This window comes from Pseudomonas sp. S30 (assembly GCF_016518545.1).
Classification (GTDB): Bacteria; Pseudomonadota; Gammaproteobacteria; order Pseudomonadales; family Pseudomonadaceae; genus Aquipseudomonas.
The window spans coordinates 57,672-115,342 of record NZ_JACVTO010000010.1 but is presented as its reverse complement, the minus strand read 5'-3'; the positions used below and the strand labels follow the sequence as shown (position 1 = coordinate 115,342).

The following is a 57,671-nucleotide window of genomic DNA, read 5'->3' as shown; positions in this document are numbered from 1 at the left end:
ATCGACTCGCCCATGGCACGGGCGCTGCTGAAGAAACAGGAAGGGGACGAAGCGAGCGTGCAAACGCCCACGGGCGAGGCGCTGTGGTTCATCAAGCGGATCAGCTACGAAGAAGCGAAACCCGTATGATCTGCGAGTACCCGAGGCACTCCACTGCAGCGGCCATTGAGGGAATGATTCAGCGATCGAGAAGATTTTTTCTGCGAATAGCGAAAAAAGATTGACTGGCAAATGATAACGATTATTATTGCACTCAGCAGGTCGCGAGACCGGCTGGATAACCTGGAGTCCTCAGGTCGGACGCTCAGATTATCTCCTCATCAGGCTAATCACGGTTTTTGACCCGGCTTTTTGCCGGGTCATTTTTTTTGGCTCTTCAGGCTAATGAAGAAGGGTTACCGCGTTCATGGCCGCCATGATATCAAAGCCTCGTCAGGCAGTGAATGCACCCGCTGGCAATTTGCGCAAACAGCACTTGAGAATCAATCTCGTTAAGATTAAGCTGATCTGCGCATCAAGGAGGATGCCCCCTCTCCCCTCCCGCGCAAGGAGCTGCCCATGACCCGCCTGCTGCTGCCGTTCGAGCACGATTCCCACGTCACCCACTCGCCTGCCGACGCAGTCCTGGTGTCGGCCTTGAAGCGCCTGCCACGGCGGGTGCAGCAGGTCGTGCTGCTCAACCGCGTGGATCAACTGGACATCGCGCAGATCGCCGAGCGCCTGGACCTGTCCCTGCATGCCATCGAACAGCACTTGCTCCAGGCGCTGCGCGCCTGCTTGACGAGCAGCGCCCACGCGAACCATACGGCCGCCTACTGGTATGTGCATTTGCAGAGCCCGCGCGCGACGACCTGCGAGCGCATCGACTTCCGCCGCTGGCTGGATGCCTCCCCGCAACACCTGCAGGCTTTCAGGGAAACCGAGCTGCGCTGGCGCGAGCTGTCGACGCCGGCATCGCAGCTGGGTGCCAGCGGCTGGCACCGCCACGCACGCGCGGCCTTCACCCTGGGCGGCTGTTCACTGGTGCTGTCGCTGGGCATCGCTGCGGCACTGGCGCTCGGGCTGCTGGCCTGACCCACCCGTCAACGCGTGTCCCCTCCCGCTCGCAGGTGTACAGTAGCGTCACAATAAAGCCCAGGAGCCTGGCGATGAGTGCGACGCTACCCCCACTGCAGATCGACTGCGATTTCGACTCCGGAAACATTCAGGTGCTGGATGCCAGCGATCCTGGCCATGTCCACCTGGCGATCCGGCCAGACACCCACAGCGGCCACTACCAGTGGTTTCACTTCAGGGCCCGCGGCCTTACCCCAGGCCAGCGCCACCAGTTCAGCCTGGACAACGCCCACGGCTCCTCCTACGGCAATGCCTGGGATGGCTATCACGCGCTCGCCTCCTACGATCAGGCGCACTGGTTCCGAGTGCCCAGCACATTCGACGGCAAAGCCCTGAGCTTCACCCTGCTCGCCGAGCATCCCGAGGCCTGGTTCGCCTATTTCGAACCCTACCCACGCGCGCGCCACAACCAGTTGATCGAGCGCGCCCTGAAGATCGACGGCGTCCAGTTGCTGGCCAATGGGCGCAGCGTGCAGGGCCGGGACATTCCCCTGCTGCGTGCCAGTCGCGGCGGGGGCGCCAGGCGCAAGCTGTGGCTGATCGCGCAGCAGCATCCCGGCGAACACATGGCCGAGTGGTTCATGGAGGGCGTGATCGACTGCCTCGCCGCCCAAGGCGCCAGCGTCCAACGCCTGTTGGCGGCGGCCGACTTGTATCTGATTCCCAACATGAATCCTGATGGTGCCTTCCACGGTCATCTGCGCACCAATTTCAAAGGCAAGGACCTCAATCGCGCCTGGCAGGACGCCAGCATCGAGCTCAGTCCGGAAGTGTTCTTCGCCCAGAGCCAGATGAAACTGCACGGCGTCGACGCCTTCATCGACGTGCACGGCGATGAGGAAATCCCCCATGTGTTCACCGCCGCCTGCGAGGGTAACCCAGGCTACACGCCACGCATCGCCGAACTGGAGACGCGCTTTCGCAGCCAGCTGTGCGCCCTGACGCGCGACTTCCAGACCGAGCATGGTTATCTTCGCGACCAACCCGGCCAGGCCAACATGACCCTGGCCTGCAACGCCGTGGGCCAGGCCTACGATTGCCTGTCACTGACCCTGGAGATGCCCTTCAAGGACCACGACGACAATCCCGACGCCCGCACGGGCTGGTCCGGCGCGCGCTCTGCCGCCCTGGCTGGCGCGGTGCTGGAAACCCTGGAACGCATGGTCGACGAACTACGCTGAGGCCTGGGCGAGGACCGCTCAGAACTGGATGTCCACGGTCACGCTGTCCAGGTAGGTCCCGGCCGCCGGCGTCGCCTGATCGGTGTACACCTTGGCGTTGTAGTTGAACACCTGGCTACCGGTGCCGGTGCCCGTGCCTGGATTGACGTCCGCCTCGCTGCTGGCTCGCCGCGCGCCGGACGCCGTTCCCCAGCGCACGCTGCCGGCGCCCTTGAAGATGTCGTAGGCCAGATAGGCGTTGGCCGAGGACTTCATTCGCCGTCGACCTGCGGCAGCGTTCTGGCCATCGCCCACCCCTACCGTATAGGCGCTGCCCTTGGTGCAGGCCACGTTGATGCTCTGGTTGACGGTCGTGAACCCGGCCACAACGGGCGCACTGCCGAAGCTGATGGGCGGACTGACGATCAGGCAGTCGTTGCTCACGGTCAGATTCACCGTCAGGGTCTGGGTGCCGCTGCCAATGTCGCGTCCCAGGCAGACATTGCCCAGGCCAATGCCGGAACAGTAGTTCCAGTCCCAGAAGATCGACAAGGTCTCGCTGTAGGCCCCGGCCGCCACGTTCGCGCCTGGAACCGTGCGCAGATACAGCGGCACCGACCTGGGCGAGGAGCCGTTCAGCAGTCCCAGGGCGTCGATGATGCCCGCCGGCGCGAAGTCGAAACGCGTGCCGCGGGTGATGGGGAAACGGGTGGTGGCATCGGCGTAGAGCGTGTAGGGGACGACGTCCCCGTTGGCCCCGGTCAAGCCGCTGCGCGACGAGGTGATGGTCACATAGAAATGGTCGCTGGCGGTCAGCAGCGACAGCAATGAACCGCTGCACGACAGGCCTGCGTTGGTGCTGGACGCGGTCTGGGCACTCGAGCGGACCAGCGTGGAGTTGAGCGTGCCGAAACTCGAGGGCGTCGTGGCGCCCAGCGAACACAGCGCCCAGGCAGGCGCAGCGAGGCTGCACAGGCCCGGCAGCACGCCTGCCTGCACCAGGCGTCGCAGCGTCATCCTTGGGATCATCGACACTCCAGCGGACCGATCAACGGAATCGTCACCGAGTCTTGCGGCAGATCGAAGGCGACCTCGCACCCGGCCCCGTCCGGCAGCGTCACCCGCAGGCGGTTGCTGACCGAGAGATTCTCCAGGTACACCAGGCCGTCCCACCCCACCACTGCGACCGCCCCAGTGCGCAGGTGCTGCACACGGCTGCCGAGCTTGAGCGGCTGGCGAGCGCCATCGACCAGTATCAGGCTGGCCGCGCGCACCTGGTTCAGGGGGAATGTCAGCAGGAAGCCACTGCCACGGCGCACCGCCACCCGCTGTTCGACAGTCTGGGCCATGACATCGGCCGGCAACTCCATGGGGTCGATCTCGTATTTGCCGCGGTAGTAGCCGCTGCTGTAGGGCACCAACAGATGGCCGTTGCGATCGGTGCGCCCGACCTGCTGATTCTCGTAGCGCACCGGCACGTCCGGGTAGCCGTCGGTGCTGACCACGACGAAGGCATCGTCGATCCGGTTGGCGGCGAACACACCAGCGTCCATCAGCACCACCGAGCCGCTGGCGTCGGCCCAGCGCGTCAGGCGTTCCTCGGCGCCATAGGCGCCCACCTGCAACTGCACCGATTGCAGACGCCAGGTCAGGTCGGCCTGGCGATAGGCACCGCGATCGCCACCACTGGCGTAGCCAAGGTTGTAGCCCAGGCCGCCGCCGACCGGCACCGCGCGGCTGTAGTTCAGACGCTGCAGCGCCTGGCCGCTGCGCGTGCGTTCGCTGCCAAGGGCCAGCGTGCCCAGGCTGTCGAACGGTATCACCAACTGCGCCTGGGTAGCCCAGCCACTGGCGCCCACCTCGCGGTTGGCCGACAGATACACGCTGCTGTTGCGCCACACCGGCACGCTCCAGCTCAGATTGAGCAATCGGGTACGTGCGCCGTCGCCTGCACGCACGTCGAAGTAGCCCACACCCAGGCTGCCCAGGCGCTCCAGGTTGAAGCTGAGGGTCGTCTGCTCACTGCGTGTGCTCAGGCGGGTGTAAGGATTGTCCACCCGGCTGAGATCGGCATAGTCGCCATGACGCTGGATACGCTGATAGTTGAAACCCACTCGCTGGCCGCTGTACTGGTAGCCCAAGGCCAGTTGGCGGCCGCCGTCGCTCTCCAGCCGACTCTGCGCCAGTGCCACGTTGAGCACGCCGATCGTACCCAGTCGCAGATTGCCGCCCAGCCCGGCCAGCGCCATGGATTCCGCCGTCTCGGCGTGCCCTTCGAAGGTCAAGGCGTCGGTGACGCCGTGGCGCAGACTGGCCGAGCCGACGCCTGAGCCATAGCTGAAGTCGCGCACGCCATAGTCGCGGCGCAGGCTGCCGGCGCTCAGCGAAAAGTCGGTCAGGCCCTTGGCCAGCAGGCTGCTGGTCACGTAGAACGGCAGGGTGGTCGAGACCTGTCGGCCCAAGGCGTCGGTGGTGACCACCACCGCCTCCCCAGCCCCGTTGATGAAGGGTACGTTGGTCAGCGTGTAGGGACCGGGCTGCAGCTCGCTGCTGCTGGCCTTGTAGCCATTGATGAACAGGTCCAGCGAGGTCGGCACGGCCGCTTCGCCGGAGAAGGCCGGCAAGGGATAGGTCACCAGGTCCGGTCGCGCGGCGAAGTCACGCGAGACCTGTAGGCCGCCGACACGCACAGCGCTGCTCCAGGGCAAGGCGTTGGTGACCAGGTCGCCGGCTTCATAGCTGATCAGACGCGTGTCGTCGGTGAAACGCCAGGTGCTGTCGTAGCGCAGGAAGCCTTCGCGCCGGGCGCCGCCGGCCGCAGCGCCGAACGGCTGGCGCCACTGGCCGGTGGTGGCGAACGTGCCCCAGTCATCGAACACCCGCAGCTCGTTCCAGGCGGCCAGGTAACTGCCGCCGTCATCGGTATCGTTGACGTACAGATCGTAGTTCAACAAGGCCCCGAAGCTGCTGCGGGCCTGCTCGGCCGGATAGCGCTGCGCCACACCCAGGCGCTGGCCGGGCAACCAGCCGGGCGGAACCTGAAGCAGCAGGCGCTGGTTCTGGCTGTCGTAGTCCGCCTGCAGCCCGGAGATCCGCTCCAGGGCCAGCTCTCCCTGCGGATCGCCCGGCAGCTGCACCCCGACCGCACGCAGCGCCTCGCTGCTCAGGTACAGATGCCCCTCGCGCTGCTGCACCGGCACCAGCTCAGCCTTGGGCACCTGGTTCACCAGCAGGTCCAGGTACAGGGTCGCCTCGCTCAGCGCCTCGCGCTCGCTGGGCAGCGGCGGCAGGTCGTCGGCCAGCGCCAGCCCTGCCGCCCACAACAACAGGCCCAGCCAGCGACCGTGGCGGTACGCCCAGCCCAACCTCACACACGTCTTCCATCCATGGGTGGGCCCTCCCTGGCCCCGGTGTCGCTTCGTCTATCGCTCACTGCGCCCGTTCGATACGCTGGGCGCTCTCCTGTCCATTGATGCGCGCCCGCAGTTCGGCATCCGCACCAAGCCCTTCAGGCAACGGCCAGCGCATCCGGGCGCCTGGCAGCACGTACCCGAGCAGACCCTCGACCAACGGTGTAGAGCGGCCGCCTCGAGACTGCACGGCGTCGGTCAACCGTGCATGGGCCGGCCCGGTATTGCGCAGTTCCACATAGGGCTTGCCCTGCACGGTCACCGGCCTCCAGCTCAGAAGCGGCTTGCCGGCCTTGGCAGCGCTGCGGCTGGCATCGGCATCCTGCTTGCCGCGAAGGCCTTCCCCGTAGACGAACAGTGGCACCGAATAGCGCATTTGCAGGCGGATGGCCGCTTTCGGCCCTTCCCCAGCCCCATCCGGCGCTGCTGGTGAAGGGATCTCGTCGATGACGATGCGGTAGGCCCGCTCCTGACCGACCGGCGTGCTGCCGGTGCGAGTCAGACGGATCAGTTGCTTCTGGCCTGGAGCCAAAGTCGCCATGGGCGGGCTGCCGATGATGTCGCGCTGCGCTTGGAAATGCTCCTTGAAGTCGTCCTGATGCCAGGCGAAGACCCGGATCTGCAGGCTGGCCGGTGCCGTCCCGCGATTTTCCAGCCAGAGCGCCGCCGCTTTCTGATCCGATTCCAGCACCGGATCGATGGGCCAGATCAGCACCGAGGTGGCCGCACTCGCCGGCAGACTCGCCACGAGCAACGCGGCCAGTATCACTGCTCGTACACCGTTCATCCTTGCTCGCATAGCACTTGTCCCTTCCCTGTGATGGTCGTGCAGCTTGCGCAACAGCGCTACCAACTCAGCGTCACCTGCACCACATCGGTGTAGAGGCCCGCCGGCACGTTGCCTGGCAACTGGCTGCGCCCGTGAATCGGCAGCGCAATCGCGGTGGGGTCGCCATAGACCAGCGGCACACTCGCGCCAATGCCCAACAGCGTGGTGAATCCGGCGTCGGCGTACAGTTGATAGGCCACCCGCTGACTGCCGCCGTTGCGTTGCAGGTGGCGCAGCCCCGCGTCGCTGTTGCGGCCGCCGTCCAGACTCATGGTCAGCGCCACACCCGGCGTGCATTGCAGGGCCAGTCGAGTTCCCCCTGGCGCGGCACTCACCGTGGCCGTGGACAATGCCGAGCGGGTGCCGAAATCGAGCACGCCCACGCTGCTCGTGCCACCCACCACCAGGCAGCCAGCCAGGATCTGCGCATCGACCTGGAACGTACTGGTGGTCGCCGCCAGGGTCGGTAGCGTGCAGCCAAGAAGCACACTGGCCAGACAGGCCCGAAGTGGCATATCCATGGTTCAGAACGTCAACTCGACCGCCACCGTGTCGATGTATACCCCCGCCGGCAAGCCGGCCTTGCCGCGCGCCTGACCATACAGCTCGACGGTCTGCGCCGCGCCCGTGCTGGTCGGAAGCGTCAGGGTGCCGTCGATGGCCAGCAGTTGGGTGCGCCCGGTATCGGTGTAGAAATCGTAAGGCACGAAATTACCGGCGCCATCGGCCAGGGCGCGAGTACCACCGGTGGAAGCGCCGTCGTTGGTGCCGGCGCGTACCCGGATCGCCGGCACGGTACCTGACGAACACAGGATGTTCAGCGCACCGCCGGCGCCGCCGAGCACCTGCCCGTTGGCGGTGGCGAACAGCGCATCCTGAGTGCCGAAGTCCAGGGTACCGAAGTTCAGCCCCGAGGTGCCGGCGCCGCCATTGACCTGGCAGGCCGATGTGAGGGTCAGCGTGGAGTTCATCGTGCCGGTGACGGTCGCCGCCTGCAGCTCGGGCGTCAGGGCCATGAACAGCGCGGGAATGAACAGGGTACGAATCGATAAGCATGCCATTGGAAATCTCCTTGCGTGTTACCAGTCCAGGGTTACTCGAAGGGTGTCGCGGTAAAGGCCGGCCGACAGCGCGCGCTGCGGGGCGATGACCACGCCGTAGATCGGAATTGGAATCTGCTCGGTGCTGCGCACCCGGAAGCTGCGCGGCTCGCCGACCACATAGCGGTTGTTGCCGCCCGGATCGACCGCCAGGTGATAGGGAATCAGTTCGCGCCCATTGCTCAGTTGACGCACCCCGCCGCCGCTGTTGAGCCCCTCATCGATATGCACGCTGAATGCCCGCACCTGAGGGGTACAACTGATCTGCAGGCTGCCCTGGCCACCTGCACCATCAATGCGGGTACGCAACGGACCGTCGATGCGGGGGCCGTGGGCGCCGAAGTCGATCAGGCCGGGGTTGTCCAGGCTGGCCGGCTGCTGGTCGCGACTGATCTGGCAGGCACTGCTCACCACCAGGCGGGCCTGGATGAAGCCGCTGCTGCTGGCCTGTGCGGTGGTACTCGGCAGCAGCAGCGGGCCCAAGGTCAACAGCATGAAAGAAGTACGATTCATCACGTCGGTGCATCCTTGCCCGATAAAGAAGATGTGCGCCCTACCAGATGACCGTGACCTTGATCAGGTCGGTGTACAAGCCGGCCTTGGGTACCCAATCCATAGGGTCGATGCGGGCATAAAGGGGAAGTTCAACCGAACCGCTGTCCGGAACCCGTGCAGCCTGCGCGGCGTCGACCCCGACCGGCAGGCGCCAGGCGGCATCGCGAAACAATCGGTAAGGGATGGGTCGAGCGCTGCCGCTGGCACCCAGGTAGCGAGTTTCACCGACGCCGCCGTGCTGACCGGCATCGATCCGCACCTGATAGGCAGTGTCAGGGTTGCACTCCAGCCGCGGAGGACGCTGGCTCAACAGCCTGCCGGCCAGCGGCGCGCCAGGACCGTCGAGTCGCGCAACGCTGCCCAGGTCGATCAGACCCACAGCCTGCGCGCCAGCCTCACGGGGCGGGTTCACCAGCAGACAACCGCGCTGCACCTGCACACGGACCTCGACCAGAAAATCCGCCCCGGCCGCCGCGCCCGCGGCCAGCAGGCCAATCAGCGTCGCCATGGCAACTCGTTTCACTGGATGTCCTTTCCCGTGTCCTGAAGTACATCTGAGCGTAGCATCAGGGTCCGATCACGCTAGGCCGCGACGCCAAGCCAACCCTATGGACGAGACAGCTGTACAAATTTCGTTATCATGTAGAACATACCCGAATCATCACCCTCCAATGGCCATGACTCCGGCGAAACCGCTGACTTTCTGTTACCTTGGGCAGTACATACCTTGTTGCGCAGACGCCTATGGCCAGCTGTGTGGCCACGACGGGAGAGTTTTTCTTGACCACCGCTGATAATGTCTTCGATCAAGCCGTCGAGCGCTGTGCCCAGGAACCCATCCAGATTCCCGGCAGCATCCGCTCCCACGGTTTCATGCTGGTACTCGACGAGCACGATCTGCGCATTCTGCAGGTCAGCGAGAACGCCAGCCGCTGGCTGGGCCTGCCCGCCGATCAACTGCTGGGCATGGCACTCCCCGAGCTGATGCAGAGCGGCTTCGACGCCAGCAAGCAGTTCGCACGCCTGCCTGAAGACGAGATCTTTCCGTTTCACATCGGCGACGTGAACCTGCGCGATGGCGCACCCTGGACCGATTGCCTGCGCCTGCTCGCGCATCGCCACGATCAGGTGCTGATCGCCGAGTTCGAGCCCTGTACACCTACCGACGGGCGCAGCGAACAGGATGATTACTACCCCTTCGTGAGGGCATTCGTCAGCAGCCTCCAGCAAGCCAGGACCATCGATGAACTGCTGCGCGAGTCGGTACAGCAGGTCAAGCGCATCACCGGCTTCGGCAGGGTCAAGGCGTATCGCTTCGACGCCGAGGGCAATGGTCAGGTGCTGGCCGAAGAGGCCGAAGACGGCTATCCCCGCTACCAGGGCCTGTGCTTCCCCGCGTCGGACATTCCGCGCCAGGCGCGCGAGCTTTATCGGATCAACCGCATCCGCCTGATCGAAGATGCCAACTACCAGCCCTCGCCACTGGTGCCTGCTCTGAACCCGCGCACCGGTCAGCCCCTGGACATGAGCTTCGCGACCCTGCGCAGCGTTTCGCCTGTGCACCTGCAATACATGCGCAACATGGGCACCCTGGCATCGATGTCGCTGTCGATCGTGGTCGAAGGCGCACTCTGGGGGCTCATCTCCTGCCATCATGAGCAGCCCCGTGCGGTCGATTTTCGCACCCGTGCGGCCTGTGAGCTGCTGAGCAGCGTGCTGTCGCTGCAGATCGAAGCCCATGAGGCGCACAGCTCGACCCGTACCCTGCTCGACCTGCGCCAGCGCATCGTCCACATGCTCTCGGCCATGGCCGACTACGACAGCGTCAGCGATGGCCTGCAAAGTCTGCCTGACGTCTTCCTCGACTTCGCCAGCGCCAGCGGCGCGGCGATCATCAGCGCCGAGCGTTGCGACCTGATCGGCACCACGCCGACCGAAGCGGTGATCAACGAACTGGTCCAATGGCTGTCGCGCCGGGGTGACGACGCCGTATATTGCACCGACAACCTGGGCCGCGATATCCCCGAGGTTCCGGAACTCACGCGCTATGCAGGCGGCCTGCTGGCCATGCCGATCTCGCAGATCCACTCCCATTACTTGCTGTGGTTCCGCCCGGAGCAGGTGCGCACGGTAGACTGGGCGGGACGTCCGCTCAAGGAAATCGGCGCCCACGGCAGCCTCAGTCCGCGCCATAGCTTCGAGGCCTGGCATGAAGTGGTGCGCGGCTACTGCGCACCCTGGGATCCACTGGTGATCGACGGTGCGTCCGAGCTGCGCAACGCCGTGCTCGGCATCGTGCTGCGCAAGGCCGAGGAAATGGCCCAGTTGAGTGGAGAATTGCAGCGCTCGAACAAGGAGCTCGAGGCGTTTTCCTATAGCGTCTCCCACGACCTGCGCGCACCGCTTCGACACATCGCCGGCTATTCGGAGCTGCTCAGCGAAGTCGAGGGCCAGGGCCTGTCCGAACGCGGTCAGCGTTTCCTCAAGCACATCGGCGAGGCTGCGCATTTCGCCGGCTCGCTGGTGGACAACCTGCTCAATTTCTCGCAGATGGGCCGTTCGGCGCTGCGCCTTTCCGACGTCGACCTCAATGCACTGGTCGAGAACATCCGTCAGGAGTCGGCGCCGGACTACGCCGACCGCGAAATCGTGTGGAGTGTCCAACCGCTGCCCAAGGTCATCGCCGACCCTGCATTCATCAATCTGGTGCTGCAGAACCTGATCGGCAATGCCATCAAATACACCCGCGGACGTCAGCCTGCTCATATCGAGATCGGCGTGCACCAGCACCCGGACACGGTCGAGATCTACGTTCGGGACAACGGCGTGGGGTTCGACATGACCTACGCCAGCAAGCTGTTCGGCGTCTTCCAGCGGCTGCACCGCATGGAGGACTTCGAGGGCACCGGCATCGGACTGGCCAGCGTGCGTCGCATCATCGAGCGCCATGATGGCCACGTCTGGGCAGAGGGAGAAGTCGACAAGGGCGCCACCTTCCACTTCGCCCTGCCCGTCATCCGTTAACACCTGAGGTAACAGTACCCATCATGCTCAAACCGATCTTGCTGGTCGAAGACAATCCTCGTGACCTGGAGCTGACGCTCCTGGCCCTGGAACGCAGCCAGCTGGCCAATGAAGTCATCGTGCTGCGCGATGGCGCCGATGCGCTCGACTACCTGCTGCGCCGCAATGCCTACACCGACCGCGACGACGGCAATCCCGCGGTGCTGCTGCTGGACCTCAAGCTGCCCAAGGTCGACGGCCTCGAAGTGCTCAAGGAAGTGCGCGACACCCCGGAGCTGCGCAGCATCCCGACGGTGATGCTGACCTCCTCGCGCGAGGAACCCGACCTGCTGCGCGCCTACGAGCTGGGCGTCAACGCCTACGTCGTCAAGCCCGTCGAATTCAAGGAGTTCGTCGCCGCCATTTCGGATCTGGGGATCTTCTGGGCCGTACTCAACGAACCTCCGCCCGGCTCGCTGCGTCTGAACCGCCGCGGCAGCAACTGAAGGCGCACGCGATGCAGTCCACCGCGTTGAACCTGCTGATGGTCGAAGACAGCTCCATGGACGCCGAACTGAGCCTGATGCGCCTGGAGCGCAGCGGCTTCCAGGTGCAGTCGCACGTGGTCTTCGACCATGCCGGCGTCGAGAATGCGCTGCGCGACGGCAATTTCGACCTGATCCTCTGCGATTGCGTGCTGCCCGGCTCCTCAGGTACCGATGTCCTGGCGATCGCCCAGCGCCTGGCGCCCGATGTGCCGTTCATCTTCCTCTCCGGCATCTATGGCGAGGAGCACGCGGTGGAGATGATCCGCCTCGGCGCCACCGACTACGTGCTCAAGAAGAACCTGCCGCTATTGCCCAAGGCCGTGCGGCGCGCGCTCACCGAGGTTCAGGAGCGTCAGCGCCGTCGGCGTGCCGAGGAAGCCCTGGCCGATGTCGAGGCGCGCGCCCGCATCGCCATCGATGCGGCCGGCATGGGCACCTGGGACTACCGCCCGCAGGAAGACCTGCTGGTATGGGATGACCGCTGCAAGACCCTGTTCGGGCTGCCGGTGGCCACCGAAATGACGCTGGACGTGTTTTATGACGGCATCCATCCGGACGACCTCGCACTGGTCAGACAAGCCGTCGCCGAGGCCATGCAGCCGGACAGTGACGGCCACTACCGCGCCGAGTTTCGTACCACCCGCAACAGCCCCTTGGAGCCGCACTGGCTGCTGTCCACCGGCCAGACCCAATTCGTCGACGGACGCTGTGTGCGCTTTTCCGGCGTGCTGCAGGATATCCATCCGCAGCGCCAGGCCACCCAGGCCCTCAAGCAGCTCAACGAGATGCTTGGCGAACGGGTGGAGCGCCGGACGCGCGAGCGTGACCGTGCCTGGGAGCTGTCCCAGGATCTGCTGGCGGTTCTCAACAAGGACCTCACGCCAGTGGCCTTGAACCCCGCCTGGGAGGCGGTACTGGGCATCAGCCGCGAGCGCCTCAGCCAGACGTCCATTCTTCATCTGCTGCCCGAGAGCGAGCAGGAGGCCTTTCTCGAAGAGCTGGCCGCACTCGCCCATGGCCGCACCAGCGCCCGTTTCGTCGGCCGTATCCAGCATGCTGGCGGCCAGCAGCGCTGGCTGTCCTGGGTAGTGGTGCCGGAAGACACCCTGCTCTACGTGGTCGCCCGGGACATCAGCAGCGAACGTGAATCCGCCCTGGGGCTGGCCGAGGCCAACAGTCGCCTGCGCGATCAGATCCTGGAGCGCGAGCGCATCGAAGCCGCCTTGCAGCAGATGCAGCGCCTGGAAGCGGTGGGTCAGCTGACCGCCGGGGTGGCTCACGACTTCAACAACCTGCTCACGGTGATCCTCACGGGTACCAGTTTCGTCGAACGCGACCTGGTCAAGGGCGACCTGGACAAGGCCCGCAGTCGCCTGAAGCATGTGCGCGAGGCAGGCGAGCGTGGCGCCAAGCTCACCTCGCAGCTGCTGGCTTTCTCCCGTCGCCAGCGACTCGAACCGGTGCCGCTGAATCTCAACCGGACCTTGAGCGGTCTCGAAGAATTGCTGCGCCGCACCCTGGGGGGCAATATCTCGGTGCGCCTGGAGCTGGACGACAGCCTCTGGCAAGCCCTGACCGACCCTACCCAGACCGAGATGATCATCCTCAACCTGGCGATCAACGCACGCGATGCCATGCCCACTGGTGGCCAGCTGACCTTGTCGACGCGCAACACGCACGTGGACGTGCGCGCCGAACGCCCCGAAGATCCCGAGCCTGGGGATTACGTGATGCTGTCGATCCGCGATACCGGGTGCGGCATGAGCGAGGACGTGGTTGCCCGGGTGTTCGAGCCATTCTTCACCACCAAGGACATCGGCAAGGGCTCAGGGCTGGGCCTTGCCCAGGTCTTCGGCTTCGCCAAACAGTCTGGCGGCGGAGTACGCATCGAGACCACGCCCGAGGTCGGTACCCGCGTGAGCGTCTATCTGCCGGCGGTCAAGCAGGTAGACGTGAGCGAGCCCGTAGGCGTGGCACTGGCCCAAGCCAACTCGCTGAGCGGGCACGACCGTGTGGTGTTGCTGGTCGACGACGATCATCTGGTGCGCGACATGGTCGGGGACGTGCTACGGCTGTATGGATACCAGGTTCGCCAGGCCCATAGCGGCGAACAGGCCCTGGCCCTGCTCGACGAGGATATCGACCTGCTGCTCACCGACTTCGCCATGCCCGAATTCAACGGCGCCCAGCTGGCCAGGGCCGCACGCCAGCGCTACCCGCAGCTGCCCGTGGTGTTCCTGACGGGTTATGCCGAACTCGAGGGCCTCGACCTGCCAGGCAGCCTGGTCATGCAGAAGCCGGTGCAGGCCGAGGAGCTGACGCGCGCCCTGACCGAGCTTCTGGCCAGCGTCCACGCCTGAGAACGGCGCGCTTCGGCGCGCCAGGCTTTTCGAGCGCAAACGAAAAAATTCCAGTCCGATGGCTCGGCTGGATGATTCGATCAACGAAGGAAAATGGCAGGGGCGGCTGGATTCGAACCAACGCATGGCAGGATCAAAACCTGCTGCCTTACCGCTTGGCGACGCCCCTGTATCGCTGACAGCTGCGAGTGCTGCTGTGCTGGAATGGACGACACTATACCAACCGGTTGCGCGCATGGGAAGCCCTGATTCAAAAAAAATACTCGAAAAACAGCAAGTTACTGGTCCGAACCAAAAGCGATCCTTTGGTTACTCGCCGCTCTGGCGATCCACTGCCCGAGCTGATTCGAGCGATGACCATTTATCGGTTTTTTTCCGCTTCGCTTCAACACAATGGCCATTGCCCATTCCAAGCAAGTAACCATCACTTGCGCATTACAAGGAGGGCGCCATGCCAGTTTCACATGATCTCTATCAAGACCTGCATTATCCTCGGGAAATCGTGCAACAGCGCCGTCAGCAGGACAAAGCCCTAGACCGTCTGCTGGACGACTACGTCGACATCGACAACCAGGTACTCGCCGCTGAGGCCATCTCTGCCGGCAACTTCGAAGATGAGGATCTGCGTCGTCTGAAGGAGCGTCGCCTGAGCGTCAAGTTCATGATCGAGCGGCAACTGGAGCGCAAGGCCTGAACCCCAAGCCATCTCCTGTAGCGATAGCCAAGGCACCCATTCAAGACTGGTCAAACGACGCAGGCTCACGCAAGCTGCGTCAGCCCTTGAATACCGGAGCAACCGCCTTGCCTGCCTGGATACCTGCCCGCCTGCGTCACCTCGCCAAGCCTGGCGCTTCGCCGACCGATACCACGCTGCTCACACACTTCGAGAAGCTGGCACAGGCCCGTGACTATAGCCTCAGCGAGGGTCAGCGACAGGTCATCGACTGCATGGCCGCGCAGCTCGCCCGGCTTGCCCGAGGCGAGGCTCGCAGCCTCTACCTGCATGGTTCCGTGGGCCGGGGCAAGAGCTGGTTGCTGGACGGTTTCTTCGCTGCCGTGCCGCTCGAACGCAAGAAACGCCTGCACTTTCACGACTTCTTCGGCAGGCTGCATCAGGGCATGCACCGGCACCGCAGCCAGTCGAATCCGCTGGGCGTCACCCTCGATGAACTGATCGGCGACTGCCAGGTGCTGTGCTTCGACGAATTCCACGTGCATGACATCGGCGATGCGATGCTGCTGACTCGGCTGTTCGGCGCGCTGTTCGAGCGCGGCCTGTTCGTGCTGCTCACGTCCAACTACGCCCCCGAAGGTCTGCTGCCCAATCCGCTGTACCACGAGCGTTTCGAGCCTGTGATTCGCTTGATCGAAACACGCATGCTGGTGCTCGAGGTCGGCGGCGACGTGGACTTCCGCACGCTGCCAGCACACTGCGAGCAACAACGTTTCACTCAGGGCTGCTACGCGTGGCCGGCCGATTCGACGCAGCGCCAGGCGCTCGGCGTTCCCTCGCCGCAGCCCGTGCAACTGGAAATCAATAGGCGGCCGCTCAGAGCGCTGTACAGTGCCGAGCGGCAAGTCATGTTCGCTTTCGAAGACCTCTGCGAGCGCCCCACCGCCGTCATCGACTACCTGGCCCTGACCGAGCGCTACGATGACTGGATCCTCGACGGCCTGGACGATCTGGCGAACAGTTCCCTGGCCGCCCAGCAACGCTTCGTCAACCTGGTCGACGTGCTCTACGACCAGGACAAGCGCCTGCTGGTGCTGGCCAGGCACAGCCTGGCCGAGAGCCTGGGCGGTACGGTAGCTGACCTGATGCGCACCCGCAGCCGGCTGGGGCAGTTGCAGCAGCACTGCGCCAGCGGCTGAGCGCTGCCGGTGCGTCACTGCGGGCACAGCGCACTTGGCCGACTCATCCCGCCCGCGGCAGGTCCGCCAGTACGGCCTCGATCTCTGCGAGCACCGCCCCGTCATCCAGCGTGGAGGGCGGCACGTACGCCTGGCCGTCGGCGATCTTGCGCAGCACCGCCCGCAGGATCTTCCCGGAACGGGTCTTGGGCAGCCGCTTGACCACTCTGGCCCGTTGCAGGCAAGCCAGCGCGCCGATACCCTCGCGGATACGCGCCACCAGCTCGTCCTGGAGCTGTGGCTCGGTAATGGTCTGCGCGTCCTTGAGCACCACCAGCGCCAGCGGCACCTGCCCCTTGATGTCGTCATGAACGCCGATGACGGCGCATTCGGCCACGGCGGGGTGCTGCGCCACCAGATCCTCCATCTCACCGGTCGACAGCCGATGACCGGAGACGTTGATCACGTCATCGGTGCGCCCCATGATGTAGACGAAGCCCTCCTCGTCGAGGTAGCCACCGTCACCGGTGTGATAGTAACCCGGATAGCGCTCTAGATAGGCTTGCAGGTAGCGCCCATGGTCGCCCCACAAGGTCTGGCTGCAACCGGGAGGCAACGGCAGTGCGATGACGATGGCACCTTGCTCGTTCGCCGCCACTGGCCGGCCCTCGTCGTCCAGCACCTGGACATGGTAGCCAGGCACCGCGCGATTGCTCGACCCCGGCCGCGCCGCACTGCCTGCCAGGCCCACGCAGGGGGCAGTGACCGGCCAGCCTGTTTCGGTCTGCCACCAATGGTCGTGCACCGGCTTGCCGGTGACCTGCTCCAGCCATCGATGGGTGGCTGAATCGAGCTTCTCGCCGGCCAGGAACAACTGACGCAGCGAACTCAGGTCGTGATCCCGAAGGCGCGCGCCGTCCGGGTCTTCCTTGCGAATCGCGCGCATGGCGGTGGGCGCACAGAACAGCGCGTTCACCCGGTACTGCTCGATCACTCGCCAGTACGCCGCCGCATCCGGCGTGCGAATCGGCTTGCCTTCGTACAGCACCGTGGTGCAGCCACACATCAGCGGGCCATACACGATCAGCGAATGCCCCACCACCCAGCCCACATCGGAAATGCCCCACCACACATCACCGGCCTGCATGCCGTAGATCTGCTGCATGGCATAGCGCAGCGCAACGGCATTGCCACCGTTCTCGCGCACGATCCCCTTGGGTTTGCCGGTGGTGCCGGAGGTGTACATGATGTAAAGCGGATCGCCGGCATCCAGAGGCAGCGCCTCGACCGGTTCGGCCCTCGCCACGGTGGCCTGCCAGTCCAGATCCCGCCCTGGCGAAAGCTGCGCGGGCGCCTGAGGCCGCTGCAGGACCAGCACATGACGCGGCTGATGACGCGCCAGCTGCAGCGCGCGATCGACCAGCGGCAGGTAGTCGATCACCCGGTCGAATTCCAGGCCACAGGAGGCAGTGAGCACCAGGCTCGGGCGCGCGTCGTCGATGCGCAGGGCCAGCTCGTTGGCGGCGAAGCCGCCGAACACCACCGAGTGCACGGCGCCGATGCGCGCACAGGCCAGCATGGCCATGGCGGCCTGCGGCACCATGGGCATGTAGATGACCACGCCATCGCCCTTGCCTACGCCCAGCGCGCGCAGCGCCCCGGCCAGACGCGCCACTTCGTCGAGCAACTCACGGTAGGTGAACTGCTCGGCGACGCCCGTCACCGGCGAGTCGTAGATCAGCGCGACCTGCTCGCCGCGCCCTTGTGCGACCTGATGATCCAGCGCCAGGTAGCTACTGTTCAGGCGCCCGTCGGCGAACCAGCGATGCGTGCCATCAGGTTGGGGCTGCAGGGTCTGGGTGGGCGAACGGTACCAGGCCAGTGATGCGGCCTGCCGCTGCCAGAACTCGGCGGGATCGGCGATTGACTGGGCATAGCTGTGCTCATAATTCATGGGTGCGCAACCCTGTAGTTGTTGTTATGGAGGAGCCAGCCTTGAGTATGGCTTGCCCAGGCACCAGCGCCACGGGAGTTGTCTCGCAACCCTTGTGCAGATTTGCAATGCCCGCCGCGCCCCTTAGAATGGCCCTCCCACGCCTTGCAGACGCCCCCATGCACAGCCTCGAAGACCTCAAAGCCGGCCACCTGCGCGGCCTCGTTCGCCTGGACCTGTGCCAGAACCTGTCGACCTTTCCGCGGGAAATCTTCGATCTGGCCGACACCCTGGAAGTGCTCAACCTGAGCGGCAACGCCCTGTGCGACCTGCCCGAGGACCTGCATCGGCTGACCCGGCTCAAGGTGCTGTTCTGCTCGCAGAACCGCTTCGTCCATCTGCCTCACGCCATTGGCCGTTGCGAACGCCTGGAAACGGTGGGCTTCAAGAGCAACCGCATCCGCCAGATCGACGCCCAGGCCTTGCCCAGCAGCCTGCGCTCGCTGGTGCTCACGGACAATCAGCTCGAATGTCTGCCCGAAGCACTAGGGCACTGCGCGCAGTTGCAAAAGCTCATGCTGGCCGGCAACCGCCTGACCCATCTTCCGGACAGCCTGGCAGCCTGCCAACGCCTGGAACTGCTGCGCATCGCCTGCAACCGCCTGACCACCCTGCCCCCCTGGCTGCTGAGCTTGCCCCGGCTGGCCTGGCTGGCCTACGCCGACAACCCGCTGGCGCCAGCCCTGAGCACAGCGACAGCGCAGCCCGATTGCCCGCGCATCGCATGGGCAGATCTAGAACTGGACGAGGCGCTCGGCTGCGGCGCCTCAGGCGTGATCTATCTCGCACGGCGGCTCGGCCAAACCGAGCCGGTGGCGGTCAAGCTGTACAAGGGCGACGTCACCAGCGATGGATCGCCCCTGGCTGAAATGCGCGCCTGCCTGGTCGCTGGCGACCATAGGCACCTGGTGGGGGTGATCGGACGCATCGACGATCATCCCTCGCAACGGGCTGCGCTGGTGATGCGACTGATCGATCCGGACTGGTTCAACCTCGCCGGCCCACCCAGCCTGGACAGCTGCACCCGCGATCGCTACCCCTGCGCACCTCGCCCCACATTGCGCGCAGCGCGCCGCCTGCTGGCGGGCATCGCTTCGGCAGCCGCGCACTTGCATGCCCGCGGCATCAACCATGGCGACCTCTACGCGCACAACATTCTCTGCGATACCGAGGGCGATTGCCTGCTGGGGGATTTCGGCGCCGCTTCGTTCCATCCGCAGGGTGACGATGCCACGGGACAGGCCATCGAACGCCTGGAGGTACGCGCCTTCGGCATTCTGCTCCAGGAACTGCTCGACAGCTGCGTGGAAACCGATGTCGCCTTGCAGGCCCTGGCCGAACGTTGCCAGCAGCCGCAGGTGAGCGCGCGACCACGCTTCGCGCAGTTGGCCCAGTGGCTGGCACCCGCCTGAAGCGCCATGGACATCGATCAAGCCAGAACCTTCCTCGAAATCGTGCGCTGCGGCAGCCTGGTAGCCGCCGCCGAAGGTCTTTTCGTCTCGCAGACGGCCATCTCGGCGCGGGTGCAGCGCCTGGAGCAGCAGCTCGGCTGCCAACTGTTCGTGCGCAGTCGCAACGGCGCCAGCCTGACCCGCGATGGCGAAGCCTTCATCGCTTATGCCCAGCAGCTGGTGCACACCTGGGAGGCGGCGCGCCGTGACCTGCCTTTGCCAACAGGCGGCGCCCAGGTCCTGCGCCTGGGCGGCGAGGTGAGCCTGGGCAACCCGTTACTGCTCGACTGGGTCAGTGCCTTGCATCAAGCTTTGCCCGGACTGTCGATCCACTGCGAGGTCGGCGACGGCCAGACTTTGCTGCACAAGGTCGACACGGGCCTGCTCGATGCTGCGCTGGTCTATGAACCACGCTACGACGCCGGTCTCCAAGTCGAGCAGTTGATGGAGGAGAAGCTGGTGCGCATCTGCCGCAGCGACCAGCCCGCGCCCTATATCTACATCGACTGGGGCGAAGCGTTTCGCTGCCAGCACGATGCCGCGCTGCCGGAACTGGCGCGCCCGGCGCTGAGCTTCAACCTTGGCCCGCTGGCCCTGCAATTCATCCTCGAACACGGCGGTAGCGGCTATTTCCGTACCCGTGTGGTGCAGGCCTATCTCGACCGGGGCATTCTGCAACGGGTACCCCAGGCGCCCGAGTTCACCTACCCCACCTACCTGGTATACGCACGCGAGCGTGACAGCGAGTGGCTTCAGCGTGCCCTGGCCGTGCTGCGTGGCCAACTGGCCGAGAATCGCAGCGACTGGTCACAGCGCTGGGACCCGCTGGCCTGACTGCGGCGCCGGTGCACTGAGCAGGTGGCGCCTGAGCCCGGCGATCAGGTCGGTCTGGGTCACCACGCCGACCAGCGTGTCGCCGTCGACCACCGGCAGGCAATGCCCGCCCTGTTGGCCCAGAAGCGGCAACAGCCCTTCGAGCGGATGGTCGCTGGCGACGCTGTGCACCGGCTCACGCATGATCCCGGCCAGTCGCAGCGGCCGACGCGCGAACGCGCCACGCCAACTGAAGCGCCCCCGTGCAATCGCCGCAGCGAGCAGATCGCCGACGCCGACGATGCCGACCAGGCGCCCGGCCTGCATGACCGGCAGGGTTCTGAGAGCGTGTTGGGCGAGCAGGTCGAACGCCTGATCCAGGGTGGTCTGCGGGGTGGCCGACTGCACGTCGCGGGACATCACCGAGGCTGCCGTGATACCGCCCAGGCTGCGCTGCAATGCGTGTCGTTCGGTGGCCAGAATGATGCGCTCGAGTTCCTCGCGGGTGACGTCGACGAATTCACCCAGCTCCTCGAGCGCGCTGTCCAGGTCTGCGCCGCGGACACCCACCCGCTCATCCGGTGGCGGATCCTGTGTAAGGTGCGGCTCGGCGCGCGGTCTGGCCCGCTTCGGGTAGCCTACGCCGGTGAGGCGGTTGTACAGCACGGCCACGCCAACCAGAACCACGGCGTTGAGCATGACCGGAGCGAGCAGATGATCGCCCAGTCCAGCCAGACTCGGATCGGCCAGCACAGCGCTGACCGCCACCCCGCCACCCGGTGGATGCAGGCAACGCAGCAGGCCCATCAGCAGCAAGGCAGCTCCCAGCGCCAGCGCCGCGACCCACAGGTGCGGGCCGAGTACCTCACGCAGCACCAGCCCGAGCAGCGCCGCCACGGCATAGCTGCCCAGTACCGGCCAGGGCTGCGCCAAAGGCCCTGAGTGCACGGCGAACACCAGCACCGCCGAGGCCGCCAGGGGACCGAGCAGGTGCAGCGCGATGGAGGGGCCATACACCAGGCTGCATGACCAGCCAGCGAGAAACAGGGCAAGCAGCGCCCCACCGCAGCCCGTAGCCACTGAGCCGGTGGAATGTTCAAGGGGCGCGGCAGCAGGCGTTGCAGACGAGTTTCAGGGCGTGAAGCAGACATCGACGGAGGCGTGTTCCTGGACGAGTTGGTGCGAGGGCGCGTGGCGCACAGGCCGACGGCGAGTGATTGTGCCGCGTGGGCGGGCGCACGACCAACGCAAAAAATTGCGCCTGACCAGCACTTTTCCTGAGGTGTGGGCGGCTGAGATACACCAGGCGCTCAGCGCGCGAAGCGGCCTCTGGCCGAATGCGCAACCTTGTGCCGTGCAGCGAGCCGTTGTCATCCTCCGTCCGGACCCGTAGTAATCTACGCCCCGCTGTCCGACGCAGTAGATTCCTCCACGGAATGAACCTCACATTTCATCAATCGGTAATGCCTGTCATGTCCAAACGCCTCATGCCTTCCACCACCGCCTTGCAGTGCTTCGAAGCGGCCGCGCGCCACCTGAGCTTCACCCGCGCAGCCCAGGAACTGCACCTGACCCAGAGTGCGGTCAGCAAGCAGGTGGCGCAGCTCGAGGACATGCTGTGCCACCCGCTGTTCCAGCGCATCCGTCGCCGGTTGCACCTGACCCCAGCGGGGGCGCTGTACCTCACCGAGGTGAACAAGATCCTCACCCAGATCGACATGTCCAGCCGCTACATCCTCAGCTATGGCGACGAAACCGAAGTGCTGCGCATCGCGACCCAGCCCACGTTCGGCGCCCGCTGGCTGGTGCCTCACCTCAAGGGGTTCGGCGAGCGCTTCCCGCGCATTCACCTGGATGTGCGCAACGAACTGGAACCCTTCGACCTGGTGCGGGCCAAGGCCGACATCGCCTTTTTCTTCGGCCAGGGCACCTGGCCGGGCGCCACGTGCGTGGAGCTGTTCAGCGAAGAAGTGGTGCCGGTCTGTACCCCGCAATGGCTGTCCAGCCATCGCCCGGACAGCCCCCAGGCGCTGGCCGAGCATCGCCTGCTGCAGTGCGCCTCGCGGCCGGAAGCCTGGCACGAGTGGTTCCTGGGCCTGGGGCTGCACAGCCAGAACAGCTACCATGGACCGCGTTTCGACACCTTCTACCTGTGCATCCGCGCTGCCATCGCCGGCTGTGGCATCGCGCTGATTCCCCGTTACCTGGTGGCCGAGGAACTGCACGAAGGCAAGCTGGTGGTGCCGTGGGACCATCCACTGCCCAGCAATGGCCGGCACTTCATGGCCCATGCCGAGCACGCCGCCGAGGTGCCCAAAGTGAAAGCCTTCGTGCAGTGGATTCAGGAACAGGTCGCCGCCAGCCACTAGTGCCGATCTTGCGGCCACAATTACGTCACGAATCCTGGGAATGACCCCAATCGAATAATTCGTTTGCCCGAACCTGTCTCGCGCGATTGGATAGCGCGACATTCGAACAAGGTCACGCGCGGCATGAACCAGGACACCATCAGCTCTTCCATCGCCATCGTCCACCCCATCACCCTGTCCCACGGCCGCAATGCCGAGGTCTGGGACACCGAGGGCCAGCGCTACATCGATTTCGTCGGGGGTATCGGCGTGCTCAACCTGGGGCATTGCAACCCGGCAGTGGTCGAGGCGATACAGGCGCAGGCCGCACGCCTGACCCACTACGCGTTCAACGCCGCACCCCATGCGCCGTACGTGGAACTGATGGGGCGCCTGGCCGAATTCGTTCCAGTGAGCTATCCCGTGGCCGGCATGCTGACCAATAGCGGCGCAGAGGCAGCCGAAAACGCGCTGAAGATCGCCCGTGCCGCCACGGGGAAGCGGGCCGTGATCGCCTTCGACGGCGGCTTCCATGGCCGCACGCTGGCCACCTTGAACCTCAATGGCAAGGTTGCGCCCTACAAGCAGCGCGTCGGCGAACTGCCTGGTCCGGTGTACCACCTGCCCTACCCCAGCCGCGATACCGGCATCACGTGCGAGCAGGCGCTTGCGGCGCTGGAGCGCCTGTTCAGCGTGGAGATCGCCCTGGAGGACGTGGCCGCCTTCATCTTCGAGCCCGTGCAGGGCGAAGGCGGCTTTCTCGCGCTGGATCCGGCCTTCGCTCAAGCGCTGCGCCGGCTGTGCGACAGCCACGGTATTGTGCTGATCATCGACGAGATCCAGTCGGGCTTTGGCCGCACCGGGCAGCGTTTCGACTTCCCGCGACTGGGTATCGAGCCCGACCTGCTGCTGCTGGCCAAGAGCATCGCCGGCGGCATGCCCCTGGGCGCGGTGATGGGCCGCCGCGACCTGCTCGGCGCCTTGCCGCGGGGCGGGCTGGGCGGCACCTACTCGGGCAATCCGATCGCCTGCGCCGCGGCGCTGGCCAGCCTGGCGCAGATGAGCGATGCGAATCTTGCGACCTGGGGCGAACGTCAGGCCCAGGCCATCGCTTCGAGCCATGCACGCTGGCAGCATGAGGGATCGTGTCGCTACCTGGGTCGGCTCACCGGAGTCGGCGCGATGCGTGGCATCGAACTGGTCAATGCCGACGGCAGCCCTGCGACCGCGCAGCTGGCCAAGGTGATGGACGCTGCCAGGCAGCGCGGCCTGCTGCTGATGCCCAGCGGCAAGGCGCGCCACATCATTCGCCTGCTGGCACCGCTGACCATCGAGCCCGAGCTGCTCGACCAGGGACTGGCGATTCTCGAACGGTGCCTGGCGGAGCTGGATTGATCTTCACAGACCCAGTTCCTGCGGGGTGAGCATGTCGGACTCGAAGGCGATCCAGCCGCCTTCGAGCTCGGCGTGGCCATTGACGATCGGCCCGTAGTACGTCAGACCATTTTCCAGGGTGACGCAGATATGCGTGGCCGGCTTCTCCGGCGCGGCCAACGTGCCGACGAAGTGGACCTTCTTCAGGGTTTCGGTCACTGCCTCCAAGCCCACGCGCATGCCGGGATTTTCCGACGCCTCGGCATCCCCACCGCGATCTTCGGCGCTGACGGTGACGGTGGCGATGTAAGGGTATTGGGTGCTCAAGCGATGTTCCTCGGGGTAACGGCAAGTGGGCGCGTAGAGTACGGCAGGCGCGGGTTATTGTCTCTAGCCCGGGCCGGCGGTGCGCGCGCAGGTGATCTGCCGACGCCGATCTGTTAGGGTGCCCGCCGAAGCACGCCCCACCAGACGAGGACACCACGTGAGCGCCGAACAACCCCTGATCGCCGACCTGTTCGAGGTCGACAAACGCTTGTCCCTCAAGCCCGTCACGGACTTCAACGCCTACCTGCGCAACGCCTTCGGCGACGGCGCCTGCCGCTGCCACCGCTGCCTCGAACTGGGCGGCGACGAGAGCGGTTTCACTCACCGTCATACCTTCGAACTCGAGGGTCGGGCGCTGCATCGCCGCTTTGCCAGCACCGCTGGCAGCGACGTGCTGCAAATGATCAAGAAGGCCTGGCTGTCCTACACCAAGGCCGACCTCACCCCGGTCGGGGCGCTGGACCTGGACACCGTCCGCACCTTCACCGACAGCGCCCTGCACGGGCGCCTGCTGGCCCTGTTGCCGGCCAGCGGCCTGGCCCGCGAAGTGGAAGGTGTGTGGATGCTGCAAGCGCAGGTCGACTGAGCGACCGTCGATCTCAGTGCTGCTCGCCTGCACGGCGCAGCAGCTTCTTGCAGCGGTCCGACAGGTGCACCACCCGCAGGTGCTTGCCGGCCTTGGCATAGCGCTCGCGCAGCGTCTTCAGGGCGGCGACGGCCGAGTAGTCGACGAAACTCAGGTGCTTGCAGTCCAGGGTGACGCTGGCCGGGTCACGGGCTGGGTCGAACTGATCGAGAAACGGTGTGGTGGACGCGAAGAACAGCGTACCGTGCACCTGGTAGCGCTTGCCACCTTCGCCGTCGTCGTGGCTGTCGGCATACAGCTCGCGGGCATGCTGCCAGGCGAAGTTGATCGCTGCGATGACGATGCCGAACATCACCGCCACCGCCAGGTCGGTGAATACCGTGACCACGGTGACCGCGACGATGGCCAGTACATCGCTGGCCGGCACCTTGTGCAACACCCGCAGCGATGCCCAGGCGAAGGTCTGCTGGGCGACCACGAACATCACGCCGACCAGCGCCGCCAGCGGAATGCGCTCGATCAACGGCGACAGGAACAGCACGAACAGCAGGATCATCACCCCGGCCACCACACCGGAAAGCCTGCCGCGCCCGTTGGAGCCGAGGTTGATCACCGTCTGACCGATCATCGCGCAGCCGCCCATGCCACCGCACAGCCCGGAAACCATGTTGGCCGCTCCCAGCGCCACGCATTCACGGTCGGGGAAGCCGCGGCTCTCGGTGATCTCATCGGTGAGGTTGAGCGTCAGCAGGGTTTCCAGCAGCCCCACCATGGCCATCAACACGGCATAGGGCGCGATGATCCTGAGCGTCTCCAGTGACCAGGGTACCTGCGGCAGGGCCAATTGCGGCAGGCCGCCAGCGATGTGCGCCATGTCCCCCAGCGTGCGGGTGGGCAGGTCGAGCAGATAGACCAGAACCCCAAGGCCCAGGATCGCCACCAATGCCGGCGGCACCGCGCGAGTGAGCTTCGGCAGCAGGTAAACCACCAGCATGGTCAGCGCCACCAGCCCGAGCATCAGGTACAGCGGCGTGCCCATCAGCCAGTGGCCGTCGTGCTTGAAGTGCTCCAGCTGGGCCATGGCGATGACGATCGCCAGCCCATTGACGAAGCCGAGCATGACTGGATAGGGCACCAGCCGCACCAGCTTGCCCAGTCGCAGGACGCCGAACAGGACCATCACCACACCACCCAGCAGCACGGTCGCCAGCAGGTACTGGGCACCGTGCTGCACCACCAGCGCCACGATCACCACGGCCATCGAGCCGGCAGCGCCGGAGATCATGCCCGGACGCCCGCCGAACAGCGCGGTCAGGGTGCAGATGATGAAGGCCCCGTACAGGCCCATCAACGGGTTGAGATGGGCCACCAGGGCGAAGGCGATGCACTCGGGCACCAGAGCGAAGGAGGTGGTGAGGCCAGCGAGCACCTCGGCGCGAAGTCGAGCAGGTTTCATGACGATCCCGGAAACTGTCTGCCAGAGCCACGGGCGGGCCGTGCTCGGATCAGGGGCGAAAAGAGGAGCGCGATGTTACGGAATTTGTCATGCAGCGGCCAGTAGAGGTGGGCTGAGATGTGCGTTGTATGTGATTCCGGCGCGGCACAATCCGAGTAAATTTGCCATCATGTCGATTCCACCTGTGGAGACCCCGACCATGCCGCTACGCCCCCTCATTGCCGTGCTCCTGCTGGCCTCCAGTGTCTCGGCCCAGGCAGCTACCGAAGTACTGCCCCTGCAGCATCGCAGCACGGCCGAGTTGCTGCCGAGCGCTCAGTCTTTCCTGGGCAAGGACGGCACCGTCAGCGCCTTCGAAGACAAACTCATCGTCAACGCCAGCGCCGAGCGCATCGCCGAGCTGCGTAGCCTGCTGCAGCAACTCGATACCATGCCCCGGCGGTTGCTGATCAGCGTGGACACCGATGACAGCAACTACCAGGACACCCGCGGCAATGCGCGGATCATCCAGTATGGCACCGGCAATCGCGAGGGAGGCCTGCAGCAGGTGCGTGCCAGCGAAGGGCAGCCTGCCCTGATCCAGACAGGCCAGAGCATCCCCGTGACCAGCACCTCCAGCGACAGTTACGGTCGCGTGCAAAGCGATACCCGGTACCGCAACGTGACCCAGGGTTTCTACGTCACGCCCACGGTGACCGGCGATACGGTCAGGCTGCAAATCAGCACGAACAACGACCGAATGAGCCGCGAACGCCAGGATGTAGTGAATGTTCAGAGCACCGACACAACAGTCACCGGTACGCTCGGCCAGTGGATCGAACTGGGGGGGTACAACCAGCAAAGCCAGGCCAAGATCGACCCTTCCAGCCATACCTACAGCACGCAGCGCGGGGAAAACATGACCTTGCGGGTAAAAGTCGACCTCGTCGACTGAGCCCAGGGCCTTCGCGGCTTCGACCGAAGGCCTCGAAAATGACCAAAGAGTCGTCTTAGACCAAAGATGTAGTGGGTATAAAAAAGCACTACAAATCGTTTGACAGGATAATTTGGCCAGGGGCATGATGGCCCCGCTCCCGCTGATCAGGGGCCTGACCAGGCCCTGTGGAGCGTCCTCTCGCCACCCCGGAGGCGCTTCGTGTCCACACCGCCCACAAGGCCGTTCGACGAGCGTGCGAGTGCGACCCGGAAGTCGTTTCGAGGGATGGATGAGCTCCACTGCAGCATCGGCACTTCGGCGCTCGCCAGGCATTCATCTGCCCGGCAGGCCTCCTGGCTCCGATCCGCGCCCCTCCCTCGTGCCTTCTCGTTCGCCTCACGCCTGCCGCAAGGACAGTTCGCTCCTGATCGGGCACCTGGGCATCAGCACAATTACCTTCAAGATCGATGCGACGAGGTTCATTTCCATGGCACAGACACGCGAACAGCAAATTGCAGCCCTCGAGAAAGACTGGGCGGAAAACCCGCGCTGGAAAGGCGTGACCCGTACCTATACCGCCGCCGATGTCGTTCGCCTGCGCGGCTCCTTGCAGCCGGAGCACACCCTGGCCCGCCTGGGCGCCGAAAAACTGTGGAAACTGGTCACCGAGGGCGCGCACCCCTCCTTCCGCCCGGAAAAAGATTTCGTCAACTGCATGGGCGCCCTCACCGGCGGCCAGGCCGTGCAGCAGGTCAAGGCCGGCATCCAGGCCATCTACCTGTCCGGCTGGCAGGTCGCAGCCGACAACAACTCGGCCGAGTCCATGTACCCCGACCAGTCGCTGTATCCGGTCGACTCGGTGCCCACCGTGGTCAAGCGCATCAACAACGCCTTCCGCCGCGCCGACCAGATCCAGTGGAAAGCCGGCAAGAACCCGGGCGATGCCGGTTATGTGGATTACTTCGCGCCCATCGTCGCCGACGCCGAAGCCGGTTTCGGTGGCGTGCTCAACGCCTATGAACTGATGAAGAACATGATCGAGGCCGGTGCGGCGGGCGTGCACTTCGAAGACCAGCTGGCCTCGGTGAAGAAGTGCGGCCACATGGGCGGCAAGGTGCTGGTACCCACCCAGGAAGCCGTGCAGAAACTGGTGGCCGCCCGCCTGGCAGCGGACGTCTGCGGCGTGCCGACCATCATCCTGGCACGGACCGACGCCAACGCTGCCGACCTGCTGACCAGCGACTGCGATCCCTACGATCAACCCTTCGTGGTCGGTGAGCGCACCCGCGAAGGTTTCTACAAGGTGCGTGCCGGCCTGGACCAGGCCATCGCCCGGGGCCTGGCCTATGCGCCCTACTCCGACCTGATCTGGTGCGAGACTGCCAAGCCCGACCTGGACGAGGCGCGTCGGTTCGCCGAAGCGATCAAGAAGGAATATCCGGACCAGCTGCTGTCGTACAACTGCTCGCCATCCTTCAACTGGAAAAAGAACCTGGACGACGCCACCATCGCCAAATTCCAGCGCGAGCTGTCGGCCATGGGCTACAAGCACCAGTTCATCACCCTGGCCGGCATCCACAACATGTGGCACGGCATGTTCAACCTGGCGCACGACTACGCCCGCAACGACATGACCGCCTACGTGAAGCTGCAGGAGCAGGAATTCGCCGACGCCAACAAGGGCTACACCTTCGTGGCACACCAGCAGGAAGTGGGCACCGGCTACTTCGATGACATGACCACCGTGATTCAGGGCGGCGCTTCGTCGGTGACCGCGCTCACCGGCTCGACCGAGGAAGAACAGTTCCACTGATCGGCTCGACCCGTCCAGAGAGCCCGAGGCGTGCGAGCGCCTCGGGCTTTTTCGCAGGCGCAGCCCAGGGAGTGGAACGCTGATAGCGCCATGCACCGGTCCCGATGAGCGCCGAGTGTGCCCAGACCCTCGCCGACCTGCGCCGCCGCGCAGCCCACCCTCCCCGCATATCCCGTCTATGCTTGAACTCAACCGCCAAAGCATTGATCCAGAGCGCTATCCGTTGGAGAAAAAACCGGTAGAACAGGAGTCTTTCGCATTTGCAAGTGCCCGTGGGGGTGCGGACAACTTCGAAGGCCTCGTTACTACCAAGTTAAAGGATCACGCCCTAAACGATATTAATTATCATTACGGAACTTGCAATTCATTACCACTTGCAAGAAACATAATTGAGAATTCAGCTGCAATGCCCGAATCTCAAGGCCTTCAGCCAGTTACGCGCCGATCGCGTGGTAACTGCGGCGCATAAATTTGCTTCGGAAATTTTACTTGCCGCAGGTTTACCCATAAAATCAGCGAGATTGATTCAGCTGCGACATTTGGTCACTGCACCCGCGACAAGGCGTCGCCGCTCTACTTATTTCAGACTGCAGAGCTGGGTCTCTGTATAAGGATTACAAGCATGTCCGATTCGGCAGGACTCATCGCCCACAACTGGGGCTTTGCCATCTTCCTCCTGGGTGTCGTCGGCCTGTGCGCCTTCATGCTCGGCCTGTCCAGCCTGCTCGGTAGCAAGGCCTGGGGTCGCGCCAAGAACGAACCCTTCGAATCCGGCATGCTGCCCGTCGGCAGCGCCCGCCTGCGCCTGTCCGCCAAATTCTATCTGGTCGCGATGCTGTTCGTGATCTTCGATATCGAAGCCCTCTTTCTCTTTGCATGGTCTGTGTCCGTCCGCGAAAGCGGCTGGACCGGATTCGTCGAAGCACTCGTTTTCATAGCAATTCTGTTGGCAGGTCTTGTCTACCTATGGCGCGTCGGAGCCCTTGACTGGGCACCCGAAGGTCGTCGCAAGCGGCAAGCGAAGCTGAAACAATGAGGCTTTGGCAATGCAATACAATCTCACCAGAATCGATCCGGATGCCCCCAACGAGCAATACCCGGTAGGCGATCGGGAAACCGTCACCGACCAGTTGCTCGAGGACCAGGTCCACAAGAACATCTTCATGGGCAAGCTCGAAGATGTGTTGCGCGGCGCGGTCAACTGGGGTCGCAAGAACTCCCTGTGGCCGTACAACTTCGGCCTGTCCTGCTGCTACGTGGAAATGACCACGGCCTTCACGGCGCCCCACGACATCGCCCGCTTCGGTGCCGAAGTCATCCGGGCTTCGCCGCGCCAGGCCGACTTCATGGTCGTCGCCGGCACCTGCTTCATCAAGATGGCGCCGATCATCCAGCGCCTCTACGAGCAGATGCTCGAACCCAAGTGGGTCATCTCCATGGGTTCGTGCGCTAATTCCGGCGGCATGTACGACATCTACTCGGTCGTTCAGGGGGTCGACAAGTTCCTCCCCGTGGACGTCTACGTGCCGGGCTGCCCGCCGCGCCCCGAGGCATTCCTGCAAGGCTTGATGCTGCTGCAGGAATCCATCGGCCAGGAGCAACGCCCGCTTTCCTGGGTGGTGGGCGATCAAGGCATCTACCGTGCCGAGATGCCGGCCCAGAAGGACCTGCGTCGCGAACAGCGTATCGCGGTAACCAACCTGCGCAGCCCCGACGAAGTCTGATCCAGCGATCTGCCGCCCACTCCCGAGGGAGTCGGCGGCCTGGCTTCATTCTCTACGTTGACTCAAAGCGACCGAGACCATGACAGCGGACACCGCTATTTATATTCCGCCTTACAAGGCTGACGACCAGGATGTGGTCGTCGAACTGCACACCCGTTTTGGCGCCGACGCGTTCGTCGCCCAGGAGACCCGTACCGGCATGCCGGTGCTGTGGGTCAAGCGTGCCCAACTGCGGGACGTGCTGTCCTTCCTGCGCCACGTGCCCAAGCCCTACAGCATGCTGTACGACCTGCACGGCGTCGACGAGCGCCTGCGCACCCAGCGTCGCGGCCTGCCTGCGGCCGATTTCAGCGTGTTCTACCACCTGCTGTCGGTCGAGCGTAACAGCGACGTGATGATCAAGGTGTCGCTCAGCGAAGGTGACCTAAACCTGCCGTCGGTGACCGGTATCTGGCCCAACGCCAACTGGTACGAACGCGAAGTCTGGGACATGTTCGGCATCGATTTCGCCGGCCACCCGCACCTGTCGCGCATCCTCATGCCGCCGACCTGGGAAGGTCACCCGCTGCGCAAGGACTTCCCGGCTCGCGCCACCGAGTTCGACCCCTACTCGCTGAACCTTGCCAAGCAACAGCTGGAAGAGGAGTCGGCGCGCTTCAATCCTGAAGCCTGGGGCATGAAGCGCCAGGGTGCGAACGAGGACTACATGTTCCTCAACCTCGGCCCCAACCATCCCTCTGCCCACGGCGCCTTCCGTATCGTCCTGCAACTGGACGGCGAAGAGATCGTCGACTGCGTCCCGGACATCGGCTACCACCACCGTGGTGCCGAGAAGATGGCCGAGCGCCAGTCCTGGCACAGCTTCATTCCCTACACCGACCGCATCGACTACCTGGGCGGGGTGATGAACAACCTGCCCTACGTGCTGGCGGTGGAAAAGCTCGCCGGCATCCAGGTGCCGCAGAAGGTCGACGTGATTCGCGTCATGCTCGCCGAGTTCTTCCGCATCACCAGCCACCTGCTGTTCCTGGGCACCTACATCCAGGACGTCGGTGCCATGACCCCGGTGTTCTTCACCTTCACCGACCGTCAGCGCGCCTACACGGTGATCGAGGCCATCACCGGCTTCCGCCTGCACCCGGCCTGGTATCGCATCGGTGGCGTCGCCCACGACCTGCCGCGCGGCTGGGACAAGCTGGTCAAGGACTTCGTCGAGTGGCTGCCCAAGCGCCTGGACGAATACACCAAGGCGGCCCTGCAGAACAGCATCCTCAAGGGCCGTACCATCGGCGTGGCCGCCTACAACACCCAGGAAGCGCTGGAGTGGGGCACCACCGGTGCCGGCCTGCGTTCCACCGGTTGCGATTTCGACCTGCGCAAGGCGCGCCCCTACTCCGGTTACGAGAACTTCGAGTTCGAGGTACCGCTGGCGCACAACGGCGATGCCTACGACCGCTGCATGGTCCGCGTGGAGGAGATGCGCCAGAGCATCCGCATCATCGACCAGTGCCTGCGCAACATGCCCGAAGGCCCGTACAAGGCGGATCACCCGCTGACCACGCCGCCGCCTAAGGAGCGCACCCTGCAGCACATCGAGACCCTGATCACCCACTTCCTGCAAGTCTCGTGGGGCCCGGTGATGCCGGCCAACGAGTCGTTCCAGATGATCGAGGCGACCAAGGGTATCAACAGTTACTACCTGACGAGCGACGGCGGCACCATGAGCTACCGCACCCGGATCCGTACGCCGAGCTACCCGCACCTGCAGCAGATCCCCTCGGTGATCAAAGGCAGCATGGTCGCGGACCTCATCGCCTACCTGGGCAGTATCGACTTCGTTATGGCTGACGTGGACCGCTAAGCATGAACAGCACGCTTATCCAAACCGACCGTTTCGCCCTGAGCGAAACCGAGCGCTCGGCCATCGAGCACGAGATGCACCACTACGAGGACCCGCGCGCGGCGTCCATCGAAGCCCTGAAGATCGTGCAGAAGGCACGCGGCTGGGTGCCGGACGGCGCCATTCATGCGATTGGCGAAATGCTCGGTATTCCTGCCAGCGACGTCGAGGGCGTGGCCACCTTCTACAGCCAGATATTCCGCCAGCCCGTAGGCCGGCACATCATCCGCGTGTGCGACAGCATGGTCTGCTACATCGGCGGCCATGAATCGGTCGTCGGCCAGATCCAGAGCGAGCTGGGCATCGGCCTGGGCCAGACCACCGCCGACGGGCGCTTCACCCTGTTGCCGGTGTGCTGCCTGGGCAACTGCGACAAGGCCCCGGCGCTGATGATCGACGACGACACCTTTGGCGACGTGCAGCCTGCCGGCGTGGCCAAGCTGCTGGAGGGTTACGCATGACCATCACATCCTTCGGTCCGGCCAACCGCATCGCGCGCACGGCCGAAACCCACCCGCTGACCTGGCGCCTGCGTGACGACGCCGAGCCGGTATGGCTGGCCGAGTACGAATCGAAGAACGGCTATGCCGCTGCCCGCAAGGCGCTGGCGCAGATGTCGGCTGACGAGATCGTGCAAAGCGTCAAGGACTCCGGCCTCAAGGGCCGTGGTGGCGCTGGCTTCCCCACCGGTGTGAAGTGGGGGCTGATGCCCAAAGACGAATCCATGAACATCCGCTACCTGCTGTGCAACGCGGATGAGATGGAACCCAACACCTGGAAGGACCGGATGCTGATGGAGCAACAGCCCCATCTGCTGATCGAGGGCATGCTGATCAGCGCCCGTGCCTTGAAGGCCTACCGCGGCTACATCTTCCTGCGCGGCGAATACACCACCGCGGCAAAGCACCTCAATCGCGCCATCGACGAGGCCAAGGCCGCCGGCCTGCTGGGCAAGAACATCCTGGGCAGCGGCTTCGACTTCGAGCTGTTCGTCCACACCGGCGCAGGCCGCTACATCTGCGGCGAAGAAACCGCGCTGATCAACTCGCTCGAAGGCCGCCGCGCCAACCCACGTTCCAAACCGCCCTTCCCCGCCGCCGTCGGCGTCTGGGGCAAGCCGACCTGCGTGAACAACGTCGAAACCCTGTGCAACGTGCCGGCCATCGTCGCCAACGGCAACGACTGGTACAAGTCGCTGGCCCGCGAAGGCAGCGAAGACCACGGCACCAAGCTGATGGGCTTCTCCGGCAAGGTCAAGAACCCGGGCCTGTGGGAATTGCCATTCGGCGTCACCGCCCGCGAGCTGTTCGAAGACTACGCAGGCGGCATGCGCGATGGCTTCCGGCTCAAGTGCTGGCAGCCCGGCGGCGCCGGTACCGGTTTCCTGCTGCCCGAGCACCTGGACGCGCAGATGTACGCCGGCGGCATCGCCAAGGTCGGTACCCGCATGGGCACCGGCCTGGCCATGGCGGTCGACGACAGCGTCAGCATGGTCTCGCTGCTGCGCAACATGGAGGAGTTCTTCGCCCGGGAATCCTGTGGCTGGTGCACCCCCTGCCGCGACGGCCTGCCCTGGAGCGTGAAGATGCTGCGCGCCCTGGAAAAAGGTCAGGGCCGCGCCGAGGACATCGAGACCCTGCTGGGCCTGGTCAACTTCCTCGGCCCTGGCCGCACCTTCTGTGCTCACGCACCGGGTGCGGTCGAGCCACTGGGCAGCGCCATCAAGTATTTCCGTGCCGAGTTCGAGGCCGGTGTCGCGCCTGCCAGCGCTAGCGACACCTTGCGCCCGAACCTGGGACAGCCGATCACGGTCGGCGCATAACAAGATGAACGCGGGTGGTCCGTGCCACCCGCCAGCCTGACGGCCGGCCCGAGACTTTGCGGCGTGCCACAGGCTCACCGATTTCCATTAGCCACGCCTGCTCACGCGGGCCAACGAAGAACTTTGAACCATGGCCACTATCCACGTAGACGGCAAAGCGCTCGAAGTCAACGGTGCGGACAACCTGTTACAGGCCTGTCTGTCACTCGGCCTCGACATCCCCTATTTCTGCTGGCACCCGGCGCTCGGTAGCGTCGGCGCCTGCCGGCAGTGCGCGGTCAAGCAGTACACCGACGAAAACGACACCCGTGGTCGCATCGTCATGTCCTGCATGACCCCAGCCTCCGACGGCACCTGGATCTCCATCGAGGATGAAGAATCCAAGGCGTTTCGCGCCAGCGTCGTCGAATGGCTGATGACCAACCACCCGCACGACTGCCCGGTGTGCGAGGAAGGGGGTCACTGCCACTTGCAGGACATGACGGTGATGACCGGCCACAACGAGCGCCGCTATCGCTTCAGCAAACGCACGCACCAGAACCAGGACCTCGGCCCGTTCATCGCCCACGAGATGAACCGTTGCATCGCCTGCTATCGCTGCGTGCGTTACTACAAGGACTACGCAGGCGGTACCGACCTGGGCGTCTACGGCGCCCATGACAACGTGTACTTCGGTCGCGTCGAAGACGGCGTGCTGGAAAGCGAGTTCTCCGGCAACCTGACCGAGGTCTGCCCCACCGGCGTGTTCACCGACAAGACCCACTCCGAGCGCTACAACCGCAAGTGGGACATGCAGTTCGCCCCGAGCATCTGCCATGGCTGTTCCAGCGGCTGCAACATCAGCCCCGGTGAGCGCTATGGCGAACTGCGCCGCATCGAGAACCGCTTCAACGGCTCGGTGAACCAGTATTTCCTGTGTGACCGCGGCCGCTTCGGCTACGGCTACGTCAACCGCAAGGACCGTCCACGCCAGCCGTCGCTGGCCGACGGCAGCACACTGGGCCTGGATGCGGCGCTGGACAAGGCCGCCGACCTGCTGCGCGGGCGCACCATCGTCGGCATCGGCTCGCCGCGTGCCAGCCTTGAAAGCAACTACGGGCTGCGCGAGCTGGTTGGCGCGGACTACTTCCATACGGGCATGGAAGCGGGCGAGCTGGCCCGCGTGCGATTGGTGCTCGACGTGCTCAATCGCAGCCCGCTGCCGGTGCCGACCCTGCGCGACATCGAAGACCACGACGCGGTGTTCGTGCTCGGCGAGGACCTGACCCAGACCGCCGCCCGCGTCGCCCTGGCCGTACGCCAGGCCACCAAGGGCAAGGCCCAGGCCATGGCCGAAGGCATGAAAGTGCAGCCTTGGCTGGACGCTGCGGTGAAGAACATCGGCCAGCACGCGCTGTATCCGTTGTTCATCGCTTCGCTGGCCGAGACCAAACTCGACGACGTCGCCGAAGAGTGCGTTCACGCCGCACCCGCCGACCTCGCGCGCCTGGGCTTCGCCGTGGCTCACGCCATCGACCCGAGCGCCCCGGCCGTGGCCGGCCTGGACGCCGAGGCGCAGGCACTGGCGCAACGCATCGCCGATGCCCTGGTAGCGGCGCAGCGTCCGCTGGTCATCGCCGGCACCTCGCTGGCCGACCCTGCCCTGATCGAGGCGGCGGCCAACATCGCCAAGGCGCTGAAACTGCGCGAGAAGAACGGCTCGTTGAGCCTGGTGGTACCCGAGGCCAACAGCCTGGGCCTGGCGATGCTGGGCGGTGACTCCGTTGATGCGGCGCTGGACGCCGTCATCAGCGGCAAGGCCGACGCCATCGTGGTGCTGGAGAACGATCTGTACGCCCGCGTGCCGGCCGCCAAGGTCGACGCCGCCCTGGCGGCCGCCAAGGTGGTGATCGTCGCAGACCATTCCAGGACCGCCACCAGCGAACGCGCGCACCTGGTGCTGCCTGCGGCGTCCTTCGCCGAGGGCGATGGCACCCTGGTCAGCCAGGAAGGCCGCGCCCAGCGCTTCTTCCAGGTCTTCGACCCGCAGTACCTGGACAGCAGCATCCAGATCCACGAAGGCTGGCGCTGGATGCACGCGCTGCGTGCCACCCTGCTGAACAAACCGGTGGACTGGACGCAGCTGGACCACGTCACCGACGCCTGCGCTGCGGCTGCACCGCAACTGGCCGCGATCGTCAACGCCGCGCCTAGCGCCGCGTTCCGCATCAAGGGCCTGAAGCTGGCGCGCGAGCCGCTGCGCTATTCGGGCCGCACCGCCATGCGCGCCAACATCAGCGTGCACGAACCACGGGCCCCACAGGACAAGGACACTGCCTTCGCCTTCTCCATGGAAGGCTATTCCGGGTCGGCCGAGCCGCGCCAGCAGGTGCCGTTCGCCTGGTCGCCGGGCTGGAACTCGCCGCAGGCCTGGAACAAGTTCCAGGACGAGGTGGGTGGCCACCTGCGTGCCGGTGACCCCGGGGTGCGTCTGATCGAGCCCCAGGGCGATGGCCTGAGCTGGTTCGACGCCATCCCGGGCGCGTTCAATCCGGCCCGTGGCACCTGGACCGCGGTACCCTTCTTCCACCTGTTCGGCAGCGAAGAGAGCTCGTCGCGCGCAGCGCCGGTGCAGTCGCGCATTCCGGCCGCCTACGTGGGGCTGGCCAAGTCCGAGGCCGACCGCCTGGGGGTCAACGATGGCGCCCTGCTGAGCCTGACCGTGGGCGGCGTGTCCCTGCGCCTGCCGCTGCGCATCAACGAAGCCCTGGGCGCTGGCCTGGTGGCGCTGCCGAAAGGCCTGGCTGGCATTCCGCCCGCCATCTTCGGTACACCCGTCGAAGGCCTGCAGGAGGCAGCACAATGAGCTGGTTCACCCCCGAAGTGATCGATGCGATCCTCGCCGTGCTGCGTGCCATCGTGGTGCTGCTGGCGGTGGTGGTCAGCGGCGCCCTGCTCAGCTTCGTCGAGCGCCGTCTGCTCGGCTGGTGGCAGGACCGCTACGGCCCGAACCGGGTCGGGCCGTTCGGCATGTTCCAGATCGCCGCCGACATGCTGAAGATGTTCTTCAAGGAAGACTGGAACCCTCCCTTCGTCGACCGGGTGATCTTCACCCTGGCACCGGTGGTGGCGATGAGCGCGCTGCTGATCGCCTTCGTGGTCATTCCGATCACCCCGACCTGGGGCGTCGCCGACCTGAACATCGGCCTGCTGTTCTTCTTCGCCATGGCCGGCCTGTCGGTCTACGCTGTGCTGTTCGCCGGCTGGTCGTCGAACAACAAGTACGCCCTGCTCGGCAGCCTGCGGGCCTCGGCGCAGACAGTGTCGTACGAGGTGTTCCTGGGCCTGGCGCTGATGGGCGTAGTGGTGCAGGTGGGCTCGTTCAACATGCGCGACATCGTCGAGTACCAGGCGCAGAACCTGTGGTTCATCATTCCGCAGTTCTTCGGCTTCTGCACCTTCTTCATCGCCGGCGTCGCCGTGACTCACCGTCACCCGTTCGACCAGCCGGAAGCGGAGCAGGAACTGGCCGACGGCTACCACATCGAGTATGCGGGGATGAAATGGGGCATGTTCTTCGTCGGTGAGTACATCGGCATCATCCTCATCTCGGCGCTGCTGGTCACCCTGTTCTTCGGCGGCTGGCACGGCCCGTTCGGCATCCTGCCGCAACTGTCGTTCCTGTGGTTCGCGCTCAAGACCGGCTTCTTCATCATGCTGTTCATCCTGTTGCGCGCCTCGATTCCGCGCCCGCGCTATGACCAGGTGATGGACTTCAGCTGGAAGTTCTGCCTGCCGCTGACCCTGATCAATTTGCTGGTGACCGCTGCGATCGTGCTCTACAACACGCCAGCCGTCGCGGCCCAGTGAGGATTTGACCCATGTTCAAGTATATCGGCGACATCGTTAAGGGCACCGGCACTCAGCTGCGCAGCCTGGCTATGGTGTTTTCCCACGGGTTCCGCAAGCGCGACACCCTGCAGTACCCCGAAGAACCCGTGTACCTGCCGCCCCGCTACCGCGGCCGCATCGTCCTGACCCGCGACCCCGACGGCGAAGAACGCTGCGTGGCCTGCAACCTGTGCGCGGTAGCCTGCCCGGTCGGCTGCATCTCGTTGCAGAAGGCCGAAACCGACGACGGCCGCTGGTACCCGGAGTTCTTCCGCATCAACTTCTCGCGCTGCATCTTCTGCGGCCTGTGCGAGGAAGCCTGCCCGACTACCGCGATCCAGCTCACGCCAGACTTCGAAATGGCCGAGTTCAAGCGTCAGGACCTGGTGTACGAAAAGGAAGATCTGCTGATCTCCGGCCCCGGCAAGAACCCTGACTACAACTTCTACCGCGTCGCGGGGATGGCGATCGCCGGCAAGCCCAAAGGCGCCGCGCAGAACGAAGCCGAGCCGATCAACGTGAAGAGCTTGCTCCCATAAGGACAGAAAGATGGAATTCGCTTTCTACTTCGCATCGGGCATCGCCGTGGTCTCCACCCTTCGGGTGGTGACCGGGACCAATCCTGTGCACGCGCTGCTGTACCTGATCATCTCGCTGATTTCGGTGGCGATGATTTTCTTCGCCCTCGGCGCGCCCTTCGCTGGCGCCCTGGAAGTGATCGCCTACGCTGGCGCCATCATGGTGCTGTTCGTATTCGTGGTGATGATGCTCAACCTGGGGCCGGCCTCGGTCGCCCAGGAGCGCGGCTGGCTCAAGCCCGGTATCTGGGGCGGGCCGGTGATTCTCGCCGCGCTGCTGCTGGCCGAGTTGCTGTACGTGCTGTTCGTCACCCCGAGCGGTGCGGCCATCAGCGGCACCACCATCACCCCGAAGCAAGTGGGTGTCAGTCTGTTCGGCCCCTACCTGCTGGTGGTCGAACTGGCCTCGATGCTGCTGCTGGCGGCAGCCGTCACCGCCTTCCACCTGGGCCGCAACGAGGCGAAGGAGTAAATCATGGGTGCTATCCCTCTCGAACATGGTCTGGCGGTCGCCGGGATCCTGTTCTGCTTAGGTCTGGTCGGCCTGATGGTCCGGCGCAACATCCTCTTCGTGCTCATGAGCCTGGAAGTCATGATGAACGCCTCCGCACTGGCGTTCGTCGTCGCCGGCGCGCGTTGGGTGCAACCCGATGGCCAGGTGATGTTCATTCTGGTGATCAGCCTGGCAGCCGCCGAGGCCAGTATCGGCCTGGCGATCCTGCTGCAGTTGTATCGCCGCTTCCACACTCTCGACATCGATGCTGCCAGTGAGATGCGCGGATGAACCTTCTCTTCCTGACTTTCGTCTTTCCCCTGATCGGCTTCCTGCTGCTGTCGTTTTCCCGCGGGCGCTTCTCGGAAAACCTGTCGGCACTGATCGGCGTCGGCTCGGTAGGTCTGTCTGCCGCCACCGCCGCCTACGTGATCTGGCAGTTCAACGTCGCCCCGCCCGCCGGTGGCGCCTACAGCCAACTGCTGTGGCAGTGGATGTCGGTGGACGGCTTCGCACCGAACTTCACCCTGTACCTGGACGGCCTGTCGGTCACCATGTTGGGCGTGGTCACCGGCGTGGGCTTCCTGATCCACCTGTTCGCCTCCTGGTACATGCGCGGCGAAGCCGGTTACTCGCGCTTCTTCTCGTACACCAACCTGTTCATCGCCAGCATGCTGTTCCTGATCCTGGGCGACAACCTGCTGTTCATCTACTTCGGCTGGGAAGGCGTGGGCCTGTGCTCGTACCTGTTGATCGGTTTCTACTACAGCAACCGCAACAACGGTAACGCGGCGCTCAAGGCGTTCATCGTCACCCGCATCGGCGACGTGTTCATGGCCATCGGCCTGTTCATCCTGTTCGCCCAGTTGGGTACGTTGAACGTGCAGGAGCTGCTGGTGCTGGCGCCGCAGAAATTCAAGGCCGGCGACACCTGGATGGTGCTCGCTACCCTGATGCTGCTGGGCGGTGCGGTCGGCAAATCGGCGCAGCTGCCGCTGCAGACCTGGCTGGCCGATGCGATGGCCGGTCCTACCCCGGTCTCGGCGCTGATCCACGCCGCGACCATGGTCACCGCAGGCGTCTACCTGATCGCCCGGACCCATGGCCTGTTCACCCTAGCGCCCGAGGTCCTGCACCTGGTCGGCGTGGTCGGTGGCGTGACCCTGGTGCTGGCGGGCTTCGCCGCCCTGGTGCAGACCGACATCAAGCGCATCCTGGCCTATTCGACCATGAGCCAGATCGGCTACATGTTCCTCGCCCTGGGCGTGGGTGCCTGGGATGCCGCGATCTTCCACCTGATGACCCACGCCTTCTTCAAGGCCCTGCTGTTCCTGGCGTCCGGTGCAGTGATCGTGGCCTGCCACCATGAGCAGAACATCTTCAAGATGGGTGGTCTGTGGAAGAAGCTGCCGCTGGCCTACGCCAGCTTCGTAGTGGGGGGCGCGGCCCTGGCGGCCCTGCCGATCCTCACCGTCGGCTTCTACTCCAAGGACGAAATCCTCTGGGAGGCCTTCGCCAGCGGCCACAGCAACCTGCTGTACGCCGGCCTGGTGGGCGCGTTCATGACCTCGCTGTATACCTTCCGCCTGATCTTCATCGCCTTCCACGGCGAAGCCAAGACCGAAGCCCATGCCGGCCACGGCATCAGCCACTGGCTGCCGCTGGGCGTGCTGATCGTGCTGTCGACCTTCGTCGGCGCCTGGATCCATCCACCGCTGGCCGGTGTGCTGCCCGAGAGCGCCGGTCACGCCGGTGGCGCCGCCAAACACTCGCTGGAAATCGCCTCGGGCGCCATCGCCCTGGCCGGTATCCTGCTGGCCGCGGTGCTGTTCCTGGGCAAGCGCCGCCTGGTCACGGCCATCGCGCAAAGCGGCCCTGGTCGCTTCCTGTCGGCCTGGTGGTTCGCGGCCTGGGGCTTCGATTGGCTGTACGACAAGCTGTTCGTCAAACCTTACCTGCTGATCAGCCATCTGCTGCGCAAGGATCCGGTTGACCGCGGTATCGGCCTGATTCCTCGCATGGCGCGCGGCGGCCACGTTGCCATGAGCAAGACCGAGACCGGTCAGCTGCGCTGGTACACCGCCTCCATCGCCATCGGTGCCGTGCTGGTACTCGGCGCCGTGGTGGTGGCTGCGGCATGACCATGAATATTGCGAACCTCGCGAACCTTGCGACTCTGCGAAAGGAAACGAACCCGTCATGATTCTGCCTTGGCTGATCCTGATCCCCTTCATCGGCGGCTTCCTGTGCTGGCTGGCTGAGCGCTTCGGCGCCACTCTGCCGCGCTGGATCGCGCTGCTGACCATGTCCCTGCTGCTGGGCATCGGCCTGTGGCTGTGGGCCACCGGCAACTACACCCTGGCCCCTGCTCCGGGCGCCGAGCCCGCCTGGGCACTGGAGTTCAAGGTCCAGTGGATCCAGCGCTTCGGCATCAGCCTGCACCTGGCGCTGGACGGCCTGTCGCTGCTGATGATCCTGCTCACCGGCCTGCTCGGCCTGCTGTCGGTGCTGTGCTCGTGGAACGAGATCCAGCGCCACGTGGGCTTCTTCCACCTCAACCTGATGTGGATCCTGGGCGGTGTGGTCGGCGTGTTCCTGGCCCTGGACCTGTTCCTGTTCTTCTTCTTCTGGGAAATGATGCTGGTGCCGATGTACTTCCTCATCGCGCTCTGGGGTCACAGCTCGGCCGATGGCAAGAAGACCCGGATCTACGCGGCGACCAAGTTCTTCATCTTCACCCAGGCCAGCGGTCTGATCATGCTGGTGGCGATCCTCGGCCTGGTGCTGGTGAACTACAACACCACCGGCATCATCACCTTCAACTACAGCGACCTGCTCAAGGCGCAGTTGCCTGCCGGGGTCGAGTACCTGCTGATGCTGGGCTTCTTCATCGCCTTCGCGGTGAAGCTACCCGTGGTGCCCTTCCACTCCTGGCTGCCGGACGCCCACGCCCAGGCGCCGACCGCCGGTTCCGTGGACCTGGCCGGTATCCTGCTGAAGACCGCGGCCTATGGCCTGCTGCGCTTCGCCCTGCCGCTGTTCCCCAACGCCTCGGCGGAGTTCGCGCCGATCGCCATGACCCTGGGCCTGATCGGCATCTTCTACGGTGCCTTCCTGGCCTTCGCGCAGACCGACATCAAGCGCCTGATCGCCTTCTCCAGCGTCTCGCACATGGGCTTCGTGCTGATCGGCATCTATTCCGGCAGCCAGCAGGCGCTGCAAGGCGCGGTGATCCAGATGCTGGCCCACGGCTTGTCCGCCGCGGCGCTGTTCATCCTCTCCGGTCAGCTGTACGAGCGCCTGCACACCCGTGACATGCGCCAGATGGGCGGCCTGTGGCACCGTATCGCCTACCTGCCGGCCATCAGCCTGTTCTTCGCGGCGGCTTCGCTGGGCTTGCCCGGCACCGGCAACTTCGTCGGCGAGTTCCTGATCCTGATCGGCAGCTTCGCCCATGTGCCGTGGATCACCGTGATCGCCACCACCGGTCTGGTGTTCGGTTCGGTCTATTCGCTGATCATGATCCACCGCGCCTACTTCGGCCCGAGCAAGGGCGACAGCGTGCTGGCCGGCATGGACGCGCGCGAGCTGATCATGGTGCTGGGCCTGGCGGTGCTGCTGGTGGTGCTGGGCGTTTATCCGCAGCCATTCCTGGACACTTCTGCCGCCACCATGAGCGGTGTGCAGCAGTGGCTCGGCTCCGCTTTCACTCAACTCGCTTCGGCCCGGTAAGAGCGCTATGGAATTCACCACTCAACACTTCATCGCATTGGCGCCGATGCTGATCACCACCCTGACCACGGTGGTGGTGATGCTGGCGATCGCCTTCAAGCGCAACCATTCGCAGACCTTCCTGCTGTCCACCGTGGGGCTGAACCTAGCCCTGCTGTCGATTTTGCCGGCGCTGAAGGTCGCGCCCCTGGCCGTGACCTCGTTGGTGACCATCGACAAGTTCGCCTGCCTGTACATGGCGATCGTGCTGGTGGCCACCCTGGCCTGCGTCACCCTCGCCCACGCCTACCTCGGCGAAGGCTCGAAAGGTTTCCCGGGCAACCGTGAAGAGCTGTACCTGCTGTTGCTGATGTCTGCCCTCGGCGGCCTGGTGCTGGTCAGCGCCAACCACCTGGCCGGCCTGTTCATCGGCCTGGAGCTGCTGTCGGTACCGGTCTACGGGCTGGTGGCGTACGCCTTCTTCAACAAGCGCTCGCTGGAGGCCGGCATCAAGTACATGGTGCTCTCGGCGGCCGGCTCCGCGTTCCTGCTGTTCGGCATGGCGCTGCTGTATGCCGACGCCGGCAGCCTGACCTTCGACCAGTTGGGCAAGGCCCTGGCCGCGACCAGCCTGCCGAGCCTGCTGGCGCAACTGGGCCTGGGCATGATGCTGGTGGGCCTGGCGTTCAAGCTGTCGCTGGTGCCCTTCCACCTGTGGACCCCGGACGTGTACGAAGGCGCCCCGGCGCCAGTGGCCGCGTTCCTGGCCACGGCCAGCAAGGTCGCGGTGTTCGCCGTGGTCGTGCGCCTGTTCATGCTCTCCCCGGCCGCCAGCAGCGGCGTACTGAGCACGGTCCTGGCGGTGATCGCGGTGGCTTCGATCCTGGTTGGCAACCTGCTGGCGCTGACCCAGAGCAACCTCAAGCGACTGCTGGGTTACTCCTCCATCGCCCACTTCGGCTACCTGGTCATCGCGCTGGTGGCCAGCCAAGGCCTGGCCATGGAAGCCATGGGCGTGTACCTGGTCACCTATGTGATCACCAGCCTCGGCGCCTTCGGCGTGATCACGCTGATGTCCTCGCCCTACGCGGGTCGCGACGCCGATGCGCTGTACGAGTACCGCGGCCTGTTCTGGCGCCGTCCGTACCTGACCGCCGTGCTGACGGTGATGATGCTGTCGCTGGCCGGCATCCCGCTCACCGCCGGCTTCATCGGCAAGTTCTACATCATCGCCACGGGCGTGCAGTCGCACCTCTGGTGGTTGGTGGGGGCACTGGTGATCGGCAGCGCCATCGGTGTGTACTATTACCTGCGGGTCATGGTGACGCTGTACCTGGCCGAGCCGAACCTGCGCCGCCATGACGCGCCCCTGGGTTGGGAGCAGCGTGCCGGTGGTGTGATGCTGCTGGCGGTGGCGGTGCTGGCCTTCGTGCTGGGCGTCTACCCACAGCCGCTGCTGGACCTGGTCCAGCAAGCCGGATTGCATCTGGCGGGTTGATGCCCTGGCAGCAACGAAAACACCCCGCCTCGGCGGGGTGTTTCGTTTCCAGCGCTGCGGTCCGTCCACGCCTCAGGTGCTGCTGGCCCGGTCCTTCGCCGGGCATTGCGCCCGGTACAGGTTCAACGCGGTATTGATGATGCCGATGTGGCTGAAGGCCTGGGGGAAGTTGCCCAGCATGCGACCATCGGCCGGGTCATACTGCTCGGCCAGCAGCCCGACGTCGTTGCACAGGCCGCTCAGGTGCTCGTAGAGCGCCTGCGCCTGTGCCTGTCGACCCAGCAGCACGTAAACGTCGGCCAGCCAGAACGAGCAGACCAGGAAGGTGCCTTCTCCCGGCGTCAGGCCATCGCTGCCGCTGTCGGTGTCGTAACGTAGCAACAGCCCGTTCTTCAGCAAGCGTTGCTCGATCTGCTCCAGCGTGCGCAGGAAGCGCGGATCGTCGGCAGGCAGGAATCCGGTCAGGGCGATCTGCAACAGGCTGGCGTCGACATCCGCCGAACCGTAAGCCTGGACGAAATACTGCCCGCTCGGATCCATGCCCTGCTCGCACACCTGGCGGTGGATCTGCTCGGCCACCTTCCGGTAATGCCGGCTCTGTTCACCGCCTTCCTCAGTGGTCTGCGCCAGACTCGCGGCCCGGTCGAACGCGACCCACGCCATGACCTTCGAGTGGACGAAATGCTGACGCCCGCCGCGCACTTCCCAGATGCCTTCGTCCGTTTCACGCCAGATGCTTTCCACGTACGGCATGATCAGGCGTGAAATGGCGGCGCTGCGCGGATGACGGGGCAGACCGCCCTTGATCGCCTGGCTCATGGCATCGGCCACTTCCCCATAGATGTCCAACTGGCGTTGGGCGGACGCCGCGTTGCCGACTCGCACCGGGCTGGATTGCTCGTAACCGCTTAGCCAAGGCAGGGTGTACTCGCCCAGGTCCCGCTCTCCGCCAAGGCCGTACATGATCTGCATCTGCTCGGGGTTGCCGGCCACCGAGCGCAACAGCCATTCACGCCAGGCCTGGGCCTCGTCGAAGTAACCCAGGTTCATGAACGCCAGCAGCGTCATGGTGGCGTCACGTAGCCAGCAGAAGCGGTAATCCCAGTTGCGCTCGCCGCCGATGCGCTCGGGCAGCGACGTGGTGGCCGCCGCCACGATGCCGCCGGTGGGGGCGTAGGTGAGCGCCTTGAGGGTCAGCAGTGATCGGCGCACCAGTGCACTGTTGGGGCCGATGTCCGGGCAGCGTGCGGCGAACGCCTGCCAGTGGGCGATGGTATCGGTGAGCGCCTGGTCGGCGTCGAAGTCCGCGCCGTTGGGCAAGTGCGACGGCTCGTGGCGCAGGGCGAACACCTGTCGTTCGCCAGCCGCCACCCGAAAACGGCAGACGCTGTGATGATCCATGGCATGCAGGCCCACCGTGCTGCGCAGGATCAACCTGTCGGGACCTGCCACCGCGCTGAGGCTCAACGGGTCCAGGCGTTCCACCCAGGGGACGCTGCGGCCATAGTCGAAGCGCATCACCAGGTCCAGTTCGAAAGCCGTCTGGCCCGATATGCCCTCGACGATCCGCAGCACCGCGTTCTGCTCGCCCATCGGCATGCAGTCCAGCACCCGCGCCTGGCCGGTGGCGGTGGTCCACACCGTTTCGAGCACCAGGGTGTCCTCCAGGTAACGCCGCGTACAGCGCTGCACCGGATCGCTTGGCGCCAGGCGCCAGCGCCCGTTTTCCTCATTGCCGAGCAAGGCGGCGAACACCGCAGGGGCGTCGAAACGCGGCAGGCACAGCCAGTCGATCGAGCCATCGCGGCTGACCAGGGCGGCGCTGCGGCAATTGCCGAGCATGGCGTAGTCTTCGATGTGCGCGGGCATTGAGGTTCCTCGATAGCGCTTCGGTTCGTTGAGGATGTGACCACGCCGAGGGCAGCTTTGCGCCATCGTGTGACGGCGCGTGCGCGACAACCGGGCAAACCCTGCAGCACGTCAAGGACGCGCAGCCTGGCCGGTGGCACACTACGCACTGTCGTCTGCAACCGTGAAGGATCACCCGTCCCATGTCCTCCGACCTGCTGCTGGTTCTCGGCCTGCTCGCCGTCGTCGTCACGCTGTTCATCGTCAACCGCCCACGCATGGATGTGGTCGCGTTGCTGGTGATCCTGTTCCTGCCATTGTCCGGGATTCTCACCGTGGAACAGGCCCTGGCCGGCTTCAGCGACCCGAACGTGGTGCTGATCGCCGCGTTGTTCGTCATCGGCGAAGGCCTGGTGCGCACGGGTGTCGCCTACCGCATCGGCGAATGGATGAGCGAACGGGCCGGACGCAGCGAAGCGCGCCTGCTGGTGCTGTTGATGGTCGCGGTGGCCGGTCTGGGTTCGGTGATGAGCTCCACGGGCGTGGTCGCGATCTTCATTCCCGTGGTGCTGAGCATTGCCGCACGGCTGAAGCTGTCGCCTTCTCGGCTGATGATGCCGCTGAGCTTCGCGGGCCTGATCAGCGGCATGCTCAGCCTGGTGGCGACCCCGCCCAACGTGGTGGTGCATGGCGAACTGGTTCGCCATGGCCTGCCAGGCTTCACCTTCTTCAGCTTCACCCCGTTCGGTGGGGTGATACTGGTGCTGGGCATCGGCTATATGCTGTTGACCCGGCACTGGCTGCGTGGCGACGTGCGCAAGGACGGTCGCCCTGAAAGTCGACGCACCCTGCTCGACCTGGTCGTTGACTACAAGCTCGGCGGGCGCGAACGCCGGCTGCGCATCCGCCCGCATTCGCCGTTGATCGGCCACACCCTCGGCGAGCTGGAGCTGCGTACACGCCACGGTGCCAACGTGGTCGGTATCGAGCGCCAGCACAAGTTCACCACTCGAGTGATCGCCGCCGACTCCGGTACCGTGCTGCATCAGGGCGATGTGCTATTGCTCGACCTGTTCGCCAACCATGACGACCTGCGCAGCCTGTGCCAATCCATGCAACTGGAGCCGCTGCGCTTGAAGGCCGCCTACTTCATCGACCAGTCCCAGGAGATCGGCATGGCCGAGGTCTCGCTGCCACCCGGCTCGGCGCTGATCGGCAAGAACGTGCTGCAACTGGCCTTTCGCAGCCGCTACGGTCTGAACGTGGTGGGGTTGCGCCGTGATCGCACGGCGGTCGAGGGCCAGCTGGTCGAGGAAAAGCTGCGCCTGGGCGACACGCTACTGGTCATCGGTCCGTGGAAGGCGGTGCGCCAGTTGCAGGCCGAGCCCCAGGATTTCATCGTGCTCAGCCTCCCGGCAGAAATCGACCAGGTGGCGCCGGCCCGCGCGCGGGCGCCCTATGCGCTGATGAGCCTGGCGGTGATGGTCGTGCTGATGGTCAGCGCGGCGGTGCCCAATGTCATCGCTGCCTTGATCGGCTGCCTGCTGATGGGCGCAGGCCGCTGCATCGACATGAACAGCGCCTACCGGGCCATCCATTGGCAGAGCCTGGTATTGATCGTCGGCATGCTGCCCTTCGCCCTGGCGCTGCAGCAGACCGGCGGCATCGACCTGGCGGTGACCGGCCTGGTCGATCTGCTGGGCGATGCCGGGCCGACCGCCATCCTCGCCTGCCTGTTCATCCTCACCGCACTGATCGGGCTGTTCATCTCCAACACCGCCACCGCCGTGCTCATGGCGCCTGTGGCGATCAGCACGGCGCAGCAGCTGGGCATGTCGCCTTATCCGTTCGCCATGACCGTGGCACTGGCCGCCTCAGCCGCGTTCATGACCCCCGTGTCCTCGCCGGTCAATACCCTGGTGCTGGGTCCGGGACACTACCGGTTCGCTGATTTCGTCAGGGTGGGCGTGCCCTTCACGCTGCTGGTGATAGGGGTGAGCCTGGTCATGGTGCCGTGGTATTACGGGATGTAGTGATCGTGCGTAGCACATCGTCTCGCAGCAGGCTATCTCCGGGGATTGCGACCAAATAATACCCAATTGACATCAATCGACGCGTTGAACCACACTTCACACCCTGTGCCCCAGGTGTTGCCGCCGTCGTCCTGGCCTACCTATTCGCTTGTGGTCGAGCCCATGGTGTTCCTAGCCCAGTCGCGTCTGCTGCCCCCACTGCTGCTGTTCGGTCTGACCTTCGCGCTGACCCTGGGCGGCATTCTGGCTCGACCGATCGAATCGCTGTCGCTGTTCTGGCCCGTCAATGCCGTACTGGCCGGCGTGCTGCTGCGCCATCACCGCCACGCCAACGTCACGGGTATCGTGCTCATCTACCTGGGCATGGTCGGTGCCGATCTGCTGTGCGGCAGCCAATGGCGGCCGGCGCTGTGGTTGAACCTGTGCAACCTGGGCGCCGTCGTCACGTTCTGGCGCCTGCTGGCCAACCTCCCACGGCGCCATCGCCGACTGCGCACCCCTCATGGGGTGGTGCGCACATTCGCGGCCTGCGGCGCGGGAGCGATGGTAGCTGCCTCGCTTGCCTGCCTGATGGCCAGCCCCTGGTTCGAGCAGTCGCTCACCTCCACCTGGCTGGCCTGGTTCAGCGAGCAGTTCTCCACCAGCGTACTGGTGCTGCCGATCATGCTCACGTTCCCGTCCCTGGCTGCCCTGCTGCGCAGCCGCGGGCAACGCATCGCGCTTTCCCCTTTGCTGATGCTGCTGGCTTCACTGGTGGTGAGCCTGATCTTCGGCGGCCCCGGGGCGATCGCTTTTCCAATTTCGGCGTTGCTGTGGTGTGCGTTGAGCTACTCGCCGTTCCTGCTGTCGCTGCTGACCCTGATCGCGGGCAGTACCTTGATCGTGGCAGTGGCGCAGGACCTCATGCATTTCAGCATGCCGCAGAGCGAGGTCGGCGTGACCGCACTGATGTCCGCGCGCCTGGGCATCGCCATGCTGGTGCTCGGCCCTCTGGTGGTGGCCTGCGTCAGCAATGCCAATCGTGCGCTGCTGGCGCGGCTGGAACACCAGGCCAGCTTCGATCACCTCACCGGCGTACTCACCCGCAGTGCGTTCACGCGAAAGGCCAATGCGCTGCTGGAGGCGCATCGTCAGCATCCGGATCGACCCGCGCTGACGCTGATGATGCTCGACATCGATCACTTCAAGGCCATCAACGACCGGCACGGCCATGCCGCTGGCGACCAGGTGCTGCGTGAGTGTGCTCAGGCCCTGCAAGCGCAGTTGCACGATGGCGAACTGTTCGCACGCCTGGGCGGCGAAGAATTCGCCATCGTGATACCTGGCCTGGCGCCGGCGCAGTCGGGTTTCACTGCCGAACGCCTGCGTCGCGCCGTACAGGAGCTGCAAATAGCGGGAGGCGTTGCCCCGTTGCGCGTGACCGTAAGCATCGGTATCAGCGGTTGCAGCGAACAGCGGCCGATGGTCGATCTCGATGCGCTTCTGCTCGACGCCGACAAAGCCCTGTACCGGGCCAAGGCGCAGGGCCGTAATCGGGTCGAAGCGGCTCAGCGACAGGTAATGTGAAGCGGCGTCATGCAACGCCGCGCGGGGGTAGTCGGCGAGACCGCGGCAGGTGCCATGCGGCAACATCCCTGTACAAAATCTGCTCAATCTGACAAGGCCCGCCGCCTACCTGGCTTCCAGCGCTTTATCCACAGAGATGCCCACTTTTTCTGTGGACAGATTTCCCATCTCGCATGAGGCGTTATCGTACGGAAGTCGGTACTAAAGCCCCTTCAGCAGGGCTCGAAACGTGTCGACGCAGCGCAGCCCGTCTCCCAGGGAAGACAGGCTCACGTGGCACTACGAGGGGTGGGGAGGGGTACGGATCAGCTCGGCGGAATGGTGCCGAGCAGGCCGATGAGAATTGTCAGCAGCAGGAATCCGCCCAGGAAAAACGCAAGCTTGCCCATTGGAACCTCGACACGGTAGGGACTGATGGCGCGGCTGCATCGCGGGAATGGGGTGCAGCCTCGCGTGCCCGTCCGTCGCAGCCTGCACGGCGGGGCACAAGCGATATTTTCCCGCCTCGACTGATACGGTTACAGATTCAGGTTTCCTGAAAAAAAGCGTATCAGATGGATTCCGAGGCCCCTGTTCAGTCGAGTCGGCGCAGCTTGTCCAATGGCAGCCACCCCAGCTCGCCGTTGCGCTGGCTGCGACACCACAGCCAACCGTTGAGCGGCCGCAGACCGACCATGACCTGGCCGGGATCGACGTCCAGCTCATGGGCGGAGTACGACTCCAGCGCCCTGCCTTCGCCGACGCCCAGGCGCTCGATCAACTGACCCGGCACCCATCCGGCCTGCTGTCCGCCACAGCTGCACAGGTACCAGTCCTGACAGTCGTGTTCGCCCTGGTAACGCTGGCCGATCTGCAGCAGCGCGCCCCTGACGAAGTGAATCGGCCTGGGATACTCGCTGCGATGATTCTCGATGACCACGTAGTTCATATGCCACTCCTTTGGCTGATGGATGAGTGATCCGAGTGCGGCTCAGAGAGGCATGACCATCTCGTGCCAGGTCATGCCGCCGTGCTCGGAACTCGATGGCCGCACGTAACGATATCCCATCGCTTCGTACAGCCCGATATGCTTCTGCTTGCACATCAGGTGAATGCTCGCCTTGCCGCGCTCGCGCATCTGCTCCACGAAATGGCTCATCAGGCGTCGGGACAGGCCCTGGCCCTGGAAGGCAGGATCGACCACTACCGACATGATCACCACGTTCGGCGCCTGCGCATCATGCCCGACCAGCTCCTTGAACGCCTCATCGGACATGACCACCTCATGGGCACAGCCACTGTTGATGAAGCCGGCGATCGTCCCCTCCAGCTCCAGCACCAGGAATCCTTCGGGATACTGGGCGATTCGCGTCACGATCTTTTCCAGCGTGGCGGCTTCGTCGCCTTCGTAGGCTGACGTCTCGATGTGATAGCAGCGCTCGGCATCCGCGGGCGTGGCGGATCGCAGGTGTGGTACAGGCATCAGGGCTGCCCTTATCTCAAATGGAAAGGACGCTATCCTAGCGGGCATGACGCTGAATGGCACGGATTGCCTGGAGCCAGGGCGACGACAGGCTGACCAGGAGAGCTGCAGGCGATGATCCAAACCCACTGGCAAGGTCAGGATCGGCAGTGAATAAACCGGATTTCGTCCATTCATCGCACAAGCGGCATGGCCAACCGCAAGCACGTGTCTATCAGCCGCAGTATAAGATTCCTTGTACGCATATTTAATCATTAAATAGATCAGTAAATATAATAATTAGCATAGAATCAAAAAGCCTTTTACACCTCAAAAATATAAGAATACGTTCTTACGCGGCCACCTCATCACGCTGGGGCGCCAAGGCGATCTGCCTGATCGCCCCTCCCCACCCGTGATGAGATCGACGCTGCATGCCAACGCCCTCGCCTCCCTGCAGCCCCTCGCCTATCACCTCCGCGCTCCTGAATCCGGAGCAAGCATCCTGTACCCGTACCGAGGGCCAGTGCTGGCTGGACAACACGCGGCCTATGACTGCCGCTTGCCAACACAAGGAAAGTCGAACATGAACCAACGCCCGCCCGTTGCATTGCGATCAGGGTTTACAGCACTCGTCGCCTGCCTGGCGCTGCCGCCACTTTCCGTGCAGGCAGCCGACGGCCAAGAGACCCGGCTCGACACGGTCTCGGTGGTCTCCACCGGTCTGCGAGGGCAGCAACGTGTCGTCGCCGACAGCCCGACACCCATCGACATCATCAACAGCGAGCAACTGCTCAAGACCGGCCGGGCGGAACTGTCCGAGGCCATCTCCAAACTGCTGCCCTCGTTCAACTTCGGCACCAACATCGCCGGGTTCAACTCACAGGTTCGCCCGCTCAGCAATCGCGGCCTCGGCCCGGCCTATACGCTGGTGCTGGTCAACGGCAAGCGCCGCCACAACGGCGCCGCCCCTGCCAATGGCAGCACCGACACCAGCGGTGCCAATGCGGTGGACATCGACATGATCCCGGTCAGTGCCGTCGACCACATCGAGGTGCTCAAGGACAGCGCCGCCGCCCAGTACGGCTCGGACGCCGTGGCGGGGGTCATCAATATCATCCTCAAGCGCTCGGCTTCGGGCGGTCATGCCGAGGCCAGCTACGGCCAGCTGTTCTCAGGCGAGGGTGAAACCATCAAGAGCGCGGCCGATCATGGCTTCGCGCTGGGTGATGGGGGCTTTTTGCACCTGTCTGCCGATGCCCGCAAACGCGGGACGGCGACCTGGGTGGGAAAATCGCCGGAGAGCGTCCGGGCGTTTTTCGAGGACGACCGCCAGGCTGCCTGGGATCATGTCAGCACCCGCAACGGCGATCCTGACCTGAAGGCGTTCAACCTGGCCTACAATGCCGAGTTGCCGCTGTCCGAGGCGCTGAAGCTCTACTCCTACGCCACCTATGGCGAACGCAAGACCGAAGCGAACAATCAGTTGCGGGCGGCCAACGGCGCCGCGTCGATTCCGGCACTGTTTCCGGATGGCTACTACCCCTTGAACAACCTCAAGGACACCGACTATCAGTTCCTCTTCGGCAGCAAGGGCAACGCGGCCAGTTGGGACTGGGACCTGTCCACCAGCTATGGCCGCGACAAGATCGAACACGCCAGCGATCTGACGGCCAACCCCACCTATGGCCCGCAGTCGCCAACCAAGTGGGATGACCTGGCTACCTTGCAGTTCGAGCAATGGGTCAACAACCTGGATATCACGCGCCACTTCGAGGGTCTGTTCGGCCTCTCCGTGCCCACGCAGGTGTCGGTCGGACTGGAGCACCGCTGGGAGCGCTTGCGCACCTTCGCGGGCAGTGACCCCCGGGCCTACAGTGTCGGGCCCTATACCTTCCCGGTGGGCAGCCCGCTGTACGTTGCCAACGGGGCGCAACCATCCACGGGCGCCCAAGGGGTCCTGGCAATCCGCCCGCAGGACGAAGCGGATCTGCGCCGCAACAATTATGCGGCCTACCTGGACCTGGGGCTGGACCTCACGCCAAAGTGGTATGTCGGCGTCGCCGGACGTGCCGAGCACTATGACGACATCGAGGAAAACACCTACAGCTTCAAGCTCAATTCCCGCTACGCACTCACCGACCAGTTGGCCGTACGCGGCACCCTGGGCTCGGGCTTCCGGGCGCCCTCCCTGACCCAGCTCGGCTACACCGTCACCGACAACCGTACGGCAGCGGACGCCAATGGCAACGCGGTGCCCGCCTTGCGCTATACCGCAACGCCCGACAGCGCCGCGGCCCAGGCCCTGGGCGCAACGGATCTGAAACCCGAGAAATCACGCAACGCAGGCCTGGGTATCACCTGGCAACCGGCCCCGCGGACCAGCTTCACCGCCGATGCCTACGTCATCGACATCGACGACCGCATCCTGCTCAGTGAAAACCTGTATGACCGCAGCAACGGCAACGGCGCCATTGGCGACATCCTCAGCTCCGTGGGGGTGGCGCGCAATACCTGGGTCAGCTACTACACCAACGCCTTCGATACCCGCACGCGCGGCATCGACCTGGTGGCCGATCACAGCAGCCGGTTCGGCGCCTGGGGCGAGGTTCGCTGGAGCGCTGCGTTCAACTACAACAAGACGACCGTCGAAGGCAGCCGCAGCACGCCGGCCGCCCTGCAGAATTCGGGCGTCAGCGTAGTGGGGCATGCGGCCGAAGGTCTGCTGGTGGCGGCTTCCCCGCGCAGCAAGTGGATACTGGGCGCCAACTGGACCCTTGGCGATTTCGCCGCCAATCTGCAGACCACCCGCTATGGCAAGGTCCAGACCTGGCAGCAGAACCCTGCGCAGGACCGCAGCTTCGGTGCCAAGTGGATCACCGACCTCGACTTGTCCTATGTGCTGTTCGACAGCCTGACCCTGAGTATCGGCGGCACCAACATCTTCAACGTGCGCCCCGACAACAACGGTATCGCCCAGGCCGCCTACCAGTACAACTACGGATCCCCACCTTTCTACCCAGGCGGGGGATTCTGGTACAGCAAGATCGCCTACGATTTCTGACCCAGGCTGAACCGGAGGACCGATGCGACGGCCGTCTGTGAAATTCTTCAACCTGCTGGAGCTCGAAGGCCTTGCCGCCGGGCTCATCCCACGCCCGGCACTGGACTATATCGCTCGAGGTGCGGGTGACGAGCAGACCCTGCGCGAGAACCGCCTCGCTTTCTCCCGGGTCCTGGTCGATCAGCGTGTCCTCAGTGGCTCGACTGGGCAAACCCTTCATACTCAGATCTTCGGCAGCCAGCTGAGGGCGCCGATCATGGTCGGCGCCATGGCGCACCACGGTCTGGTTCACCCCTCGGCCGAGTCGGAAACGGCACGCGCGGCCGCGGCTTACGGGACCTTGCTGGGTGTGAGTACGGTCGCCATGCAAAATCTGGAGCAGATCGCGGCGGCCAGTAAAGGTGACAAATGGTTCCAGTGTTACCTGACGCGCGACAGCGGCTTCAACCGCGAGTTGCTGCAACGTGCCCATGCTGCCGGGTACAAGGCGATCGTATTGACCGCAGACGTCACGGTCGGGGGCAACCGAGAGCATGATCGCCGCAATGCCCTGCACCTGCCGACGCCTGGCAACTTTCTCGACAGCGAAGGCCGCCGCCGCCTTTTGGACTTGTCTTTCGACAGTGGCCTGGGCCTCGACAGCCTGGACTTCGTGCGTAGCCACAGCGCCGGGTTGCCTTTGATCGTCAAAGGCGTCACCACCCCTGTGGATGCACGCGCCGCTCTCCAGCACGGCGTCGATGCCATACAGGTCTCCAATCACGGCGGCCGCCAGCTCGATGGCTCGCCAGCCGCGTTCGAGTCGTTGCAACGGGTCGCGAATGAAGTGAGGGGACGGGTGCCGCTGATTTTCGACAGCGGCATTCGCCGCGGCCTGGATGTGTTCAAAGCCATTGCCGCCGGTGCCGACCTGGTCGCCATCGGGCGACCGGTCCTCTATGGCCTGGCACTCGATGGCAGGCATGGCGTGCAAGCGGTGCTCGAACAACTCGAACAGGAACTGCGCATCGTCATGCAGCTAAGTGGCGCGGGTACGCTCGCGGATGTTCGCGACACCCCTTTGCTGCGCATCGGGTCCGGTAGCGAGCCTGCTGGCTGAGGGTAGCCAGACGCGAGGGTCAGTTCTGCGCAGGCTCGAACAGGCTTACCGCGCTGGCATCCACAGCTTTGGGCAGCAGCCCTGCTCGATAGAACGCATCGGCGATGCGCTGCTGCTCGGCCAGGTTCTCGCGCTTCACTGGCTGCACATCGTAACTGCGTCGGGCGTTGGCCTGCTGCACCGTGGCGCTGTCCAGGTTACCCCACAACGGACCAAGGATACGCGCGGCCTGCGCCGGGTTGGCCTTGGTCCAGGCACCGGCCTCGCGCAGCGCCAGGTAAACCTGTTGCAGCACCTCGGGATGGGCTTTGGCGTAGTCGCTGCCGGCCAGGTAATAACGCTGATAGCTCGCCAGCCCGCTGCCATCGGCCAGGATGCGCGCGTTCTGCTGGCGCTGGGCACTGGCCACGTAAGGGTCCCAGGTCACCCAGGCATCGACCTTGTGGTTTTCGAAAGCGGCTCGGCCGTCGGCGGGAATCAGGTAGGCCGGGGTGATGTCCTTGAAGGTCAGCCCGGCCTTGGCCAGCGCCTGGATCAGCAGATAGTGGCTGCCGGCGGCCTTGGTCACGGCCACGCGCTTGCCCTTGAGGTCGGCCAGGGACTTGAGCGGCGAGTCTGGCGGCACGAGGATCGCCTGGGCCGTTGGCGAGGCCGTCTCGCGGGCGAAATAGGTCAGCTTCGCACCCGCCGCCTGGGTGAATACCGGCACGGTATCGGCGACATCCGCCGACAGGTCGACATTGCCCAGGTTCAGCGCCTCCAACAGCGGCAGGCCGCTGGGGAACTCGTGCCAGCTGACGCGGATACCCTCGGCTTGCAGCCGCTGCTCGAGGCTGCCACGGGCCTTGAGCAAGGTCAGCAGGGTCGAGGACTTCTGGTAGCCGATGCGCAGGGTCTGGTCGGCACGGGCCAGTTCTGGCAGCGAGGCACTGGCCAGCACGGCCAGCGCAAACAGGCGTAAAAGCTTCGATCGCACGAGAATATCTCCAGAGTCAGGGTTGGGCGGCCAGCTTGGCGCTACCGGGAACGGTGAAGCCGCTGGCGAAGGTCGGTGCCACGTCCAGACGCGTGCTCATCAAGCCGTGGGCGTGATAGAAATCGGCCGTATCCTGCTGCGTGGCCACGGTCTGTGGATCGATCACTTGCCAATGCTGCTGGCGCCGCTCGAACTGCAGACGGGCGGCGTCCTGCGGGAAGCCGATGATGGCGGCCAGCGTCCTGGAATAGCTGTCCAGATGCTGATTGGCCCACACCTGCGCCTCGGCGAGCCGGTTGAGGTAATCCTGCAGGGCGGCCCGTCGGGCAGGCTCCTGCAGCGCCTTGTCGGTGGCCGCGAGGAAGCTGTTGCCACTGGACAGGCCGCGGCCGTTGACCAGCACCCTTCCCTGGCCGCTCAGTTCGGCCAGCGCGGTATAAGGCTCCCAGGTAGCCCAGGCGTCCACCGAGCCATTGGCCAGGGCGATCTTGGCGTCCACCGGCCCGAGAAAACGAAAGTCCACGTCCTTCTCGTCCAGCCCGGCCTGTTCCAGAGCCTTGAGGGCCAGGTGATGGCCGATCGAACCTCGGCCGGTGGCGATTCGCTTGCCCTTGAGTTGCGCCGCTTCGTGCAGCGGCGCGTCGGGGCGCACCAGCAGCGCTGTACCGTAAGGGTCCGACTTGTCCACCGCGACGGCCTTGACGGGCGCGCCCGAGGCGAGCACGAACAACAGCGGCGCATCGCCAATGATCCCGGCGTCGATCGCGCCGGCATTGAGCGCCTCGGCCAACGGCGCCGCGGCCGGGAATTCGGCCCAACGGATGTCGTAGGGCAAATCGCGCAGGGCGTCGGCCGCCTCCAGTTGGGCGCGCATGTTGCCCTTCTGGTCGCCGATGTGCAGGGTCAGGCGCTGGGCGGCACTCGCCTGGGCGATCAGCAGCAGGCCCGCAGCCAGGGTCAAGAGTTTCGTTCGAATGGACATGGCGCTCCTCGATGCCTTGACGGGTGGCGTCAGGCGACCCGGTCAGGCGACTCTAGC

The 57,671-nt window shown here is 64.8% G+C and carries 47 protein-coding genes, 1 tRNA gene and 1 pseudogene (1 of these 49 only partly in view); 32 read left to right on the top strand and 17 right to left on the bottom strand.

Annotated features, from left to right (window positions below; genetic code table 11):
• The 3 genes from greB to IAE34_RS13275 form a co-directional block, all read left to right on the top strand.
• Window positions 1-129: the final stretch of a transcription elongation factor GreB gene (greB, locus tag IAE34_RS13285; protein ID WP_200139415.1), read on the top strand. 357 nt of this gene lie to the left of the window's left edge; the window shows 129 of its 486 coding nt (coding positions 358-486); the start codon falls outside the window, past its left edge; its stop codon occupies window positions 127-129.
• Window positions 130-558: 429 nt separating this feature from the next.
• Window positions 559-1,074, top strand: coding sequence for a DUF4880 domain-containing protein (locus IAE34_RS13280; RefSeq protein ID WP_200139414.1), 516 nt, complete (start codon window positions 559-561; stop codon window positions 1,072-1,074).
• A 74-nt stretch (window positions 1,075-1,148) separates the two neighbouring features.
• The gene (locus tag IAE34_RS13275) at window positions 1,149-2,297 is read left to right on the top strand and encodes a M14 family metallopeptidase (RefSeq protein ID WP_200139413.1); all 1,149 of its coding nucleotides are present in this window, start codon (window positions 1,149-1,151) and stop codon (window positions 2,295-2,297) included.
• An 18-nt stretch (window positions 2,298-2,315) separates the two neighbouring features.
• On the opposite strand, the gene IAE34_RS13270 is transcribed toward IAE34_RS13275, so the two are convergent.
• The 7 genes from IAE34_RS13270 to IAE34_RS13240 form a co-directional block, all read right to left on the bottom strand.
• A complete protein-coding gene (locus IAE34_RS13270; protein ID WP_200139496.1) occupies window positions 2,316-3,293 on the bottom strand; it encodes a Csu type fimbrial protein in 978 nt (325 codons plus the stop codon).
• 8 nt (window positions 3,294-3,301) lie between these two features.
• A complete protein-coding gene (locus IAE34_RS13265; RefSeq protein WP_442793213.1) occupies window positions 3,302-5,641 on the bottom strand; it encodes a fimbria/pilus outer membrane usher protein in 2,340 nt (779 codons plus the stop codon).
• Between the two features lie 64 nt (window positions 5,642-5,705).
• Complete coding sequence (locus tag IAE34_RS13260) at window positions 5,706-6,485, bottom strand: fimbrial biogenesis chaperone (protein WP_442793211.1); 780 nt, start codon at window positions 6,483-6,485, stop codon at window positions 5,706-5,708.
• Window positions 6,486-6,532: 47 nt separating this feature from the next.
• Entirely contained in the window at window positions 6,533-7,030 is a 498-nt protein-coding gene (locus tag IAE34_RS13255) for a Csu type fimbrial protein (protein ID WP_200139494.1), read from the bottom strand.
• A gap of 9 nt (window positions 7,031-7,039) precedes the next feature.
• Window positions 7,040-7,531: a Csu type fimbrial protein gene (locus tag IAE34_RS13250; RefSeq protein WP_233631141.1), complete on the bottom strand. Its 492-nt coding sequence runs from the start codon at window positions 7,529-7,531 to the stop codon at window positions 7,040-7,042.
• A gap of 63 nt (window positions 7,532-7,594) precedes the next feature.
• Complete coding sequence (locus tag IAE34_RS13245; protein ID WP_200139410.1) at window positions 7,595-8,128, bottom strand: Csu type fimbrial protein; 534 nt, start codon at window positions 8,126-8,128, stop codon at window positions 7,595-7,597.
• Between the two features lie 40 nt (window positions 8,129-8,168).
• Window positions 8,169-8,678, bottom strand: a complete 510-nt coding sequence (locus tag IAE34_RS13240) for a Csu type fimbrial protein (protein ID WP_200139409.1) — start codon at window positions 8,676-8,678, stop codon at window positions 8,169-8,171.
• 236 nt (window positions 8,679-8,914) lie between these two features.
• Between IAE34_RS13240 and IAE34_RS13235 the strand changes: the two genes are divergently transcribed.
• Genes IAE34_RS13235 through IAE34_RS13225 form a run of 3 tightly spaced genes read left to right on the top strand, consistent with a single transcriptional unit; the run spans window position 8,915 to window position 14,081 of the window.
• A complete protein-coding gene (locus tag IAE34_RS13235; RefSeq protein ID WP_200139408.1) occupies window positions 8,915-11,194 on the top strand; it encodes an ATP-binding protein in 2,280 nt (759 codons plus the stop codon).
• Window positions 11,195-11,217: 23 nt separating this feature from the next.
• On the top strand, window positions 11,218-11,679 hold the full coding sequence (locus tag IAE34_RS13230; RefSeq protein ID WP_200139407.1) for a response regulator: 462 nt from the start codon (window positions 11,218-11,220) through the stop codon (window positions 11,677-11,679).
• Window positions 11,680-11,690: 11 nt separating this feature from the next.
• Window positions 11,691-14,081, top strand: a complete 2,391-nt coding sequence (locus IAE34_RS13225) for a hybrid sensor histidine kinase/response regulator (protein WP_200139406.1) — start codon at window positions 11,691-11,693, stop codon at window positions 14,079-14,081.
• Window positions 14,082-14,175: 94 nt separating this feature from the next.
• Here the strand turns inward: IAE34_RS13225 and IAE34_RS13220 are convergent.
• A tRNA-Gln gene (locus IAE34_RS13220) sits at window positions 14,176-14,250 on the bottom strand.
• 282 nt (window positions 14,251-14,532) lie between these two features.
• Between IAE34_RS13220 and IAE34_RS13215 the strand changes: the two genes are divergently transcribed.
• Window positions 14,533-14,775, top strand: coding sequence for a hypothetical protein (locus IAE34_RS13215; RefSeq protein WP_200139405.1), 243 nt, complete (start codon window positions 14,533-14,535; stop codon window positions 14,773-14,775).
• 107 nt (window positions 14,776-14,882) lie between these two features.
• Complete coding sequence (zapE, locus tag IAE34_RS13210) at window positions 14,883-15,953, top strand: cell division protein ZapE (RefSeq protein WP_200139404.1); 1,071 nt, start codon at window positions 14,883-14,885, stop codon at window positions 15,951-15,953.
• Window positions 15,954-15,996: 43 nt separating this feature from the next.
• On the opposite strand, the gene IAE34_RS13205 is transcribed toward zapE, so the two are convergent.
• Entirely contained in the window at window positions 15,997-17,886 is a 1,890-nt protein-coding gene (locus IAE34_RS13205) for a propionyl-CoA synthetase (protein ID WP_200139403.1), read from the bottom strand.
• A 158-nt stretch (window positions 17,887-18,044) separates the two neighbouring features.
• Here IAE34_RS13205 and IAE34_RS13200 point away from each other — a divergent pair, with 158 nt between their 5' ends.
• A complete protein-coding gene (locus tag IAE34_RS13200) occupies window positions 18,045-19,337 on the top strand; it encodes a leucine-rich repeat-containing protein kinase family protein (protein WP_200139402.1) in 1,293 nt (430 codons plus the stop codon).
• Between the two features lie 6 nt (window positions 19,338-19,343).
• Window positions 19,344-20,210 carry a LysR family transcriptional regulator gene (locus tag IAE34_RS13195; RefSeq protein WP_200139401.1) on the top strand — a complete coding sequence of 289 codons (867 nt, stop codon included), beginning with the start codon at window positions 19,344-19,346 and terminating at the stop codon, window positions 20,208-20,210.
• Here IAE34_RS13195 and IAE34_RS13190 read toward each other — a convergent pair.
• A pseudogene (locus IAE34_RS13190) lies at window positions 20,184-21,340 on the bottom strand (HPP family protein). The gene IAE34_RS13195 and the pseudogene IAE34_RS13190 overlap by 27 nt on opposite strands.
• A 321-nt stretch (window positions 21,341-21,661) precedes the next feature.
• Between IAE34_RS13190 and gcvA the strand changes: the two are divergent.
• Window positions 21,662-22,558 carry a transcriptional regulator GcvA gene (gene gcvA, locus IAE34_RS13185; RefSeq protein WP_200139400.1) on the top strand — a complete coding sequence of 299 codons (897 nt, stop codon included), beginning with the start codon at window positions 21,662-21,664 and terminating at the stop codon, window positions 22,556-22,558.
• Between the two features lie 123 nt (window positions 22,559-22,681).
• Window positions 22,682-23,932 carry a 2-aminoadipate transaminase gene (locus IAE34_RS13180; protein WP_200139399.1) on the top strand — a complete coding sequence of 417 codons (1,251 nt, stop codon included), beginning with the start codon at window positions 22,682-22,684 and terminating at the stop codon, window positions 23,930-23,932.
• Between the two features lie 3 nt (window positions 23,933-23,935).
• Here IAE34_RS13180 and IAE34_RS13175 read toward each other — a convergent pair whose 3' ends face one another.
• Window positions 23,936-24,238, bottom strand: coding sequence for a hypothetical protein (locus IAE34_RS13175; protein WP_200139398.1), 303 nt, complete (start codon window positions 24,236-24,238; stop codon window positions 23,936-23,938).
• 157 nt (window positions 24,239-24,395) lie between these two features.
• Here IAE34_RS13175 and IAE34_RS13170 point away from each other — a divergent pair, with 157 nt between their 5' ends.
• Complete coding sequence (locus IAE34_RS13170) at window positions 24,396-24,824, top strand: hypothetical protein (RefSeq protein ID WP_200139397.1); 429 nt, start codon at window positions 24,396-24,398, stop codon at window positions 24,822-24,824.
• A gap of 13 nt (window positions 24,825-24,837) precedes the next feature.
• On the opposite strand, the gene IAE34_RS13165 is transcribed toward IAE34_RS13170, so the two are convergent.
• Window positions 24,838-26,280 (bottom strand): SulP family inorganic anion transporter, encoded by a 1,443-nt coding sequence (locus tag IAE34_RS13165; RefSeq protein WP_200139396.1) that lies wholly within the window; start codon window positions 26,278-26,280, stop codon window positions 24,838-24,840.
• 199 nt (window positions 26,281-26,479) lie between these two features.
• On the opposite strand from IAE34_RS13165, the gene IAE34_RS13160 reads away from it, so the two are divergent.
• The 15 genes from IAE34_RS13160 to nuoN all read left to right on the top strand — a co-directional run bounded on the left by IAE34_RS13160 (window position 26,480) and on the right by nuoN (window position 44,605).
• On the top strand, window positions 26,480-27,214 hold the full coding sequence (locus tag IAE34_RS13160) for a secretin N-terminal domain-containing protein (protein WP_200139395.1): 735 nt from the start codon (window positions 26,480-26,482) through the stop codon (window positions 27,212-27,214).
• 469 nt (window positions 27,215-27,683) lie between these two features.
• Window positions 27,684-29,009 carry an isocitrate lyase gene (gene aceA / locus IAE34_RS13155; protein WP_200139394.1) on the top strand — a complete coding sequence of 442 codons (1,326 nt, stop codon included), beginning with the start codon at window positions 27,684-27,686 and terminating at the stop codon, window positions 29,007-29,009.
• Window positions 29,010-29,631: 622 nt separating this feature from the next.
• Window positions 29,632-30,045, top strand: a complete 414-nt coding sequence (locus IAE34_RS13150; protein WP_003251427.1) for an NADH-quinone oxidoreductase subunit A — start codon at window positions 29,632-29,634, stop codon at window positions 30,043-30,045.
• Between the two features lie 10 nt (window positions 30,046-30,055).
• The gene (locus IAE34_RS13145; RefSeq protein WP_200139393.1) at window positions 30,056-30,733 is read left to right on the top strand and encodes a NuoB/complex I 20 kDa subunit family protein; all 678 of its coding nucleotides are present in this window, start codon (window positions 30,056-30,058) and stop codon (window positions 30,731-30,733) included.
• 79 nt (window positions 30,734-30,812) lie between these two features.
• Window positions 30,813-32,594 carry an NADH-quinone oxidoreductase subunit C/D gene (nuoC, locus tag IAE34_RS13140; RefSeq protein WP_200139392.1) on the top strand — a complete coding sequence of 594 codons (1,782 nt, stop codon included), beginning with the start codon at window positions 30,813-30,815 and terminating at the stop codon, window positions 32,592-32,594.
• Between the two features lie 2 nt (window positions 32,595-32,596).
• Window positions 32,597-33,094 carry an NADH-quinone oxidoreductase subunit NuoE gene (gene nuoE / locus IAE34_RS13135; protein WP_200139391.1) on the top strand — a complete coding sequence of 166 codons (498 nt, stop codon included), beginning with the start codon at window positions 32,597-32,599 and terminating at the stop codon, window positions 33,092-33,094.
• Entirely contained in the window at window positions 33,091-34,455 is a 1,365-nt protein-coding gene (gene nuoF, locus IAE34_RS13130) for an NADH-quinone oxidoreductase subunit NuoF (protein ID WP_200139390.1), read from the top strand. Before nuoE ends, nuoF begins: the two co-directional genes overlap by 4 nt.
• A 130-nt stretch (window positions 34,456-34,585) precedes the next feature.
• Window positions 34,586-37,300 (top strand): NADH-quinone oxidoreductase subunit NuoG, encoded by a 2,715-nt coding sequence (gene nuoG / locus IAE34_RS13125; RefSeq protein ID WP_200139389.1) that lies wholly within the window; start codon window positions 34,586-34,588, stop codon window positions 37,298-37,300.
• The gene (nuoH, locus tag IAE34_RS13120; RefSeq protein WP_200139388.1) at window positions 37,297-38,304 is read left to right on the top strand and encodes an NADH-quinone oxidoreductase subunit NuoH; all 1,008 of its coding nucleotides are present in this window, start codon (window positions 37,297-37,299) and stop codon (window positions 38,302-38,304) included. The genes nuoG and nuoH overlap by 4 nt, the downstream gene beginning before the upstream one ends.
• Before the next feature lie 11 nt (window positions 38,305-38,315).
• Window positions 38,316-38,864, top strand: coding sequence for an NADH-quinone oxidoreductase subunit NuoI (nuoI, locus tag IAE34_RS13115; RefSeq protein ID WP_023534793.1), 549 nt, complete (start codon window positions 38,316-38,318; stop codon window positions 38,862-38,864).
• A gap of 10 nt (window positions 38,865-38,874) precedes the next feature.
• On the top strand, window positions 38,875-39,375 hold the full coding sequence (gene nuoJ, locus IAE34_RS13110; protein WP_200139387.1) for an NADH-quinone oxidoreductase subunit J: 501 nt from the start codon (window positions 38,875-38,877) through the stop codon (window positions 39,373-39,375).
• A 3-nt stretch (window positions 39,376-39,378) separates the two neighbouring features.
• Window positions 39,379-39,687, top strand: a complete 309-nt coding sequence (gene nuoK / locus IAE34_RS13105) for an NADH-quinone oxidoreductase subunit NuoK (protein ID WP_003251446.1) — start codon at window positions 39,379-39,381, stop codon at window positions 39,685-39,687.
• Window positions 39,684-41,537: an NADH-quinone oxidoreductase subunit L gene (nuoL, locus tag IAE34_RS13100; RefSeq protein ID WP_200139386.1), complete on the top strand. Its 1,854-nt coding sequence runs from the start codon at window positions 39,684-39,686 to the stop codon at window positions 41,535-41,537. The genes nuoK and nuoL overlap by 4 nt, the downstream gene beginning before the upstream one ends.
• Before the next feature lie 58 nt (window positions 41,538-41,595).
• Window positions 41,596-43,128 (top strand): NADH-quinone oxidoreductase subunit M, encoded by a 1,533-nt coding sequence (gene nuoM, locus IAE34_RS13095; protein WP_200139385.1) that lies wholly within the window; start codon window positions 41,596-41,598, stop codon window positions 43,126-43,128.
• A 7-nt stretch (window positions 43,129-43,135) separates the two neighbouring features.
• Window positions 43,136-44,605 (top strand): NADH-quinone oxidoreductase subunit NuoN, encoded by a 1,470-nt coding sequence (gene nuoN / locus IAE34_RS13090; RefSeq protein WP_200139384.1) that lies wholly within the window; start codon window positions 43,136-43,138, stop codon window positions 44,603-44,605.
• 72 nt (window positions 44,606-44,677) lie between these two features.
• Here the strand turns inward: nuoN and IAE34_RS13085 are convergent, their stop codons facing one another.
• Window positions 44,678-46,474 (bottom strand): glycoside hydrolase family 15 protein, encoded by a 1,797-nt coding sequence (locus IAE34_RS13085; protein ID WP_200139383.1) that lies wholly within the window; start codon window positions 46,472-46,474, stop codon window positions 44,678-44,680.
• A gap of 182 nt (window positions 46,475-46,656) precedes the next feature.
• Between IAE34_RS13085 and IAE34_RS13080 the strand changes: the two genes are divergently transcribed.
• Both IAE34_RS13080 and IAE34_RS13075 read left to right on the top strand, forming a co-directional pair.
• Complete coding sequence (locus IAE34_RS13080) at window positions 46,657-48,486, top strand: SLC13 family permease (protein WP_200139382.1); 1,830 nt, start codon at window positions 46,657-46,659, stop codon at window positions 48,484-48,486.
• A gap of 162 nt (window positions 48,487-48,648) precedes the next feature.
• Window positions 48,649-50,052 (top strand): GGDEF domain-containing protein, encoded by a 1,404-nt coding sequence (locus IAE34_RS13075; protein ID WP_200139381.1) that lies wholly within the window; start codon window positions 48,649-48,651, stop codon window positions 50,050-50,052.
• Between the two features lie 574 nt (window positions 50,053-50,626).
• On the opposite strand, the gene IAE34_RS13070 is transcribed toward IAE34_RS13075, so the two are convergent.
• Together IAE34_RS13070 and IAE34_RS13065 are read right to left on the bottom strand one after the other, a co-directional pair.
• A complete protein-coding gene (locus IAE34_RS13070) occupies window positions 50,627-50,980 on the bottom strand; it encodes an SH3 domain-containing protein (RefSeq protein WP_200139380.1) in 354 nt (117 codons plus the stop codon).
• A 42-nt stretch (window positions 50,981-51,022) separates the two neighbouring features.
• Complete coding sequence (locus IAE34_RS13065; RefSeq protein WP_200139379.1) at window positions 51,023-51,514, bottom strand: GNAT family N-acetyltransferase; 492 nt, start codon at window positions 51,512-51,514, stop codon at window positions 51,023-51,025.
• Between the two features lie 565 nt (window positions 51,515-52,079).
• Here IAE34_RS13065 and IAE34_RS13060 point away from each other — a divergent pair.
• Together IAE34_RS13060 and IAE34_RS13055 are read left to right on the top strand one after the other, a co-directional pair.
• Window positions 52,080-54,557, top strand: coding sequence for a TonB-dependent receptor plug domain-containing protein (locus IAE34_RS13060; RefSeq protein ID WP_200139378.1), 2,478 nt, complete (start codon window positions 52,080-52,082; stop codon window positions 54,555-54,557).
• Window positions 54,558-54,579: 22 nt separating this feature from the next.
• A complete protein-coding gene (locus IAE34_RS13055) occupies window positions 54,580-55,656 on the top strand; it encodes an alpha-hydroxy acid oxidase (protein WP_200139377.1) in 1,077 nt (358 codons plus the stop codon).
• Between the two features lie 19 nt (window positions 55,657-55,675).
• Here IAE34_RS13055 and IAE34_RS13050 read toward each other — a convergent pair whose 3' ends face one another.
• Together IAE34_RS13050 and IAE34_RS13045 are read right to left on the bottom strand one after the other, a co-directional pair.
• The gene (locus tag IAE34_RS13050) at window positions 55,676-56,632 is read right to left on the bottom strand and encodes an aliphatic sulfonate ABC transporter substrate-binding protein (RefSeq protein ID WP_442793212.1); all 957 of its coding nucleotides are present in this window, start codon (window positions 56,630-56,632) and stop codon (window positions 55,676-55,678) included.
• A gap of 16 nt (window positions 56,633-56,648) precedes the next feature.
• A complete protein-coding gene (locus tag IAE34_RS13045) occupies window positions 56,649-57,614 on the bottom strand; it encodes an ABC transporter substrate-binding protein (protein ID WP_200139376.1) in 966 nt (321 codons plus the stop codon).
• Window positions 57,615-57,671 lie beyond the last annotated feature (57 nt).

What these genes read in the sequence shown, in the direction of transcription:
- IAE34_RS13230 (WP_200139407.1), top strand. Translation starts at nt 11,218, where the DNA reads ATGCTCAAACCGATCTTGCTGGTCGAAGACAATCCTCGTGACCTGGAG.
- IAE34_RS13250 (WP_233631141.1), bottom strand. Translation starts at nt 7,531, where the DNA reads ATGGCCCTGACGCCCGAGCTGCAGGCGGCGACCGTCACCGGCACGATG.
- IAE34_RS13260 (WP_442793211.1), bottom strand. Translation starts at nt 6,485, where the DNA reads ATGCGAGCAAGGATGAACGGTGTACGAGCAGTGATACTGGCCGCGTTG.
- IAE34_RS13060 (WP_200139378.1), top strand. Translation starts at nt 52,080, where the DNA reads ATGAACCAACGCCCGCCCGTTGCATTGCGATCAGGGTTTACAGCACTC.
- IAE34_RS13065 (WP_200139379.1), bottom strand. Translation starts at nt 51,514, where the DNA reads ATGCCTGTACCACACCTGCGATCCGCCACGCCCGCGGATGCCGAGCGC.
- nuoI (WP_023534793.1), top strand. Translation starts at nt 38,316, where the DNA reads ATGTTCAAGTATATCGGCGACATCGTTAAGGGCACCGGCACTCAGCTG.
- IAE34_RS13150 (WP_003251427.1), top strand. Translation starts at nt 29,632, where the DNA reads ATGTCCGATTCGGCAGGACTCATCGCCCACAACTGGGGCTTTGCCATC.
- IAE34_RS13145 (WP_200139393.1), top strand. Translation starts at nt 30,056, where the DNA reads ATGCAATACAATCTCACCAGAATCGATCCGGATGCCCCCAACGAGCAA.
- aceA (WP_200139394.1), top strand. Translation starts at nt 27,684, where the DNA reads ATGGCACAGACACGCGAACAGCAAATTGCAGCCCTCGAGAAAGACTGG.
- nuoM (WP_200139385.1), top strand. Translation starts at nt 41,596, where the DNA reads ATGATTCTGCCTTGGCTGATCCTGATCCCCTTCATCGGCGGCTTCCTG.
- nuoC (WP_200139392.1), top strand. Translation starts at nt 30,813, where the DNA reads ATGACAGCGGACACCGCTATTTATATTCCGCCTTACAAGGCTGACGAC.
- nuoL (WP_200139386.1), top strand. Translation starts at nt 39,684, where the DNA reads ATGAACCTTCTCTTCCTGACTTTCGTCTTTCCCCTGATCGGCTTCCTG.
- nuoH (WP_200139388.1), top strand. Translation starts at nt 37,297, where the DNA reads ATGAGCTGGTTCACCCCCGAAGTGATCGATGCGATCCTCGCCGTGCTG.
- IAE34_RS13240 (WP_200139409.1), bottom strand. Translation starts at nt 8,678, where the DNA reads ATGGCGACGCTGATTGGCCTGCTGGCCGCGGGCGCGGCGGCCGGGGCG.
- IAE34_RS13275 (WP_200139413.1), top strand. Translation starts at nt 1,149, where the DNA reads ATGAGTGCGACGCTACCCCCACTGCAGATCGACTGCGATTTCGACTCC.
- IAE34_RS13215 (WP_200139405.1), top strand. Translation starts at nt 14,533, where the DNA reads ATGCCAGTTTCACATGATCTCTATCAAGACCTGCATTATCCTCGGGAA.
- IAE34_RS13195 (WP_200139401.1), top strand. Translation starts at nt 19,344, where the DNA reads ATGGACATCGATCAAGCCAGAACCTTCCTCGAAATCGTGCGCTGCGGC.
- IAE34_RS13070 (WP_200139380.1), bottom strand. Translation starts at nt 50,980, where the DNA reads ATGAACTACGTGGTCATCGAGAATCATCGCAGCGAGTATCCCAGGCCG.
- nuoF (WP_200139390.1), top strand. Translation starts at nt 33,091, where the DNA reads ATGACCATCACATCCTTCGGTCCGGCCAACCGCATCGCGCGCACGGCC.
- gcvA (WP_200139400.1), top strand. Translation starts at nt 21,662, where the DNA reads ATGTCCAAACGCCTCATGCCTTCCACCACCGCCTTGCAGTGCTTCGAA.
- IAE34_RS13225 (WP_200139406.1), top strand. Translation starts at nt 11,691, where the DNA reads ATGCAGTCCACCGCGTTGAACCTGCTGATGGTCGAAGACAGCTCCATG.
- IAE34_RS13080 (WP_200139382.1), top strand. Translation starts at nt 46,657, where the DNA reads ATGTCCTCCGACCTGCTGCTGGTTCTCGGCCTGCTCGCCGTCGTCGTC.
- IAE34_RS13055 (WP_200139377.1), top strand. Translation starts at nt 54,580, where the DNA reads ATGCGACGGCCGTCTGTGAAATTCTTCAACCTGCTGGAGCTCGAAGGC.
- IAE34_RS13205 (WP_200139403.1), bottom strand. Translation starts at nt 17,886, where the DNA reads ATGAATTATGAGCACAGCTATGCCCAGTCAATCGCCGATCCCGCCGAG.
- IAE34_RS13085 (WP_200139383.1), bottom strand. Translation starts at nt 46,474, where the DNA reads ATGCCCGCGCACATCGAAGACTACGCCATGCTCGGCAATTGCCGCAGC.
- IAE34_RS13075 (WP_200139381.1), top strand. Translation starts at nt 48,649, where the DNA reads ATGGTGTTCCTAGCCCAGTCGCGTCTGCTGCCCCCACTGCTGCTGTTC.
- IAE34_RS13255 (WP_200139494.1), bottom strand. Translation starts at nt 7,030, where the DNA reads ATGCCACTTCGGGCCTGTCTGGCCAGTGTGCTTCTTGGCTGCACGCTA.
- IAE34_RS13200 (WP_200139402.1), top strand. Translation starts at nt 18,045, where the DNA reads ATGCACAGCCTCGAAGACCTCAAAGCCGGCCACCTGCGCGGCCTCGTT.
- nuoE (WP_200139391.1), top strand. Translation starts at nt 32,597, where the DNA reads ATGAACAGCACGCTTATCCAAACCGACCGTTTCGCCCTGAGCGAAACC.
- IAE34_RS13045 (WP_200139376.1), bottom strand. Translation starts at nt 57,614, where the DNA reads ATGTCCATTCGAACGAAACTCTTGACCCTGGCTGCGGGCCTGCTGCTG.
- IAE34_RS13245 (WP_200139410.1), bottom strand. Translation starts at nt 8,128, where the DNA reads ATGAATCGTACTTCTTTCATGCTGTTGACCTTGGGCCCGCTGCTGCTG.
- nuoK (WP_003251446.1), top strand. Translation starts at nt 39,379, where the DNA reads ATGGGTGCTATCCCTCTCGAACATGGTCTGGCGGTCGCCGGGATCCTG.
- IAE34_RS13160 (WP_200139395.1), top strand. Translation starts at nt 26,480, where the DNA reads ATGCCGCTACGCCCCCTCATTGCCGTGCTCCTGCTGGCCTCCAGTGTC.
- nuoN (WP_200139384.1), top strand. Translation starts at nt 43,136, where the DNA reads ATGGAATTCACCACTCAACACTTCATCGCATTGGCGCCGATGCTGATC.
- IAE34_RS13280 (WP_200139414.1), top strand. Translation starts at nt 559, where the DNA reads ATGACCCGCCTGCTGCTGCCGTTCGAGCACGATTCCCACGTCACCCAC.
- nuoG (WP_200139389.1), top strand. Translation starts at nt 34,586, where the DNA reads ATGGCCACTATCCACGTAGACGGCAAAGCGCTCGAAGTCAACGGTGCG.
- nuoJ (WP_200139387.1), top strand. Translation starts at nt 38,875, where the DNA reads ATGGAATTCGCTTTCTACTTCGCATCGGGCATCGCCGTGGTCTCCACC.
- IAE34_RS13270 (WP_200139496.1), bottom strand. Translation starts at nt 3,293, where the DNA reads ATGACGCTGCGACGCCTGGTGCAGGCAGGCGTGCTGCCGGGCCTGTGC.
- IAE34_RS13235 (WP_200139408.1), top strand. Translation starts at nt 8,915, where the DNA reads ATGGCCAGCTGTGTGGCCACGACGGGAGAGTTTTTCTTGACCACCGCT.
- IAE34_RS13165 (WP_200139396.1), bottom strand. Translation starts at nt 26,280, where the DNA reads ATGAAACCTGCTCGACTTCGCGCCGAGGTGCTCGCTGGCCTCACCACC.
- IAE34_RS13180 (WP_200139399.1), top strand. Translation starts at nt 22,682, where the DNA reads ATGAACCAGGACACCATCAGCTCTTCCATCGCCATCGTCCACCCCATC.